This window comes from Streptomyces sp. NPDC060000, assembly GCF_042737375.1.
Lineage (GTDB): Bacteria > Actinomycetota > Actinomycetes > Streptomycetales > Streptomycetaceae > Streptomyces.
The window spans coordinates 1-40,827 of the sequence record NZ_JBHWUU010000042.1 but is presented as its reverse complement, the minus strand read 5'-3'; the positions used below and the strand labels follow the sequence as shown (position 1 = coordinate 40,827).

Annotated in this window: 25 protein-coding genes and 1 pseudogene; 11 read left to right on the top strand and 15 right to left on the bottom strand. The window is 72.4% G+C overall.

Translation table 11 applies throughout. The annotated features are described in order from the left end of the window. Window positions 1-124: 124 nt before the first annotated feature. The 4 genes from ACFWBB_RS22290 to eccD form a co-directional block, all read right to left on the bottom strand. A complete protein-coding gene (locus ACFWBB_RS22290; protein WP_385275123.1) occupies window positions 125-445 on the bottom strand; it encodes a WXG100 family type VII secretion target in 321 nt (106 codons plus the stop codon). A gap of 48 nt (window positions 446-493) precedes the next feature. Continuing rightward, window positions 494-832, bottom strand: a complete 339-nt coding sequence (locus ACFWBB_RS22285; protein ID WP_385275121.1) for a hypothetical protein — start codon at window positions 830-832, stop codon at window positions 494-496. A gap of 273 nt (window positions 833-1,105) precedes the next feature. Next, window positions 1,106-2,683 (bottom strand): type VII secretion protein EccB, encoded by a 1,578-nt coding sequence (eccB, locus tag ACFWBB_RS22280; protein ID WP_385275118.1) that lies wholly within the window; start codon window positions 2,681-2,683, stop codon window positions 1,106-1,108. Between the two features lie 30 nt (window positions 2,684-2,713). Further along, on the bottom strand, window positions 2,714-4,114 hold the full coding sequence (eccD, locus tag ACFWBB_RS22275; RefSeq protein ID WP_385275115.1) for a type VII secretion integral membrane protein EccD: 1,401 nt from the start codon (window positions 4,112-4,114) through the stop codon (window positions 2,714-2,716). A gap of 268 nt (window positions 4,115-4,382) precedes the next feature. Here eccD and eccCa point away from each other — a divergent pair, with 268 nt between their 5' ends. Continuing rightward, entirely contained in the window at window positions 4,383-8,324 is a 3,942-nt protein-coding gene (eccCa, locus tag ACFWBB_RS22270; protein WP_385275170.1) for a type VII secretion protein EccCa, read from the top strand. Window positions 8,325-8,705: 381 nt separating this feature from the next. After that, complete coding sequence (locus ACFWBB_RS22265) at window positions 8,706-9,827, top strand: ricin-type beta-trefoil lectin domain protein (RefSeq protein WP_385275112.1); 1,122 nt, start codon at window positions 8,706-8,708, stop codon at window positions 9,825-9,827. A gap of 20 nt (window positions 9,828-9,847) precedes the next feature. Here the strand turns inward: ACFWBB_RS22265 and ACFWBB_RS22260 are convergent, their stop codons facing one another. Then, window positions 9,848-11,011, bottom strand: coding sequence for a S8 family serine peptidase (locus ACFWBB_RS22260; RefSeq protein WP_385275109.1), 1,164 nt, complete (start codon window positions 11,009-11,011; stop codon window positions 9,848-9,850). Between the two features lie 182 nt (window positions 11,012-11,193). On the opposite strand from ACFWBB_RS22260, the gene ACFWBB_RS22255 reads away from it, so the two are divergent. The 7 genes and pseudogenes from ACFWBB_RS22255 (at window position 11,194) to ACFWBB_RS22225 (ending at window position 24,609) form a co-directional block, all read left to right on the top strand. Continuing rightward, complete coding sequence (locus ACFWBB_RS22255) at window positions 11,194-11,850, top strand: TetR/AcrR family transcriptional regulator (protein ID WP_385275106.1); 657 nt, start codon at window positions 11,194-11,196, stop codon at window positions 11,848-11,850. Between the two features lie 241 nt (window positions 11,851-12,091). Then, window positions 12,092-15,418, top strand: coding sequence for a right-handed parallel beta-helix repeat-containing protein (locus ACFWBB_RS22250; RefSeq protein WP_385275103.1), 3,327 nt, complete (start codon window positions 12,092-12,094; stop codon window positions 15,416-15,418). A 208-nt stretch (window positions 15,419-15,626) separates the two neighbouring features. Beyond that, window positions 15,627-17,378: pseudogene (locus ACFWBB_RS22245) on the top strand (ABC transporter transmembrane domain-containing protein); the annotation flags it as partial. A gap of 518 nt (window positions 17,379-17,896) precedes the next feature. After that, window positions 17,897-19,696 carry an ABC transporter ATP-binding protein gene (locus ACFWBB_RS22240; protein WP_385275100.1) on the top strand — a complete coding sequence of 600 codons (1,800 nt, stop codon included), beginning with the start codon at window positions 17,897-17,899 and terminating at the stop codon, window positions 19,694-19,696. Window positions 19,697-19,974: 278 nt separating this feature from the next. Next, entirely contained in the window at window positions 19,975-22,026 is a 2,052-nt protein-coding gene (locus ACFWBB_RS22235; protein ID WP_385275097.1) for a M4 family metallopeptidase, read from the top strand. A gap of 318 nt (window positions 22,027-22,344) precedes the next feature. Then, window positions 22,345-24,018 (top strand): M4 family metallopeptidase, encoded by a 1,674-nt coding sequence (locus ACFWBB_RS22230; RefSeq protein WP_385275094.1) that lies wholly within the window; start codon window positions 22,345-22,347, stop codon window positions 24,016-24,018. Between the two features lie 72 nt (window positions 24,019-24,090). Then, on the top strand, window positions 24,091-24,609 hold the full coding sequence (locus ACFWBB_RS22225; RefSeq protein WP_385275091.1) for a DUF1990 domain-containing protein: 519 nt from the start codon (window positions 24,091-24,093) through the stop codon (window positions 24,607-24,609). Between the two features lie 181 nt (window positions 24,610-24,790). Here the strand turns inward: ACFWBB_RS22225 and ACFWBB_RS22220 are convergent, their stop codons facing one another. The 10 genes from ACFWBB_RS22220 to ACFWBB_RS22175 form a co-directional block, all read right to left on the bottom strand. Continuing rightward, entirely contained in the window at window positions 24,791-25,366 is a 576-nt protein-coding gene (locus ACFWBB_RS22220; RefSeq protein ID WP_385275088.1) for a hypothetical protein, read from the bottom strand. Continuing rightward, window positions 25,363-26,760, bottom strand: a complete 1,398-nt coding sequence (locus tag ACFWBB_RS22215) for a hypothetical protein (RefSeq protein ID WP_385275085.1) — start codon at window positions 26,758-26,760, stop codon at window positions 25,363-25,365. Before ACFWBB_RS22215 ends, ACFWBB_RS22220 begins: the two co-directional genes overlap by 4 nt. Then, window positions 26,757-27,566 (bottom strand): ABC transporter ATP-binding protein, encoded by an 810-nt coding sequence (locus ACFWBB_RS22210; RefSeq protein WP_385275167.1) that lies wholly within the window; start codon window positions 27,564-27,566, stop codon window positions 26,757-26,759. The genes ACFWBB_RS22215 and ACFWBB_RS22210 overlap by 4 nt, the downstream gene beginning before the upstream one ends. A gap of 164 nt (window positions 27,567-27,730) precedes the next feature. Next, the gene (locus ACFWBB_RS22205; protein ID WP_385275082.1) at window positions 27,731-28,549 is read right to left on the bottom strand and encodes a zf-HC2 domain-containing protein; all 819 of its coding nucleotides are present in this window, start codon (window positions 28,547-28,549) and stop codon (window positions 27,731-27,733) included. Next, window positions 28,546-29,106: an RNA polymerase sigma factor gene (locus tag ACFWBB_RS22200; RefSeq protein WP_385275079.1), complete on the bottom strand. Its 561-nt coding sequence runs from the start codon at window positions 29,104-29,106 to the stop codon at window positions 28,546-28,548. The genes ACFWBB_RS22205 and ACFWBB_RS22200 overlap by 4 nt, the downstream gene beginning before the upstream one ends. Window positions 29,107-29,261: 155 nt before the next feature. Next, window positions 29,262-30,503: a VWA-like domain-containing protein gene (locus tag ACFWBB_RS22195; protein WP_385275164.1), complete on the bottom strand. Its 1,242-nt coding sequence runs from the start codon at window positions 30,501-30,503 to the stop codon at window positions 29,262-29,264. Between the two features lie 587 nt (window positions 30,504-31,090). Further along, complete coding sequence (locus ACFWBB_RS22190) at window positions 31,091-32,401, bottom strand: AAA family ATPase (RefSeq protein ID WP_385275076.1); 1,311 nt, start codon at window positions 32,399-32,401, stop codon at window positions 31,091-31,093. Between the two features lie 139 nt (window positions 32,402-32,540). Beyond that, a complete protein-coding gene (locus ACFWBB_RS22185) occupies window positions 32,541-34,100 on the bottom strand; it encodes a hypothetical protein (protein WP_385275073.1) in 1,560 nt (519 codons plus the stop codon). Between the two features lie 111 nt (window positions 34,101-34,211). Then, on the bottom strand, window positions 34,212-35,438 hold the full coding sequence (locus ACFWBB_RS22180) for a hypothetical protein (protein ID WP_385275070.1): 1,227 nt from the start codon (window positions 35,436-35,438) through the stop codon (window positions 34,212-34,214). Window positions 35,439-35,570: 132 nt separating this feature from the next. Further along, on the bottom strand, window positions 35,571-38,195 hold the full coding sequence (locus tag ACFWBB_RS22175; RefSeq protein ID WP_385275067.1) for a glycosyltransferase family 1 protein: 2,625 nt from the start codon (window positions 38,193-38,195) through the stop codon (window positions 35,571-35,573). A 288-nt stretch (window positions 38,196-38,483) separates the two neighbouring features. On the opposite strand from ACFWBB_RS22175, the gene ACFWBB_RS22170 reads away from it, so the two are divergent. Further along, a complete protein-coding gene (locus ACFWBB_RS22170) occupies window positions 38,484-39,695 on the top strand; it encodes a S8 family peptidase (RefSeq protein WP_385275064.1) in 1,212 nt (403 codons plus the stop codon). Between the two features lie 191 nt (window positions 39,696-39,886). Further along, the coding region (locus tag ACFWBB_RS22165) for a maltotransferase domain-containing protein (protein WP_385275061.1) at window positions 39,887-40,827 on the top strand (941 nt) is incomplete at its 3' end.

The window sequence follows — 40,827 nt, the reverse complement described above, 5'->3', positions numbered from 1 at the left end:
ACATTCCGCCCCCCCCCTGGTTAATTGATCCATCCGTTCGCTTTGGGGGTTTGTTTGCTTGTCGGCGGCCTGCCGGGCGGGCCGGCCCCCCCCCCCACGGCGGAACGAACGGGCGGTCGGCGGCTCAGCGGCCGATGGTGACTGCCGACCACATCTGGGACAGGGAGTTCTCGCTGTACTTGTAGTTTCCGGAGATGTCCGTCAGCAGGCCGGCGTGCGAGGTGAGCAGCCGCTCCATGTTGCCGAGCGCCTGGTCCCAGGCGGCCTGCTTCTGCCGGTAGACGTCGGCGTCCGAGCCGTACCACGTCTTCTTGAGCTCTCCGAGTTCCGCTTCCAGGTTCGCCAGGATGCCGGCGATGGCCCTGGTCTGCGCGACCATGTCATCGGCGGCGTTGTTCATGTGGTTGTAGTCGACGTAGATGTAGCCGTCGGCCATCTCGGACATCAGGAGATCTCTTCTCACGTCGTCGGGACGGGGCAGGGGGAAGGCCGATCAGCCGATCAGCTGGTCGAACGCCGCCTGGGACTGGCTGTACGCCTGATTGATGGCGTCGTTGGACGAACCCTGGGTCTTGTGGTGCTCGGCCAGGCTCTGGTTGAGCGCGTCCACCATCGACTCGAGGTTCTTCAGGATGACGTTGGCCTGGTCGTCCCACTGCTTCAGCAGCGAGCCGAACTGGCCACCGTCACTGCCCTGGTAGCCCACCGACAGGTTCGCGCGGGTGCCGTCGACGTCCTGGCGGCACTTGACGATGCCGCTGAAGGCCATCTCCAGCGCTTGGACGCCATTGCGTGTCGATACTTCGCTTGACTGCTGCCCGCCGCCTGCCATCACGCTTTCCTCTCGTCAAACTGCTGGCCAAGGCCCTGATTTTCGAACGAGTGTGTCTTGGGCAAGTGTTCTGGTCAAGTGCCCAAATAATAGACACAGCTGGGGGGTTGGGGTGACACATGGAGCTGAAGGTGACCCTGCCCGCCGGTCGCCGGCCCGCCATGGGCATGCCATTCCGGCGATGGGCCGCTCGCGGAAGCTTTGGCCAAATGCTAGGGCTGCCGGTCCTGCGGGTGCGGACGAGTTGAGGAAGATTTAAGCCTTCGGTCTCGATCAACCGTTGTCCGTGCGCGTGCGACCGCCATGCGGCCCTGCGCCTGACCCGGCCCCGGGCCCGGTGGGTCCCGAGGATCCCCCCGGTCCTGCGGCACCCGTCCCGCAGGCAGGTCCTGTGACCTGGGCGGAGCCGCTGCGGGCGGCAGCGTCCGGGTCCAGGTCCGGCCCTGACGGAAGCATGGACAGCAGCGGCGAGGGAAGCGCCACCACGTCGCCGTCCGCGTACCCCAGTGCCTTCAGCGCGGCGCCGGAGGGCACCCGGTACTTCACCCCGTTGTCGGCCACGAAGTACGTGGTGTCGCCCACCGTCGCGCCGCTCGCACCGAGCGCTCTCACGAGCGCACCGTGGCCCGGCCGGACGACGATGCCGTCCACCGGCAGGCACGCCGCCACCGACTCCCCGGACGCGGCCTGGGTGAGCGGGGTCAGCGAACTCCGCGGCACCAGCGCGGTGGTGATCCGGGTGAGACCGTCGCCGGACTGCACCCGGGCGCAGGCGGACAGTTCCCCGGGCACCGCGGTCGCCCTGGGCGGGGAGTCGGGCAGCCCGGTGGAGGCCGTGGACCGGCCCTGGTTCCCGGGAGCCAGATGCTCACTGAGGAGGTCGGCGCCGAGCGCCGCGGCGGTGGGCGACGCGCCCCCGTACACCTTCTCGCGGGTGGTCGGATCACCGAGTACGAGGGCGGCGCCGGTGGCCGTGAGCGGCACGAATCCCTCCTTCCGCAGCAGGTAGTACTGGGAGGCCGAGCCCGGCACCTTCACCAGGAACACCTGTCCCACGGTGCTCTTCCGGCCGCCCAGCGACGGTCCGGCGGTACCGCGGCCCGGTACGGCGGGCGAGGCCAGATCGGGGCCGGAGACCAGGGCGTCCAGGAAGGCGGCGGACACCGGACGCGGCGTCACGGAGCCGTAGCCGAGGGAGACGGCGGCGCCGGAGTCCTTGTCCAGCCGGAGCCGGCTGCCCTGCCAGACCAGGTATGCCTGCTTGTCGGGGCCGGCCACGAGGAGGGCCTGGCCGGCGGCCACCGCCTGGCCCGTCACGGGGGCACCCACGACGAGGGTGGTGACGGCGGTCGCGGTGGCGCCTCCGCCGTCGGCTCCCTCGATGACGCCTACGGTGGAGCAGACCTGCCAGGGGCCGCCGTCCAGGTCGTCTGCCGCCGGTACGGAGTCCGGGGCGCCGGTGATGCCCACCGGGGTCCCGACGGGCGTGCCGAGCAGTGAAGCGGTACGCACGTCGGTGGTCCTCAGCTCACCGGCGCCGATCAGCAGAGCCGAGGCGTAGTTGCGAACCGGCCGCAGGCGGCCGTCGAGGTACAGGTAGCGGGCGCCGGTCTCCCGGTTGACGATGAGGCCGTTGGAGGTCCGCCAGGAGGTGTTGTCGCCGGGCGAGATCAGCCCGTACACGAGGGCGCCGGCCGAGATCAGCACGCAGACGATGAATCCGGTCAAAGTCCCCCGGGTGGTACGTCCCAGCGGGCTCTCCGGAGCGTCCGGGTCGGCGAGCAGCATGCCGGAGGTGAGTCTGCCCATGACGAAGGTGTGGGCCTGGACCTGGTCGCGCTTGGACTGCATTGGATCTGGTTCCTCCCGGTTCTGGCCTGGTCAGCCGTTGATCGCACGGAGGGCACCGAAGACGCCGGACACCCACAGCGTCAGCGGCAGCAGGGCGATCGCCAGGAGCGAGTGGAGCAGTTCGGCCGCGCGACCCCAGTAGGGCAGCATGCGGCGGCCCGGGACCGTCCAGGAGGCCACGGTCAGCGCGGCGGCCGGCGCCAGCAGCCCCACGGCCAGCGCCGGACGGTCGGCCGGGGCGAGCTCCGCGGCGGCGCAGACGAGCAGCAGGACGATGCCCCACAGGCCCGGCACCACCAGGGCCAGACGCTGCCAGACGTTGACCATGCCCCGCCCGTGCAGCAGCAGGAGCAGCGACAGCACCGCGCCGGTAAGCAGTTCGGGAAGGCTGGGCCGGCGGACCAGGGCGACCAGGCAGCCGGCGCAGATGACGCCGGTCGCCCCGTACAGGGCCGTCATCCAGCCGCCGGCCAGCTCGGTCCGGATGGCGACGTCCTGTCCGTTGTAGGGATCGATGCCCTCCTGCAACTGCCCGGGGTTGGTGGGCAGGGCGGGCATCCGCATCCCGGCGAGCCGGAAGGCCAGGACGGGTACGAAGCCGCCGAGGAGGACGACCGCGGTGGTCACCGCGGCGGCGGCGCTGTCCACGGGCATGTCCAGGACGCTCATGAGTGCTCCGGCAGCCGCGGAGACGATCGCCACCATGGCGGTGGCGATGAAGAGCGGGGTGTAGACGGCCGCCGCGGTCAGTGCCAGCACGGCTCCGCCCGCGCCCGCCGCGCCCGCCGCCAGCAGCCGGGCACCCAGCACGTGATGGGCCTGCGGGCCGGATATGTCGCCGCCGGGCAGCAGCCAGCCGGCCAGCGCCAGGCTGGGCGCCGCCATGAAGCCCAGCGTCGCACCGGCTGCCGCGTCGCCCACCGCCCGTCCGGCCGACGCGGCGCCGGCGAGCAGCAGCAGCCCGGCCGCGGCGGCGGTCAGCGCGCGGGGGCCTTCAGGGCCGCCCGGCCAGGCCAGTACCCCCAGGGCGGTCAGTACGGCGACCACCACCATGCCGCGCAGCAGACGGCGGCCGGCCTGCGGACTCCAGCCGTGCAGCCGTTCCCGTGTGACGTCGGCGATCCCGTCGACCAGGTCGTCGAGCCGCACCTCGGGCAGCGCGTCGGCGTGCGGTCGCAGATACAGGACCTCGCCGTCCCTCAAGTCCAGTGTCGCCAGGGTGCCTTCGTCGTCCAGTGGGCGGTCGCCGAGACGTTGCAGCACCCAGCCGCCGTGGTCCAGGCCGTTTTCCTCCAGGCCCTCACCCGAGTAACGCAGCACGGTCGGCAGGAGGTCGGTGACCGGTACGTCGGCGGGTACCGCCAGGTCGATGGTCTTGGCAGGAGCTCGGACGGTGAGGTGGCACAGGCCTGCCACCGAGGTGTCGGTCATTGGATAGGGACCACGCTTCCCAGGAATGTCATCCGATGAGCTTGGCTCTGAGTGTTGATCAGATGCAGACTACTGAGACCCGGGACCGGCGTTGACGGCCGGGAACTCTTCCGTCCGCCGGTCCGGCCCGCGCATCCGGCCCCGCGCACCCCTGCCCCGCCAGCCCGCCCACCGTGAGCCATGCGCCCGCGGGCCCGGCGCCGCCGTAAGGAGCCCGTTCTTGAGTGTCGTCCTGTTCCGCCGCCCTGCTCGCCGACGCGGCCCGGACATGCCCGAGGGCGAACTGAGCCTCCAGGAGCCGCCGACCCTGCCGGAGACGGTTCCGGACACCTCCGCGGTCTGGACCTATCTGCCCATGGCGATGATGTCCGTCTCCATGATGCTGGCGTTCATCCGGCCCGGCGGGAGCAGCGACGTGCTCACCTACGTCGCCCTGGGCATGATGGTCATGGCCTCCGGGGCCATGATGATCGGCCAGGTGATGCGCAAGAGCAGCGAGCGCAAGCAGCGCCTTCGCGGCGAGCGCCGGGACTACCTGCGCTACCTGGCTCAGATCCGGCGGCGGGTCCACCGGTCGGTGATCGAGCAGCAGTTGGCGCTGGCGTGGCGCCATCCGGCGCCGGTGGCACTGCGTTCGCTCGTGCGGACCACCCGGCTGTGGGAACGCCGGGGCAGGGACGACGACTTCGCCGAGGTCCGGATTGCCGTCGGGGACCAGCAGCTGGCGCTGCGGCTGTCCCCGTTGTCCACCAAACCGGTGGAGGACCTCGACCCCATAGCCGCGCACGCGCTGCGGCGGTTCGTCCGCGCCTACAGCACCGTGCCGGATCAGCCGATCGCGCTGTACCTGCGGTCCTGGTCCCGGGTGCTGCTGCGCGGCGACGAGAAGGCGGTACGGAACATGGTGCGGGCCGCTCTGTGCCAGCTGGCCCTGTTCCACGCGCCCGAGGACCTGTGGATCGCGCTGTGCGTCAGCGACGAGCGCCGGGCCGAGTGGGAGTGGGCCAAGTGGCTGCCGCACAACCTGCACCCGTACGAGCAGGACGGCGCCGGGCCCGCCCGCATGGTGGCGTCGGACTTCAACGGCCTGGAGGAACTGCTGGGGGCGGAGCTGACCGAGCGGCCGGCCTTCGACCCCGAGGCCCTGCCGGGCCGGGAGGAGCCGCTCACCGTACTGGTGGTGGACGGGGTCCAGGTCCCGGCCGGGCACCGGCTGGACGGTCCGGGGCTCCGCAACACGGTCGTGTTCGATGTGTCGGACGCCCTGCGGTGGCGTCCGGGACGCACCACGCTGCGGCTGGACGTTCAGCCGGACGGGGTGCGGCTGGTGCGCACCGACCGGAGCCGCAAGGAGCAGGCGACCCTGCTGGGACGTCCCGACTCGATAGGTCCGGGCGGCGCCGAGGCACTGGCCAGGATGCTCGCGCCGTACCGGATGAGCCTGACCGCCGACGCCGCCGAGCCGATGGCCAACGATGTGGAGCTGACGACCCTGCTGGGCATCCCCGACCTGTACCGTCACGATCCCGCCACCCTGTGGGAGCGCGGCACGGGTGCGGCACGGCTGCGGGTGCCGGTCGCGGTGGGCGCCGACGGTGTCCCGGTGGAGCTGGACATCAAGGAGGCCGCGCAGGGCGGCATGGGCCCGCACGGCATGCTGATCGGCGCGACCGGCTCGGGCAAGAGCGAGTTGCTGCGCACCCTGGTGGTGGGCCTGGCGCTGGCCAACTCCTCTGAGACGCTGAACTTCGTCCTGGTGGACTTCAAGGGCGGGGCCACCTTCCTCGGCCTGGACGGGCTGCCGCACACCTCGGCGGTGATCACCAACCTGTCGGACGAAGTGGCCCTGGTGGAGCGGATGCAGGACGCCCTGCACGGTGAGCTGATGCGGCGCCAGGAACTGCTGCGGTCGGCCGGCAACTACACCTCCGCGCTGGAGTACGAGAAGGCCCGCGCGGCGGGAACGCCTCTGGCGCCTATGCCGAGCCTCTTCGTCGTGGTCGACGAGTTCAGCGAACTGCTGGCGGCGCACCGGGAGTTCATGGAGCTGTTCGTGATGATCGGCCGGCTGGGCCGCTCCCTCGGGGTGCATCTGCTGCTGGCCTCGCAACGCCTGGACGAGGGGCGTATGCACCAACTGGAGAGCCACCTGTCGTACCGCATCGGTCTGCGCACGTTCTCGGCCATGGAGAGCCGCGGGGTTCTGGGGGTCCCGGACGCATACCAGTTGCCGTCGCAGCCGGGCTCCGGCTTCCTGAAGAGCGGGGTGGAGGCGCTGACCCGGTTCCGGGCGGCGTACGTCTCCGGGGCGTACCGGCAGCGCCGGGGCGCGGTGGTCCAGGCCCGGGTCGCCAGCCAGGTCGTTCCGTGGACGAGCGGCTTTGTGGTGCCGCGTGCACCGGCTCAGCTGCCGGAGCCGGAGCCGGAGGCCGACGAGGGCGAGGAGGGCGTCTCCCTGCTGTCGGTGGCCGTGGACCGGATGCGCGACGCCGGGCCGCCGGCCCTCCAGGTGTGGCTGCCGCCGCTGGGCCTGCCGCCCACCCTCGACGCACTGCTGCCGGGGCTGGCCCCGGACCCGCAGCGCGGGCTGAGCCCCACCGGCCGGTCCGGGGCCGGAGGCCTCAAGGTGCCGGTCGGCCTGGTGGACAAGCCGTTCGAGCAACGGCGCGACCCGCTGGTGGTGGACCTGTCGGGAAGCGGCGGCCACCTGGCCGTCGCGGGTGGTTCACAGAGCGGCAAGTCGACGGTGCTGCGCACCCTGATCGCCGCGCTCGCACTCACCCACACCCCACGCGAGGTGCAGTTCTACTGCCTGGACCTGGGCGGTGGCACGCTGGCCGGACTGGCCGGACTGCCCCACGTCGGCGGGGTGGCGAACCGGCTCGACGGTGAGCGGATCAACCGGACGGTGGCCGAGGTCACCGCGGTGCTCGATCACCGTGAGCAGCTCTTCCTGGACAACAGCATCGACTCGATGGCCACCTACCGCAGGCGCCGCGCGGCCGGGGAGTTCCCGGACGAACCGCACGGTGACGTCTTCCTGGTGGTGGACGGCTGGTCCACCGTGCGTCAGGACTTCGACGCACTCGTCCCGACCTTCAACCAGTTCGCGGCCCGTGGCCTGAACTACGGTATCCACCTGGTCGTCTCCACCGCGCGCTGGCTGGAGCTGTCGGCCCAGGTGCGCGACCAGGTGGCCACCCGGCTGGAGCTGCGGCTGGGCGACACCATGGATTCCGTGGTCGACATCCGCAAAGCGGCCACCGTCCCGCGCAGCCCCGGCCGCGGTCTGACGGTCGGCGGCAAGCTGCACTTCCTGGCGGCACTGCCGCGCATCGACGGCCAGGAGAGCGCGGACGACCTCGCCGACGGGGTCGCCGCGCTGGTGGAGCAGGTCGCCGGGCACTGGTCCGGCCCTTCCGCGCCACCCGTGCGCACGCTGCCGCACCGGCTGCCCGCCGCGGAGCTGCCGCGGCCGGAACGGGCGGAAGGGCTGCGGATGGCGCTGGGGCTCGACGAGGAGAGACTGTCCCCGGTCTGGCACGACTTCAGCCGTACACCGCACCTGATCGGCATCGGCGACACCGAGAGCGGGAAGACCAACCTGCTCCGGCTGGTCGCCTCGGCGGTCACCGCCCGCTACAGCCCGGCCGAAGCCCGCATCCTGGTGGTGGACTACCGGCGTGGACTGGTCGAGGCGGTGCCGGAGGAGTACCGGCTCGGGCACGCGGTGTCGACCGACGCCCTGCGGGAGCTGGTCACCGGATCGGCCCGCGCCATCAGCACCCGTCTTCCCGGACCGGACATCACCCCGGCCCGGATGCGCCGGGCGGACTGGTGGTCGGGCCCTCGGCTGTTCGTGCTCGTGGACGACTACGACATGATCGGCAGCAACCTCTCCGCCCACCCCTTCGCCCCGCTCCTCGAACACCTGGCCATGGGGCACGAGACGGGCCTGCACCTGGTGGTGACCCGGTCCGCGACCGGCGCCGGCCGGGGCCTGAACGACCAGTTGCTCAGGCGCCTGGACGAGGTCAACACCCCGGGCCTGCTGATGTCCTGCCCGCCCTCGGAGGGCTACGTCTTCGGCAACGTGAAGCCGCGGAACCTGCCGCCGGGCCGCGCGCTGCACATCGCCCGCCGCAAGGCCGTACTCATCCAGACAGCCCTGCAGGAGACCGGCCCCGAGGAGGAGCCGGACGGGGCGTGACCCTGGTGGGACGGCCGCCGGGGCCTGGTACCGTACCCCCGCGTCGCTCCCGAATCGCGCGGCGCACAGACCCCGGGAGTGACGTCTCGGGGCTGACACGGCCGGTCAGGATCAGGCCGTCAGGGGCCGGTGATCCCCGTACCGCCAGGTGACACACCACTGAACGGCGCATCACCGGACATCACCCGTCTCGCGACACACCTCTCGGCCGCCGTGCGTCCGCATCCACACCGCACCTTGCCGGAGCAGCCCCGTCGGCTCCCGGTGCGGCAGGCCGGCCGCCGGCAGCCGAGTCACCAAGCATCCAGAGAACGACCGAAGGGCCGAACACCCCCTATGCGTAAGCTTCTTCGCCGGCGAGCCTCGTTACTGGCCTCGCTGGTGGCAGCCGCACTCGGCATCACCATGGTGCTGGCGCCCCCGGCCTCCGCCAACGGCACCACCCCAGGCACCTACACGTACTACTCGTGGTCCGGCGTCTCCCATCTCAGCTCGGTCACGTTCAGCACCACAGTGCTGAACGACCCCGGACGGGCAAACGTCTACTGGGCCCACCAGTTCGCGCTCAGTGACGGCTCCTCCGGCTACGTCGGCATGCAGCGACTCCGCGGCGGCGGCGGCACGTACCTGTTCTCGCTGTGGGACGCCGGCGCCGCCCAGGCCGGGGACTCCGGCACCTACTGCCAGACCTTCGAGGAGGGCGGGACCGGCTACACCTGCCGGCTCAGCGCGGCCTTCCCCGCCGGACACACCATCCTGAGCGTCATCGCCTCCACCGGCAGCGGCTGGTACAAGGCGACCATCCGCGACGCCACCGCCGGCACCTCGTTCGACCTCGGCTCCCTCCGGGTGGGCACGGACGCCACCATCGAGACCACCAACATGATCGACTGGACCGAGTACTTCGACTGGAGCAACTCCGCCGCGACCTGCGCCGACGAGCCCTACTCGACCGCCTTCTTCGGCAGGCCCACCGGCGTCGACGCCTCCGGCGGGGGCAGCGTCACCGCCGCGAGTTCATCGCCCGTCAGGAGCACCAACTGCCAGTCGGCGACAGCGGTCGCCGTGGGCAGCACCGGCAGCCTGCAGTCGGACGGCATCGGCAACTCCGCTTCCGGGGACATCACCGGACCGGGCGGCATGTGCGTGGATGTCACCGGAGCCGCCAGTACCGACGGTGCGCGACTGCAGCTGTACCCGTGCAGCGGCGGAAACTTCCAGAACTGGGTGCTCGCCGGCGACGGCACCGTCCACGCCCTCTTCAAGTGCATGGACGTATCCGGCGGCGGTACGGCCGACGGAACCGCCGTCCAGCTGTACACCTGCAACGGCACCGCCGCGCAGAAGTGGACGCTGAGCAACGGCACCCTGGTCAACCCGCAGTCCGGCAAGTGCCTCGACGCCACCGGGGGTTCCGCCGCGTCCGGGACCAAGCTGCAGCTCTACACCTGCAACGGCACCGCCGCCCAGAAGTGGACCACCCCCACCTGGTCCGCGAGCTGACCGGACGAACCGGCGGGCGCTCAGCGCGTGGGCGCCTCGTCCCGCGCCGGGCGCCATCCGCGGGCCCGCCCCCGCGGCACCACCGCGGCGGCCCACACGACCACCAGGACCAGGCCGCCGCCCGCCCCGGCCAGCAACAGGGCGCGTCGTGTCGCGCGGGCGCCGCTCTCATCCGTCGCCAGACGCACCGGAGCGGAGCCGCTGTGCGGCGCGGCCCGGGTGGCAGGGGCGCCGGGCACCGAGGTGAGGGCGGCGAACGGATCGAGCCGGGGAACGTCGGCCGGGTAGGCGGTGGTGGTCAGCCACCGCGCGGTCTCCGCGGCGCTCAGCGCGGGATGGGCGGACCTCACCAGGGCGGCCGTACCCGCGACATAGCCGGCGGCGAGTGACGCGCCCGAGCCGATGAAGTGTCCCTTGCCCTCGGGGGCGATGCCGAGCACGCCGTCACCCGGTGCGGCAAGGTCGGCGCTGCGGGGCCGGTACGCCCTCTCCGGCCGCTCGCCCTGCGCGTCGGCGTCGATGACGGACAGCACGCCGGAATCGGCCGCGGGCCAGTAGTCCCTGGCCGGCGGGGCCGAGGAGGTGGCGTCATCGGCGGCGTCGGGAACCGCGGCGGCCACGATCAGGGCGTCGTGTCCGGCGGCGTAGGAGACGGCGCTCCTGAGTCCGGCGGAATCCTGGGACAGGGCCGGGGACACCTCGATGACCTCGGCCCCGGCGTCCACCGCTGCCCGGATCCCGTCCGCGACCGTGGTGCCGGTCGCCGTGCCGCGGTCGTCCGTGCCCCGGACGGCCAGGATGCGGGCCTGCTGGGCCACGCCGGCGAAGCGGACGCCCCTCGCGGGGGCCGCAGCGATCAGCCCGGCCACGAAACTGCCGTGACCCACACAGTCCTCGCCCGCCCCGCCGACCGCGGTGACCCGGCCCGCCAGAGCGGGTGCCTTGAGCGAGACTCCCGTGTCGACGACGGCCACGGTCACCCCGGCACCGCCGCCGAACCGCCAGGTACCGGCGAGCTGCAGGTTCTGCTGCTCCCACGGCACCGCGGAGAACACCTCGGCGGAGCCGCCGGTGCACGCGGCCCCGGCGGCCAGCCGCGACGGCAGCACGGGCAGCCGTACAGTGCCGCCGGAAGCGGCGTCGGCGGCCGGTGGCGTCATGATCACGGCCGTGGACGCGGACATCAGAAGGAGAAGAGCCAAGAGCAGGTGTCGGAGCCCGGGTCGGCACATGGCAGGCATCCTAGGCGTAACGATCAGTCGGGTTCAGTCTCCGTTCGCCCGTGCCGGGACTCCGCCGCCCGCCCCCACGACATCGGGCAAACCGAGTGCGAAGTGCCGAATTGGGAATGTGGAAGACTGGGGCCGTGGGCGACACACGCAACCCGAACCGGCGCAGTGATGACCGTCGACGCAGCGAGCTGATCGAAGCCGCCTACCGGGTCATCGCCAGAGACGGGGTCGCCGCGGCGACCACCCGCCGGATCGCCGAAGAGGCAGGGGTGCCCGGCGGCCTCGTCCACTACTGGTTCGCGGACAAGGACGAGCTTTTCCACGAGGTGGCCGCCGCCAATCTCGGCTCGATACGGAGCGCCTCCATGGCGGCCATCGAAGGCGGAAACGATCTGCTCGACCAGTTTCGGGAGTTCTTCCGCATCATCGAGCAGGTGAAGCGCGGCCACCTGATCATGACGTACGAGATGACCACCTGGGCACTGCGGAAGCCCAAGTCGGCCGCGTTGGCGGAGGAGCAGTACACCGCCTACCGACAGGTCGCGGTCAAAGGGGCGTCCGCCTGGACCGCCGCCACCAAGGCGCAACTGCCCGCTGACACCTCCGTCGTCGGGCAGTTCCTGTCCTCCCTCTTCGACGGACTCGTCCTGTCCTGGATCGCCGATCCCGACAACACCGACGTCGACGGCGTGCTGCGGCTGGTGGACGCCCTCATGACGCAGTTCGCGCCCGAGCCGTCGGGCACGTCGAGCCGGGAGAAGCCCGGCCCGACGGACTCCGAGGGCCCTTGACCTGCCGCACCGTCCACCCTGGCCGCCTCACCGGTCGGCGCCCGGAGTGAGCCGCACCCACCGCCGCGTCAGCCGGTCCGCAGGGCCGTGAACGAGCCTTTTCCCATGCGGAGACGGCTCTTCCCGCCTGCGTTTCTCCGTACGCCGTTGGATCGTCACCTCGATGCCCGGCATGATTGTGCTGCCCGTCCCCGGTACCCGGCCCCATGGTCCTGCGGTGCCAGAAAGAGGAGGTAACCGCGTGTCACGCCAGGTACTCACGGTCAGCCCGGACCGGCCGGAGGGCTTTCGGACGATCGGTGAGGCTCTGGCCAGGGCGCGCAGCGGGGCCATCGTCCGAGTGTCTCCCGGTACGTATGCGGAGAACCTGACGATCACCACCCCGGTCACCATCGTGGCGGAGCAGTCTCTCGGCACGGTGGAGATCGCGCCGCGCCGTGGCAGCGTGATCGTGCTCAGGGGGGAAGCGGTGATGCTCACCGACCTGGTGCTGCGCGGCCGCGACGAAGAACTGCCGGTCGTCGACGCCCCGCGCGGACAGGTGGCGATGGAGGGCTGCGAGATCATCGGCGCTGCCTGGACCGCCCTGCTGGCCCAGGGCACGGGCTCGCTCGCCCTGCGGGACTGCCGGGTCAGCAATTCGCGCGGCGCGGGAGTCGTGGCCACCTCCGCGGTCGACAGCTCCGTCGAGTCCTGCACGATCGAGAACCTCGGCACCTCAGGGGTGGTGATCGGCGAGCGCGGCCGGATCACGGTACGTGGCTGCACCATCCGCGACGCCCGTGGCAACGGCGTGCTCGCCAACGGAGAGGCGCAGGGGGCGATCGAGGAGTGCGACATCGCCTCGACCGACAAACCGTCCATCGCGCTGGAAGGCCGCAGCACGACCCGGGTACTGCGCACCGTGGTGCACGACACGAGCACGGGCGTGTACCTCACCAGCCAGGCCCGTACGGTACTTGAGGACGTACGGGTCACCGGCACCACCGGCGTCGGCATCGCGGTCGGCGGCGGTAGCGACCCGCTGCTGCGGCGTTGCCGTACCACGCGGACCAAGAGCCATGGGCTGCTGGTCACCGATCGCGGCCGGGGCACCTTCGAGGACTGCTGGCTGGACTCCGCGCAGGCGCCCGCGCTGAGAGTGACCGGTCTGGCGTCCCCCGTTCTGGTCGGTCTGACCGTCAGGGACTGTGCGCAGACCGCGGTGCTGCTGGAGGAGGAGTCGACGGCCGAGCTGGACCGGCTGGAGGTCATCGACGCCCTGGAAACCGGCATCTCCATACGTACCGGCGCCAACCCGCTGGTGCGCCGGGCGCGCATCAACTCTCCGCGCGGCCATGGTGTGGAGGTCGCGAAGGACGGCCGGGGACGACTGGAGGACTGTGCCGTCGACCAGGCCGGCCGCTGCGGCATCCGGGTCGAGGGCGGCGGCAACGTCTACGTCGGCGGCGGCACCATCGGCACGACCGCCGAAACCGGCCTGTCGATCGGCGCCGACTCGGTCCTGACCGTACGGGATCTTGAGATCGCCGACGCCAAGGAGTGCGGGATCGCCGTCGACCAGGGCGGGGAGACGACCGCCACCCGTGTCCGGGTGGGCGGCAGCGGCCGGCACGGCGTCCTGATCGCTGACGGCGGCCGTGGCTCGTTCAGCGCCTGCGAGATCAGCGGCAGCGCCGCGGACGGCTTCCGCGTCGAGTCCACCGATCCCGTCTCCGTCGTCAACTGCACCGTTCGGGACAACGGCGGCAGCGGGCTCGTCCGGTCCCGGCCCGGTCAGCGACTCGCCGTCGAGGGGCTGGTCAGCGCCGGCAACGGGAAACGGGACGCCTGGGACTCGGGGGAGACCGAGGGTGCCGGGGACGGCGGCACGGCGGGCGACGACGGCTGGCTCACCCGTGAGGACGGGCCACTCGCGGCCCTCGACGCGCTCATCGGTCTGGCCAACGTGAAGAAACAGGTCCGCACACTGGTCAACCTGACACAGCTGGCCCAGCGTCGCGCCCGGCTCGGCATGTCCGCCCCGCCGATGGGCCGCCACCTGGTGTTCGCGGGCCCGCCCGGTACCGGCAAGACCACTGTGGCCCGGCTGTACGGCACGATCCTGGCAGAGCTCGGTGCACTGCGTTCAGGACACCTGGTCGAGGTCTCGCGGGCCGACCTGGTGGCGCAGGTCATCGGTGGCACCGCCATCAAGTCCACCGAGGCCTTCAACCGCGCACTGGGCGGGGTGCTGTTCATCGACGAGGCCTACACCCTGCTGTCCGACGGCCGCGGTTCCGGCGCCGACTTCGGACGGGAAGCGGTCGACACTCTCCTCAAGCTCATGGAGGACCACCGCGACGACGTGGTGGTGGTCGCCGCCGGCTACTCCGCCGAGATGCAGGCGTTCCTTGCCTCCAATCCCGGCATGGCCTCCCGCTTCTCCCGCACGGTGGAATTCGAGAACTACTCGGTGGCCGAACTGGTGTCGATCGTGGAAAGCATGTGCGCGGGGCACCAGTACGCGCTCGACGACAGCACGCGGAACGCACTCGGCGTGCACTTCGAACGCCTGCCGAGGGACGCCGCCTTCGGCAACGGCCGCGCCGCACGCCAGGTGTTCGAACAGATGGTGGACCGGCAGGCGTTGCGGCTGGCCGCACGCGCGGACATGACGGAGCAGGACCTCCAGCTGCTGCTGCCCGAGGACGTCGGGGAGGAGGCCGCTCGCGCCGTGTCCGGCGAGACCGCGGCCGGCAAACCGGACCACGACCCGCTGGCCCTCCTCGGCGACATGGTGGGCCTGGCCGGTGTCAAGCGGGACGTCACCGACCTCGTCAACCTGCTGTCCATCGCCCGCCAGCGGGAGGCCGCGGGGCTGCCCGCACCGCGCATCAGCCACCACCTGGTCTTCACCGGCCCGCCGGGAACCGGCAAGACCACCGTCGCCCGGCTCTACGGTGAGCTGCTGGTCTCACTGGGTGTGCTGCCGCGGGGCCAGCTCGTCGAGGTGGCTCGCGCAGACCTCGTCGGCCGCTACGTCGGCCACACCGCGCAGCTCACCCGCGAGGTCTTCGAACGGGCCCTGGGGGGCGTGCTGTTCGTCGACGAGGCATACACCCTCACCCCCACAGGACCGGGCTCCGGTTCCGACTTCGGGCAGGAGGCGGTGGACACCCTGCTGAAGCTCATGGAGGACCACAGGGAAGAGGTGGTGGTCATCGTCGCCGGTTACACCGGGGAGATGGAGCGATTCCTCTCCTCCAACCCGGGCCTGTCCTCCCGGTTCTCCCGCCGGGTGGAGTTCCCCAACTACTCCTCGGACGAACTGGTCACCATCGTGCGGCAGCACGCGGTCGCGGCCGGGTACGAGTGCGGGCCGGGTACGGGTCAGGTGCTGCGGAATTACTTCGAGTCGCTGCCGCGAAACCGCTCCTTCGGCAACGCGCGGCTTGCCCGCCAGGTCCTGGAGGGCCTGATGACACGACAGGCCCGCCGCCTCAGCGCGATGTCCGCTCCCGGGGTGGAGGATCTGCGTCTGCTGCTTCCCCAGGACGCGGCGCAGCCGGAGGCGGTACCCGAGTGATCATTACGGAAACAGCGGTGTGAAGCGGCAGCGCCCGCCGAACGCGCAAGGGCTGCCTGCCGTGTTGCGGGCCGGGGTGCTCATGACCGTGCGCTGAAATCCAGACGTTGCAGTGCGCCGTCCTCGCCCTCGGTGACCTCCGGCAGCGCCGACCGGGCCAGGGTTGCGCACCGCCGCCGGACACCGGGAACAGCGGACAGGGGGACGGATGATCGACGCGTACGAGGATCCCGGCACGCCCGACCGCCGCGGCGGCTGGGCGTACCTGGCGTGGCTGGTGCGCTGCCAGCCCTGGCGGGCGCTGGCCGGGGCGGTACTGGCCAGCGTCTGGATGGTGCTGCTGGCCGCGGCGCCGTACCTGCTGTCGAAGGCGGTGGACGACGGTCTCGAGCCCGGTGACACGGCCGCGCTGGCGGGCTGGACGACGGCCCTGTTCGTCGTGGGCGCGCTCAACGCGTGGGTGAGCATCATGCGGCACCGCACGATGACCCGGGTGCGCATGGACGCCTACCTGCGCACCACCAAGGTCGTCGTCGGGCACACGGTGCGGCTCGGCGCCGCGCTGCCGCGCCAGGTGGGGACCGGGGAGGTCGTCACCATCGGGGTGAGCGACGTGCACACGATCGCGGGCGCGCTGACGGTGGTCGGGCCGGGTGTCGGCTCGGTCGTCGTCTACGTCTTCGTCGCCGGGCTGCTGCTGTCGGTGTCACCGCTGCTCGCGGCGGTCGTGCTGCTGGGGATGCCGGTGGTCGCGGTGCTGGTCGGGCCGCTGATGTCACGGTTGCAGGGCACGGAGGCCGAGTACCGGGAGCGGCAGGGGGTGCTCACCGCGCGGATCGGCGATCTCGCGGGTGGACTGCGGGTGCTCAACGGGCTCGGCGGCAAGGAACTGTTCGCGGACTCCTTCGGCCGGGACTCGCAGCGGCTGCGGGCGCAGGGCTACCGGGTCGGCTCGGTCACCAGCTGGATGCAGGCGCTCGGGATGGGCCTGCCGACGCTGTTCCTCGCCGTGGTGACCTGGCTGGCGGCCCGGCTCGCCGCCCAGGGGGACATGACGGTCGGCGAGTTGGTGTCGGTGTACGGCTATGTCGCGGTCCTGATCGGCCCGGTGGCGTTCCTCGTGGACATGGGCTACCAGCTCAGCCGGGGTGTGGTGGCCGCCCGGCGCGTCGTGAGCCTGCTGCGGCTGGAGCCGGACCCCGACACCGCCGTCGGCGCCGGGGCCGGTGTCGGTGCCGGGGCCGGTGCCGGTGCCGGGGTCGCGGACGCCCCAGTCGAGCCGGCGGTGCTGATCGATCCCGCCTCGGGTGTACGAGTGGCGCCGGGCCGGCTGACCGCGCTGGTGGGCGCGCGGCACACGGAGGTGACCGCCGTCGTGGACCGGCTCGGCCGGTACGGCCCCTCGGACGCCACCTGGGGCGGGGTACGGCTGGACGCCATCCCGCTGGACCAGGTCAGGGCCGCGATCCTGGTCGCCGACAACGAGGCCGACGTGTTCGCCGGGAGTCTGCGCGAGATCGTGGGCGGACGGCGCGAGCCCTCCGAGGCGGAGGCCGCACGGGCGGTGTGGGCGGCGGCGGCCGACGACATCGTGCAGGGCCTGCCGGAGGGGCTCGGGTCGCCCGTGACCGCGCAGGGCCGCAGCCTTTCCGGGGGTCAGCGGCAGCGGGTACGGCTGGTGCGGGCGCTGCTCGCCGACCCGGAGGTGCTGCTGGCCGTCGAGCCGACGTCGGCGCTCGACGCACACACGGAGGCGGCGGTCGCCCAGCGGCTGCGCGCGGCTCGGGCCGGCCGGACCACGGTCGTGACCACCACCTCCCCGCTGGTCCTCGCCCGGGCGGAGACCGTGCACTACCTGGTCGACGGGAAGGTCGCGGCGACCGGCCGCCATCACGACCTGCTGGAACGGGAACCGGGCTACCGGTCCCTGGTGGCACGGGACACCGACGACCCCGATCCGGACACGGGCACGGGCACGGGCACGGGTGTGGATACGGGTTTGGATACGAGTGAGGACATGGACACGGACCAGGGTGCGGACCGGATCGCCGGTGCGGGCACGAGCGCCGTCACGGCCGCGGACCGGCTCGCCGGTGCGGACCGGATCGCCGGTGCGGGCACGAGCGCCGTCACGGGCGCGGACCAGGGGGGCGGTCCGGGCACGGACCAGGGTGGCGGTCCGGGAATGGGAGCAGGCGCGGGCCAGGGCGCCGGTACCGGCGCGCACCAGGGTCCCAGTGCGGGAACGGGCGCGGGCACGGATGCAAGCCCGACTGACATCGAGGGCGCGGACCAGGGCGCCGATGCGGGCACGGGTGCAGGTACGAGCACGAGTGCAGGTACGGGTGCCGGTGCCGGCGCCGATGCGGGCACGAGTGCGGGTACGAGCACGAGTGCAGGTACGGGTGCCGGTGCCGGCGCCGATGCGGGCACGAGTGCAGGTACGGGTGCCGGCCAGGGTGCTGGGGAGGCTGTGCGATGACGGTGGCGGACGGGGGCTCGGGACGGCTGCCGGTCGCCGAGCCGGCCGAGGTGCGCCGGGCGGCGGCCCGGCTGCTGCGGGCCGACCGGCGGGCCTTCACCGGCACCCTCGCCCTGAACGTGCTCGCCGCCGGGGCCGGGCTGGCCGGTCCGTGGCTGCTGGGGCGGATCATCGACGAGGTGCGGGCCGGGCACGGCACCGGGGCCGTGGACCGGCTGGCGGCGGTCATCCTGGCCTGCGCGGTCGCGCAGCTGCTGCTGGCGCGCTGGGCCCGGTACGCGGGGCACCGCTTCGGTGAACGGACGCTGGCGCGGGTGCGGGAGGAGTTCGTCGGGCGGGCGCTGGCGCTGCCCGCGTCGGTGGTCGAGCGGGCCGGCACCGGCGACCTGACCACGCGCGGCACCGCCGACGTGGCGGCCGTGGGCGCGACCCTGCGGGACGCCGGGCCCGAGCTGCTGGTCTGCACGGTCCAGGCGCTGTTCACACTCGGCGCGGTGTTCGTGATCGACCCGCTGCTCGGGGCGGTCGGAGTGCTGGGGCTGACCCCGATCTGGTTCGCGCTGCGCTGGTATCTGCGGCGGGCCCGCGCGGCCTATCTCGCGGAGGGCGCGGCCACCTCCGAGGTCGCCGAGATCGTCGCCGCCACCGCGTCCGGGGCGCGGACGGTCGAGGCGTTCCGGCTCCAGGAACGGCGGACTGCGGCGAGCCGGGACGCGCTGGATGCCTCGCGCCGCACCCGCCTGCGCACCCTCCACCTGCGCTCGGTGTTCTTCCCGGTGATCGAGGTGTCGTACTCGCTGCCGGTGGCGGGCGTGCTGCTGGTGGGCGGCGCGCTGCACGCGCGCGGTGCGATGAGCCTGGGCGCGGTGGTCGCGGGCGCGCTGTATCTGCGGCAGTTCAGCGAACCGCTCGACCAGATCCTGCTGCGCGTCGAGCAGTTCCAGAGCAGCGGCGCCTCGTTCGCCCGGGTGGAGGGCCTGGCCCGGGCGCCGCGCGCCGAGCCGGAGGGCGAGGCGCCCGCCCCGGCGGACGACCGGATCGACGTGACGGGCGTGCGGTACGCCTACGAGCACGGCGGCGAGGTGCTGCGCGGGGTCGACCTGACGGTGCGGCCCGGGGAGCGGCTCGCGGTGGTCGGCCCGTCCGGCGCGGGCAAGACCACGCTGAGCAGGCTGCTCGCCGGCGTGGACGCGCCGAGCGCGGGCACGGTGACGGTGGGCGGGGTGCCGGTCTCGGACCTGGCGCCGCGGACGCTGCGCCGGCAGGTCGTGCTCGTCACGCAGGAGCACCATGTCTTCCTCGGCACGGTCCGCGACAACCTGCTGATCGCCGAACCCGCCGCCGATGACGCGCAGTTGTGGGCGTCGCTGACCGCGGTCGGCGCGGCCGACTGGGTCCGGGAACTGCCCGGCGGCCTCGACGCCGCGCTGGGCGTGGGCGGTTGCCGTACGGACGGTTCGCAGGCCCAGCAACTCGCCCTGGCCCGGGTGGTGCTGGCCGACCCGCACACGCTGATCCTGGACGAGGCGACGGCCCTGCTGGATCCGGCGACCGCCCGGCACACCGAGCGCGCCCTGGCCGCCGTGCTCCGGGGCCGGACCGTCATCGCCATCGCCCACCGGCTGCACACCGCGCACGACGCGGACCGGGTCGCCGTCATGCAGGACGGCCGTCTCACCGAACTCGGCACGCACGAGGCGCTGGTGACTGTGGGCGGGGCGTACGCGGCGCTCTGGCGGACGTGGCACGGGGAGCCCGCGGAAGGCGGTCCGGCGCCGCGAACCCCTGTTCCCTGAGGGGATCGCGCCCCGGAAACCACAGGTCCGCATATCGAACATGAATTATCGGACAACGAACAGTTTCCGGCCAACTTCCTGACGCGCTCCTGACAGACAGCGCAATCCACTGCCACTCTTCCCACTGCTGGTTCACAGCAACCCCACAGCTTCACCCGCTCCATGCGCACGCTCCACGTTCCGCCTTTGTTCTGCGTACCGCCTTGTCGTGCCCGCACGGCTCACCGGCCGTCGGGTCTCCCCCGGCCGCGTGTCCCGTGGCCGCGCAGAAGGAGTCAGTGTTGAGCAGCAGTCCCTCTCGCAGACGCACCCCCCACACCACCCCCCGCCGTGCCGCGGCCGTCGCCCTCGTCGGCGTCTCCGCGCTCATCGCGGCCGCCGTGCAGTCCGGCGCCGCGAGCGCCGCCCCGGTGAAGGCACCGCACGCGGCGGGTCGGGCCGCCCCGGGCGCCGAGTCGGTGCGCCTCACCCCCGCCCAGCGAGCCGCGCTGATACACGAGGCGGACACCGGCAAGGCGGCGACCGCCAAGGAGCTGGGACTCGGCGCCAAGGAGGCGCTCGTCGTCCGGGACGTCGTCAAGGACGCCGACGGCACCCTGCACACCCGCTACGAGCGCACCTACGGCGGACTGCCGGTCCTCGGGGGCGACCTGGTCGTCCAGACCGCGAAGTCCGGCGCCACCGAGGGCGTCACCAAGGCCACCCGCGCCGCCATCAAGGTCGCCTCGCTGTCACCGACCTTCAGCGCGGCCAAGGCGCAGAAGCAGGCACTGAGCCTCGCCACGGCCGCCGGTGCCGCGAAGGCGGAGACCGACCAGGCTCCGCGCAAGGTGATCTGGGCGGCGAACGGCACACCGGTCCTGGCGTACGAGACGGTCGTCGGCGGCCTCCAGGAGGACGGCACCCCGAACGAGCTGCACGTCGTCACCGACGCGGCCACCGGCAAGAAGCTCTACGAGTACCAGGGCATCGAGACCGGCACCGGCAACACGATGTACAGCGGCACGGTGACGCTCGGCACCACGCAGTCCGGGTCGACGTACAACCTGACCGACGGCGCGCGCGGCGGCCACAAGACGTACAACCTCAACCGGGGCACCTCCGGAACCGGCACGCTCTTCTCCGGACCCGACGACGTCTGGGGCAACGGCGCCGCCTCCAACGCGGAGACCGCGGGCGCCGACGCGCACTACGGCGCGGCCCTCACCTGGGACTACTACAAGAACGTGCAGGGCCGCAGCGGCATCAGGGGCGACGGCGTGGGCGCGTACTCACGCGTGCACTACGGCAACGCGTACGTCAACGCGTTCTGGGACGACGGCTGCTTCTGCATGACGTACGGCGACGGCTCGGGCAACACCCACCCGCTGACGGCCATCGACGTGGCCGGCCACGAGATGACGCACGGCGTCACCTCGAACACGGCGGGGCTGAACTACTCCGGCGAGTCCGGCGGCCTGAACGAGGCCACCTCGGACATCTTCGGCACCGCGGTCGAGTTCTACGCGGCGAACCCCTCGGACGTCGGTGACTACCTCATCGGCGAGGAGATCGACATCAACGGCGACGGCACGCCGCTGCGGTACATGGACAAGCCGAGCAAGGACGGCGCGTCGAAGGACAGCTGGTACTCGGGGATCGGGTCGGTGGACGTCCACTACTCGTCCGGCCCGGCGAACCACTTCTTCTACCTGCTGAGCGAGGGCAGCGGCGCCAAGGTCGTCAACGGCGTCAGCTACAACTCGCCGACCGCGGACGGCCTTCCGGTCACCGGCATCGGCCGCGACAAGGCGGAGAAGATCTGGTTCCGCGCGCTGACCACGAAGTTCACCTCGACCACCAACTACGCGGCGGCCCGCACCGGCACGCTCGCCGCGGCCGGTGAGCTGTACGGCACGACCTCCACCGAGTACAAGGCGGTGCAGGACGCGTGGGCCGGCGTCGCGGTCGGCGCCCGTTCCGGCGGGGGCGGCGGCGGTGGCACCTCTTTCGAGAACACCACCGACGTATCGATTCCGGACAACGGGGCCGCGGTCACCTCCTCGGTCACCGTCTCCGGCCGGACCGGGAACGCTCCCTCGAACCTCGCCGTGGCGGTCGACATCGTCCACACCTACATCGGTGACCTCCAGGTGCAGCTGGTCGCCCCCGACGGCACGGCGTACACGCTGAAGGCGTACGGCACCGGCGGGAGCACGGACAACATCAACACCACGTACACCGTGAACGCCTCCTCCGAAGTGGCCAACGGTGTATGGAAGTTGAGGGTCCAGGACAACGCGGCCCAGGACACCGGCTACATCAACAGCTTCAAGCTGACCTTCCCGTAGGTCCCGCGCCCGCACGGGCTGCGCACAGCCACCCGAAAGGCATCGCACAGGGCGCCGTCCCGGAGGTTCGACTCCCCGGGACGGCGTCCCCTTTTTTGCCGGTGCCTTACCCGCGCCCTGTTGGCCTTTTACCGGGATCAAGTCCGTTTACATTCCGGCAATGTTCATCCGGCCGTTGATTTTCAGCCAACATCACTTCGGGGTCATGACATGTACGCGCCTTGATGCCAGTCTTCCTGTCACCCGCCGCACAACTTCACAACCGTCACGGACAGCCGCCCCACGCTGGCCCGGCACCCCCACACCCAAGGAGCTTGTGTGACCTCCCTCTACGCGCGTCACAAGCGCACCACCCTGGCCATCGCCACCGCCGTCGCGGCCGGAGCCCTGGTCACCACCGGACTGGCCTCCGGTACCGCCGCCGCCCAGACCCCGGCGGAGTCGAACGGCAAGTCGGTCCCGCTGGCCGCACCGGTCCAGCTGTCGGCCGCCGCCCGCACGACGCTGATCAAGCAGCAGCAGGCCGACGCGCCCGAGACCGCCCAGACGATAGGCCTCGGCACCAAGGAGAAGCTGGTCGTCAAGGACGTCGTGAAGGACGCCGACGGCACGGTCCACACCCGCTACGAGCGCACCTACGCGGGCCTGCCGGTCCTCGGCGGCGACCTCGTCGTCCACGAGTCCGCGAGCGGTGCGGCCAAGGGCGTCACCAAGGCCAACCCGGCCACCATCAAGGTGGCCACGCTGACCCCGAAGGTCGCCGTCGCCAAGGCCGAGAAGCAGGCGCTGACCGCCGCCAAGACCGCGGGCTCCGAGTCCACCTCGGCGGACCAGGCCCCCCGCAAGGTGATCTGGGCCGCCAACGGCACCCCGGTCCTCGCCTTCGAGACGGTCGTCGGCGGCCTCCAGGACGACGGCACCCCGAGTGAGCTGCACGTCATCACCGACGCGGCCACCGGCAAGAAGCTCTACGAGTACCAGGGCATCGAGAACGCGACCGGCACCGGCAAGACCCTCTACTCGGGCACCGTCAGCCTCACCACCACACTGTCGGGCACGACGTACTCGCTGACCGACGCCTCGCGCGGCGGCCACAAGACGTACAACCTGAAGCACGGCACCAGCTCGGGCACCGGCACGCTGTTCACCAACACCACCAACACGTGGGGCACCGGTGCCGCCTCCAGCTCCAGCACCGACGTGACGGCGGCCGCCGACGCCGCCTACGGCGCGCAGGAGACCTGGGACTTCTACAAGTCGACGTTCGGCCGCAGCGGCATCAAGAACAACGGTGTCGGCGCGTACTCCCGCGTCCACTACGGCAGCTCGTACGTCAACGCGTTCTGGGACGACAGCTGCTTCTGCATGACCTACGGCGACGGCGAGGGCAACCTCGACCCGCTGACCTCGCTGGACGTGGCCGGCCACGAGATGAGCCACGGCGTCACCGCCAACACCGCGGGCCTGAACTACTCGGGCGAGTCCGGCGGCCTGAACGAGGCGACCTCCGACATCTTCGGCACGGGCGTCGAGTTCTACGCAGCCAACGCCTCCGACCCCGGTGACTACCTCATCGGCGAGAAGATCGACATCAACGGCGACGGCACCCCGCTGCGCTACATGGACAAGCCCAGCAAGGACGGCGGCTCGGCGGACTCCTGGTCCTCCACCGTCGGCAACAAGGACGTCCACTACTCGTCCGGCGTCGCGAACCACTTCTTCTACCTCCTCTCGGAGGGCAGCGGTTCGAAGACGATCAACGGTGTGAGCTACAACTCGCCCACGTCCAACGGCACCACGGTCACCGGTATCGGCCGCGACAAGGCGCTCCAGATCTGGTACAAGGCGCTGACGACCTACTTCACGTCGACGACGAACTACAAGTCGGCGCGGACGGGCACGCTGAGCGCGGCCTCGGCGCTGTACGGCGGCACCACCAGCACCGAGTACAAGGCGGTGGCGGCGGCCTGGTCGGCCGTCAACGTCTCTTGATCCATGCGTAGTTGACATTGGGCGGCACCCGGGACGAGGTCATCCCCGGGTGCCGCCCTACGCTTGGGCCCCATGTCTCCGCAGGACTTCACCTACACCGACGTCGGCGCGACCCGCGACCGCCCCGGCCAATGCCCTCCGGGCTTCCGTCCACTCCACGTCCGCGCCCGCCTCGGCGAGGGCCACGAGGTCTTCCGCCGCGCCGCGGAAGCGGTCATGACGTGGGAGATGCACCGTGCGCTGGGGGTCGGTATCGACGCCTCGGCGGAACGGGCGGCCCCGGACGTCGACGTCACGGTCACCCTGGCGGGCCTCATAAAGGCCCCCTGCCGCGTGGTCTGGACGGTGGACGAACACCGGCGCGCCGGCTGGGCCTACGGCACCCTCCCCGGCCACCCCGAATGCGGCGAGGAGTCCTTCGTCGTCGACCGCACGGGAGACGGCACGGTATGGCTGACGGTCTCCGCCTTCAGCCGCGGCGCGAAGTGGTACGCGAGGGCCGGCGGCCCGGCGACCCGAGGCCTCCAACAGGCGTACGCGCGGCGGTGCGGGGTGGTGCTGCGGGGGCTGAGCGGCGGCGAGGAGTCGTAGCGGACGGCGGGTCGGACCGGCTCCGACGCCCGGCTCCGAGGCTCAGATCCGAGGCCCGGCTCTCGGGCGTCATCCGTGGTGGAGCACCGGCCCCGGTACCACCGCCTCCACCAAATCCCCCGGCGGTGCTCACGGCCGTGTCCCGATCACGGCCGTGTCCCGATCCGGTGGCCCCGTCCGGTCACCGTCTCGGGCCCGCGACGGTGTAGGCCGCGGTGCCGGCGGCCGTGAGGACCAGGGCCGTCCAGGTGCCCGCCGCCGTGCCGGGGGGCAGCATCATCCAGGTCGCCACCCGCATCGGCGCACTCGTCGGGGGCGGGGCGAAGAAGGAGAACGAGAGCCAGGCGAACGGCGGCGTCCACGCGTACCGGCCGCCCGCGAGCGCCGCGCCCAGGGCGGCCAGTCCCATCAGGCCCGCGCTGTCCCGGACCACGAACGCGGTGGTGGTCATCGACGCGCCCATGGTCTGCACTGTCAGCAGCACCGTGCCGACGACCGCGCCGGCGAGCAGCACGTGCGCCGCCCTGCGGGGCACCCAGCGGATCGCGGCCGTCCGGTCCAGTGCGAGGTCCTGCCCGCCGAGCCCGACCGAGGCCGCCATCGCACCCGCAGCGAGGACGAGTACGGGCAACCGCGGATCACCGGGCCCCTCGCCCCCGTCCCCGGCGAGTGCCCACACCGCCACCGCGCCGATCACCACCGCCGCGAGCGACGCGGGTACCTGACGCGAGCGCGCGTACAGCGTCAGCCATCTCACCGCGACACACCGCCCTTCAGCGTGTCGAAGGCGTCGCCCTTGCAGGAGAGCGCGGCGGCGCGCATCGCGTCGATCCGCGCGAACTGTTCGGCCCGCGGCAGCGCCTTGAGTTCCTTCCACACCGGGCGGGTCTCGGCGTCGATCTCGTGGCGCAGACTCTCCGACAAGGTGCCGGGCAGCGGCCCGAGGTCCCCGAGGACCCAGCCCACCGCGACGGTCTGCGCGAATTCGTCTCCCCCGAAGCTGCTCCAGCCGACGGGGGAACACCCTGGCACCATGCCTTTGGCGATCAGGGCCCGGGTCAGCTCCCCGCCCTTCGCGGCGGCGATGATGTCGTCGTCGAAGTCGAAGAGCAGGGTCTTGCGGGACCACTGCGGCGTGGAGCCCTCCGGCAGCACGGTGGCGTTCTCCCGGATCGAGATCGGCGCCTGGCTGCCCAGGGCGCCATGCAGCAGGCGCAGCGCCTCCTTACCGGGACCCGCGAGGTCGGCGAGTCGCCCTTGCTGCGTCTTCGTCACGCACACCGGGCCGTCGCACACCAGCTCCGCGGCGGCCTCGTCGACGACGTACGTCCGGCGCGGGTCGGAGGGGAGGACGAGCAGGGCGAGCGCCGCGCCCGCCAGGACGGGCGTCAGAGCGATCAGCCGGGCGCGCGGGGTCGCGGCGACCAGCAGCGCGAAGCCGGTCGCGGCCATGCCGAACAGCCAGATCGTCTGCCCGACGTGCACGGAGGCGGAGAGCGTCACGAGGGCGTGGCGCACCTCTTGCACCGCCGGTGACAGCAGGGAGACCCGGTTCGGCTCCGTGCTCGTGATTCCCGTCGCCGTGGTCGTCTCCGTCCGGCCCAACGACATGTGCATGAGGGCCGTGAACACGAAGGCGCCCATGGTCAGCGCGGGCGGGGTGAGCGCGGACGGCAGGGCCCGCCCGGCCCCCATGCCCAGTACGGCTCCCGCGACGAGGAAGAGTGCCCCCACCAGCGAGATCGGCAGCCACCCGAGGTGCGTGTACTCGGTGTTGGCGACGACCTGGACCGCGCCCACGAGGACGAGGAACGCAAAAGCCGAGGCCAGCGTGATCGCCGTCGCGCCCGCCAGCGTGGCCGCGCGGTGCCGGGCGGGCCGCGGCGTGCTCGTCAGCAGCTCGGTGATCTTCGAGCGGTGGTCGCGCAGGCCCTGCAGCGCCCCGAGGCCCACGGCGAGCGGCCACAGGTAGAACAGCAGGGAGCGGGTCCACAGGGCCATGGACGTCCACTGGGCCGTCCACGCCGTGGTGCCCGTCCACCACGATCCGCGAATCAGGTACAGGAACGCCAGCGCCGTCGTCAGGACCACGGCGCCGGCCCACGGGGCGACGGACCGCTTCAGCTCGATGCGCAGGACGCGGACGTTCACCAGGTGCCCCTTCCCTGCTCGGGGTTGAGCAGCAGTGCCGAGTAGCCGCGCTCCAGCGGGCTGTCACCCACGTGCTCCGGGCCGCCCACCGAGGCCAGCTCGTCCGGAGGGCCCTGGAAGACCAGCCGGCCCTCGGCGAAGAGCACCACGTCGGTGCAGGCGGCGGCGACGTCCTCCACCAGATGGGTCGAGACGAGCACACAGGTGTCCGTGCCCAACTCCTGCAGCAGCTCGCGGAAGCGCAGCCGCTGTGCCGGGTCCAGGCCGACAGTCGGCTCGTCGAGCAGCAGGATCGTCGGGTCGTTGACGATGGCCTGGGCGATGCCGACCCTGCGCACCATGCCGCCCGACAGTGCCTTCATCTTCTCGTCGGCGCGGTCCGCCAGCCCCACCCGCTCCACGGCGCGCTGCACCGCCGCGGGGATCTCCGCCTTCGGCACCTCCTTCAGCCACGCCATGTACTCGACGAACTCGCGCACCGTGAAGCGCTTGTAGTAGCCGAACTCCTGCGGCAGGTATCCGATCCGGCGGCGCAGCGCACGGTGCTCGCCCATGCCGCCCACGGACTCGCCCAGCAGCTCCAGGCTGCCCGCGGTGGGGCGCACCACGGTGGCCAGCGCCCGGATGAGGGTGGTCTTGCCCGCCCCGTTGGGTCCGAGGAGTCCGTGTACGCCGATGCCGAGCGACAGGTCGAGGCCGTCGACGGCCATCCGCTTCCTGCCGACCCTGACCTTGAGCCCGGTGGCCCGGATCTCCCAGGCGTAGGCCGTCGGCGCGATATCGGCCGCGCTCACCGCGGACGTCATGTGGTGTTCCCTTCCGAGGTTCGTTCCTGGCTTCCTGCCGAGGTCTTCGACGAGGTTCTTGCCGAGGTTCTTGCCGAGGTTCTTGCCGAGGTTCCTGCCGAGGTTCCTGCCGAGGTTCCTGCCGAGGTTCCTGCCGAGGTTCCTGCCGAGGTTCCTGCCGATGATCATCGATGGGCTCCCAGCACGGAGTACGCGCCCCTGCGGGCGATCACGACACCGATGCCGAGTGCGAGGACCAGGCCCCACGCGGGCAGACCGCCCGTCCGCAGGGCGAAGGCCGTACGGCTGGTGGCCAGGGTCGGCGCCACGACGACGGCGGCCCAGACGCCGGCCAGCACGACGGCGGCGCGGGTCACACCGACGACGCCGCCGAGCGCCAGCGTCGTCGCCGTGAAGGCCAGACAGGGCAGCAGCCACTGCGCCACCATCACCCCCGTCATCCATCCGCCCAACAGCAGCGCGGGGACGACCACGCCGAGCACGGACGCCGTGCGCCGCAGCACCAGATGCAGCCCGGCCCTGGGCACGGAGGCCGTCAGTTCGTACGCCGGGTCCAGACCGCGCGACCAGGACGCCGCGACTCCGAGCACGGGCAGGACCGGCGCGAACAGCAGCACCATCGACACCTCGCCGGAACCGGAGCCGACCGTGTCCAGCAGCAGGGCCAGCAGTGTCACGCCCACGACCATGGCCAGCCACGGCACCATCGTGGGCGTCATCCACCTCGCCAGCCGCGCCGACCAGCGCCGTCCCCGCGGCATCGTGGCGGTGACCGTGAGCTCGGGCTCGAGGCCGGACCAGACGGTGTCGACCAGCGACACCACGGCGGGCACCCCGGCAACGACAGCGGCGGAGAGCCGGTCACGGCACACCCGGCACGCCTCGAGATGTCCCTCCACGGCCCACACCTCGTCGGCGGCGAGGTCCGTGCCGCCCCGCGCGTACCCCTCGATGATCCGCGTCGACGCGTGTTCCACACTCACGCCAGCGCCCTCCGCATCGCGATCCGGGCCCGGCGGGCACGGGTCTTGACCGTGCCCTCGGGCAGCCCGAGCAGGACCGCGGTCTCCCGGACGGACAGCCCGTCGAGCACCATGGCCTGCAGTACCTGTCTCAACTCCGGCGCGAGGCACCGCAGCGCGTCCCCGACATCACCGCCGACGGTCGCCGCGAGCGCCTCCTCCTCGGCGGCGGGCGCCGCGTCGGGCGCGGCGGCGGTCGGCGGCGGCTCCGCGTGATGAGCCCTGCGCCGGAACGCGTCGACCAGGCGGCGCGCCGCGATCGTCCACAGCCAACCGGTGGCCGACCCTCCGACCGCGGCCCCGGCGAACGCACCCGCCGCGCGCCACACCGCCAGGTAGGTCTCCTGCATGACCTCCGCGACGATCTGCTCGTCCACACACCGACGGCGCAGCCGCACCGCCAACCACGGCGATGTTCGCCGGTACAACTCCTCGAACGCGGCACGGTCGCCTTTCGCCACGAGGCGGACGAGACGCTCCTCGTCCACCTCGTGCAGCGCTGCCCTGACTGATCTCACACCCGCTAGACGCCCGGGCCGGGCCGCAGGTTTTCCGCCCGGCGTGATCCCCGCCACATGTGCGTCGTGGGCGGGCGGCGCGGGCCACCGCGGCTCCGGAAACCCCCGCCCCGCAGGAACCCGCGCCCAGTCACCACCCGGCCCGTGGCCGACCCCTAGCCGATCTCCACCACCCGGGCCCAGGCGGGCGGGGCGTCCGGTACGTAGTCGGGGTTGTTCTCGTTGTACGCGCCCGGGCCCCGGGGGAACAGGCCGATGACCGTGCGGCAGGACGGGCGGGTTTCCGGCCAGGGGGTCTGGCCGTCGGTGAGGACCACGACGGCGTCGGGGCGGGGCGTCGTCCGCAGCGCCTTGGCGAAGCCGGTGCGCAGGTCCGTCCCGCCGCCGCCCAGCAGGGGGATCCCCTCGGCTCGGCACAGCGGGTGCGCGACCCGGGCCGAGGCGTCGCACGGCACCACGGTGACCAGGTCGCGACGGCCGCCCACGGCACGGGCGATCGCGGCGACCTCCAGGAGCGCGCTGCCCAGTTCGGCGTCGCTGACCGACCCCGACGTGTCGATGACCACGCAGACCCTCGGCGGTCTGCGGCGCAGGCTCGGCAGGACGACTCCGGGCAGACCGGCCGAGCGGCGCGCCGGACGGCCGTAGGTGTAGTCCTCGCCCGCACCCGGCCCGGAGGCCGCCGAGCGGACGGCCGCGCCCAGCAACTCCCGCCAGGGCTGCGGCGGATGGAACGCCTCCTCCGCCCACCGCTTCCACTGCCTCGGGGCGGAGCCCGGCCTGCCGTTGATGCCCTGCGCCACCCGGAACCGGACGGCGTCCCGTTCCTCCTTGCTGAGCCCGTTCGCGCCGTCGGCACCCAGCTCCCACTCCCGGTCCAGTCCGTCGGCGCCGCTGCCGCAGTCCAGCCAGGAGAGACCCTCCGTGTGCGGACCGAGCCGGAACCGGGTCAGGTACTCCTCCATCAACTTCCCGTCGGGCAGCCCCAACGACTGGGGCCGGACGGCGCCTTCGGGCTCGACCAGCCCGTCCCCGAACGCGTCGTCGTTGATCTCGCAGTCGGCGGCAATGTTCATCCGCAGCCGCTCCCCCGGCCCGGTCAGACTCCGCTCCCGGGCCACCCGGTCACTGCGCCCGTGATGGTCACGCAGCAGGTGCGACACCTCGTGCACCCACACCGAGGCCAGCTCCTCCACCGGCATCCGGTCCACGAACGCCGGTGAGACATAGCAGCGCCAGTGCCGGTCGACGCCCATCGTCGGCACCTGCCGCGACGCGACGACGTGCAGGGCGAACAGCGCCGTCGCCAGGTAGGGCCGGGCCCGAGCGGCCTGCAGCCGGGCGGCGAGCAGCTTGTCGAGATCCAAAGCCAGGTCCGGGTCCGGGTCCCGCTCCAGGGCCGGGCTCTGGGCGGGGCTCGGGCTCGGGCTCGGGATCGGGATCGGGCTCGGGATCGGGATCGGGATCGGGCTCGGGATCGGGATCGGGCTCTGGCCCGGGCTCGGGCTCTGGCCCGGGCTCGGGCTCTGGCTCTGGCTCGGGCTCGGGCTCTGGCCCGGGCTCGGGCTCTGGCTCTGGCTCGGGCTCGGGCTCTGGCCCGGGCTCGGGCTCTGGCCCGGGCTCGGGCTCTGGCCCGGGCTCGGGCTCGGGGACGGGCTCGGGCTCGGGGACGGGCTCGGGGACGGGCTCGGGATCGGACTCGGGGCCGGACTCGGGGCCGGACTCGGGGCCGGACTCGGGGCCGGACTCGGGATCGGGCTCTGGCCCGGACCCGGGATCGGGCCCGGACCCGGGATCGGGCCCGGGCTCGGGATCGGGCCCGGGCTCGGGCTCGGGCTTCGGTCCGGGTTCTGGCGCCCGCCACGGCGGACAACCGCAGCGCCGCGCTCATGACGCGCACCTGGTCGTCGGCCCCCCGGGTCCGGGCTCTGGTCCGGGTGCAAGTCAAGGTCCGCGTTCGACGGCCCGGCCGTCGCATGCGCGGTCACCGGCCGGCCTTCGCGGTCCCGGCGATCCGTGCCGTCGCCAGGTCCGACGCCCGGTCAGCCGCCCGGTCAGCCCGCCGGGACAGGGCCACGGCTCCGGCGAGGCTCTCGATCGAGGCGGGGACGTCCCAGTCCTCCTGGCGGAGGGTGGCGAGCGTGGTCGCGGGGACCACCACCAGGTCCGGGGCCCCGGTCTCCACCGCCTTGACGAGCAGCGCCCACGCCGCGTCCCAGCGGGACCGGGTCGGCCGGGCGCGAACCGCCGCCACCACACCGTCGAGCACGGCCTGGCGCAGGTCGCCCCGCTCGGGCAGTTCGGCACCCGCCGGGTCGGCGAGCAGCGTCTCCGGGTCCGGCAGGTCCAGCCGGTCCAGGCTCGCCAGCAGCTCCAGCCCCGGCCCGTCCCCGACGGTGCCCCTCACCAGCTGCGACAGGACGTCCCGGGAGGAGCCGGCCGCGGTGGCGAAGGCGATCAGACTCAGGGTCATCTCCCAGCTCCGGGGAGACGGCCAGGGCCCGCCCCGGCGGGTCTCCCCGCTCGGCAGCCGGTGCACGAGCGTGGGGCGGGCGGCGAGCAGCCCGCACACCGCGCGCCGGGCGAAGTCCACGGCCTCCGGCAGCCGTTGCGGGTCGAGCCGGGGCAGGGTGGCCCGCGGCCAGGTACCGCCGAGGCCGCGTACGACGACCTCGTGGTCGTGGGTCCACTGAAGGTGCACGAACCGGTTGGCCAGCGGCGGGCTCAGCTCCCAGCCGTCGGCCGCCGAGGACCGCGGGTTGGCGGCGGCCACGATCCGCACGCCGGGCGGCAGTCGCAGCGAACCGATCCTGCGCTCGAGCACCAGGCGAAGCAGCGCGGCCTGCACGGCCGGCGGCGCGGTGGACAACTCGTCGAGGAACAGCAGCCCCTTGCCGGCCCGCACCAGCCGTACCGCCCAGTCCGGCGGGGCCATCGGCACGCCCTGTTCCGCGGGATCGTCCCCGACGACGGGCAGCCCCGAGAAGTCGGACGGCTCATGGACGCTCGCGATGACGGTGGTCAGCGGCAGGTCGAGGGAGGCGGCGAGCTGGGTCAGGGCCGCGGTCTTGCCGATGCCCGGCTCGCCCCAGAGCAGCACGGGCAGGTCGGCGGCCACGGCCAGGGTCAGCGCCTCGAGTTGGCTGTCGGGACGGGGCTCGGTGGTGGAGTCACGGAGCAGGGTCAACAGCTGTGCGGCCACGTCGAGTTGGGAGGCAGGCGCGGCGGACGCGGCGGCTGTGGGTGTCGTGGTGAAGGGGCTGTCGGCTAGGACCAACGGGGTGCAAGTGGGCATGAGGGATCACCTTCGGGTGTGCGGAGCGACGAGTGGGCGCGGGGCGAAACCCCGGAAACGGCTGAGGAGCCGGAGAGGGACTCAGGAGACCGAAGAGAGGGAGAACGCTCAGGAGATGGAGAAGTGGTGCCTCACCCGGTCAGCGGGTGGTCGTGTCGCGTGGGTGCGAGCGGTGGTTTCCGGGACGGCTGGGCCCCGGGCCGATCCGGCCGGGGCCGGGTCCGGACAGACCGGCGCGGAACAGTCCGTAGGCGATCCGGCGCCGCGCGGCCGCCTCGAGTTCGTCCCGCAGCGCGCCGTCGCGCAGGATCGCGCCGGGGCCGAGCAGCCCCTCGACGACGGCCAGCGCGCCGTCGATGTCCCCGTGGACGAGGCGCTCCCGCACCCCGGTGAGACAGTCGGGGCGCCGATGGGCGTCGTCGATGGCCTGCAGACAGGGCAAGGGAGTACCGGTCAGCGCGACCAGCAGTTCCTCGCGCCGGACCTCGTCCGGGCCGTGGTCCAGCGGGGCCAGTACCCCGTCGACCAGCCCGATCCGGTGCGGCTCCCCCCGGCAGTCCACGAGATGCGGCTGCCCGGCCCGGCCCTCAGCCGCCACCCGAGCCGGTGACGAGGACGGGGCCGGACCGGTCGGCGTCGGTCGTGGAGTCAGCGGCGGCACCTGATCCGGCACCAGCGCCGAGGCGACGAGCGGGTGCAGCCGATCGGCGTCGATCGCACCGGCGCGGATCAACTCCAGGTCGGGCGGCACCCAGGTAGCCGCGTCGGGCAACACCGGAAGGCCGCAACCGCCGCCTCTGTATACGGCCTTGACCACCATCCGCGGCACGGACGACACAGAGGGACCGGGCGGCACCGACGGATCGGGCGGACCGGGGCAGGCCGCCCCCGCGCTCAGCTCCAGGAGCAGCGAATGCCGCCTCCCGAGCCGCACGAGCACGGTGCCGGTGCCGGCGCCCCTGGTACGGCCGTCGGCGCGGAGCAGGATCTCGGCCTCGTCCGCCCACCGGTCGACGGCACAGCCACGACCGTCGGACACGAGGGAACGGCCGGGCACGAGGGAACCGTCGGACGCGGGCAGACCGTCCGGCACGAGCGAGCCGTCGGCGCGCGGCAGACCACCCGCCCCCACCCCCACCCCGGCCCCTGCACCTGCCCGGACGGCCAGTTCGCCCGCCCTGCGCGCGTCCCACAGGTGACGGTGCAGGTCCAACCGGAACCGCCGGCTGGGCCGGGGATGCGGATGACCGCCGTGGGAACCGTGGGAGCCGTCCCACAGCGTGAGGCTGAACCGCTGTCCGGCATCCGCCCAGGCGGGCGGGGTCCGCACCACCAGGTGCACCGGCCATCGGGTGTCGTCGCGCCCCGCGGTGCCGGTTTCGTACCGGGCGAGGGCGATGGTCAGGCCTGCCCGCAGCAGCCCGTCGGGAGCGACCCTCGGCATGTGCCAGCGCAGCAGATCGGGCGCCAGGTGACGCAGGTCGGCCCGGAGTCGGGAAGTGAACTCAGGGCCGTGGGCCCGCGTCAGGGCACGCAGGTCGAGATCGACATCGATACCGGCGGCGGCACACGCTCCCGCCCAGTCCCCGGCACGGCGACGGGCGGTCGCGGTCTCGATCATGGAGGCCGGCACGGCGAACTCGCGCACGCGCAGCCAGAAGGGAAGTCGGGAATCCTCGTTCGCGGTCCGAGTGAGCATCAGCACTCACCTTGCGCGGACGGGGCCCCCGATCTGTCAACAGAAGGAGTAGTCATCGCGGAGGAGCGTAACGCGCGGCATCCGGATCTGCCAGGTGTTTTTGGTCGTCCCTCAGGTACGGGACACCACGCCGCAGGCTTCCTCACGGTTCTCGTCGAGGTCCTTGCTGCGGTCGTACGGGTCTGTCGTCGGCCCGGTCGCGGGCGCGCCCGTGGGTTCGGCCGTCGTCCCGCCCGTCGAGAACCGCGGGTGCAGATAGCCGTCGTACACGTCGCAGGCGGAGTTGCCGATGTCCTCGTCGTACTTCTTGACGCTGATCTTCCCCGGGGTGACGACGTACTTGGCGGGGTCGTAGAGCCCGATGTCGAGCACGCGGCGGACGATGGTGCGTTTCACCTCGGTCGTGGCGTCCTTGCCGACGCGCATCACCGGGTAGACGAAGGTGTAGTCGGCGTGCACGACGACGGTGGCGTGCTCACCCGCCGCGAAGGTCATCCGCCCCCGCGTCTTGACCACGGGACCGGCCAGGCGCAGTTCGGCGGGGTTGAAGCGGCTGAACATCGACAGCGGGTCGTGTTCCTTGTCCGGCTTGCTCAGCGCGGTGTTCAGCAGGCCCAGCAGGTCCTTCTGCTGCGGATCGATCAACGCGAGCGCGGTCTCGGGACGTCCGCCGCGCAAGGTGACCGGGTCGAGGTCGGCGTCGATCAGGAGTTTCCTGGTCCGCTGGAGCCCCTGCTCCACCTGCGCCTCGGACAGCGATCCGACCGCCTTCGCCTTCGGCAGGACGATGCCTGCCGCTCCGTCGGCCCACTGCGCGGCAGGCGAGCCGGCGAACGGCCGGGCGAGGGTCGGCGTGTCGGGATCCACCGCGGCGGGCGCACCGGTCGGGGCCGCGGTCTCGGCCGGCAGCGGTGACGCGGCGACGGCGGGCTCGTGTTCTCCGGTGCCGAAGGGATCGCCGGGCAGCAGCGACGGCCGCATCGCCACGGCCGCAAGAGCGATCACGGCGGGCAGGCCGAGGAAGACCCACAGCCACCGCTTCCGCCGGGCCCCCCTTCCGTCCATCTCCTGCCAGGCCGGGCCGCTGCGCCAGCCCTCGGGCTGCTCACCCCGCGCCTCCTGCTGCCGCAGCCGCTCGGTGACCATGCGGGCCCGCGCGGACGGCTCCTTCGGAGCGGTCTCGCGTATCGCAAGTTCGCTGTCCTGGACGAACTTCGCCCATTCCTCGTCGGGTATGGAACTGCCGGGTTCGGAAGACGAATCGCCCTGGTCCCCACCCCCGTCCCGCCCCTCGTTCCCAGAACCGGGTCTGTGCTCTTCGGACGGTCTGTCGGACACGCGCCGTCGGCCTCTCTGTGAGTCGGTTGCCGGGCGCCAAAGCCTATGACAGCCCTGCTCTGACGCGGCCACAGCATTCGGACGACAGCCCTCGGGCGCCGACGTGACCACGCCGGCGCCCGAGTGGACCCGCTACCGCAACAGCACCCCCGCCCCCTCCGCCGCCTCCTCGGACGGCACCTCCACCAGGCCCAACTCCGCGCCGGAGGCCAGCAGTCGGTGGGACGGGAGGATGCGGACCGTGTAGCCGTAGGGTCCTGTCCGGTCCAGGGACAGCGGGCCCTCGTAGAGCCAGCGGCCTTCCAGGTCCGGGCCGCCGGCCGGCTTCAGCGGGACCTTCGCCGCGTCGGTGATGCGGTCCTCCTCGTCGACCCGGCCAGAGACGGCCTGCACCTCGACGTCGTCGGGGGTGAGGTCGCCGAGGCCGACGCGGACCCGCAGGGCGAGGATGGTGCCGAGTTCGGCGGTGGTGGTGGCCACCGACGTCTCGACGTGGTCCACCCGCACCGCGTGCCAGGCCGAGCTCACCCGCTGCTTCCACAGGGCGAGTTCGCGCGCCGTGTCGGGGCTCATCGACCGGTGCGCGTGGGCGGCCGGAGTGTAGAGCCGTTCCACGTATTCGCGGACCATGCGTCCGGCCAGCACCTTCGGGCCGAGCAGGGTGAGGGTCTGGCGGACCATCTCGATCCAGCGGTCCGGCAGGCCCGCCTGACCGCGTTCGTAGAAGCGCGGGGTGATGCGCTGCTCGAGGAGGTCGTAGAGGGCCGCCGCCTCGATGTCGTCGCGGTGGTCGGGGTCGGTGCCGACGCCGTCGGCGGTGGGGATCGCCCAGCCGAAGTCCGGCTGGAACCACTCGTCCCACCAGCCGTCCAGGACGGACAGGTTGAGACAGCCGTTGAGCGCCGCCTTCATACCGGACGTGCCGCAGGCCTCCAGGGGCCGCAGCGGGTTGTTGAGCCAGATGTCGCATCCCGGGTACAGCTTCTGCGCCATCGCCATGCCGTAGTCGGGCAGGAAGACGACCCGGTGCCGGACGCGCGGATCGTCGGTGAACCGGACCAGTTCCTGGACCAGCCGTTTGCCGCCGTCGTCCGCCGGGTGCGCCTTGCCCGCGACGACGATCTGGATCGGCCGCTCCGCGTGCAGCAGCAGGTCCATCAGCCGGTCGCGGTCCCTCAGCATCAGCGTCAGGCGTTTGTACGAGGGGACCCGGCGCGCGAAGCCGATGGTGAGGACGTCCGGGTCCAGGACGCCGTCGATCCAGCCCAGTTCCGCCGTCCCCGCGCCGCGTTGGCGCCAGGACGCCCGCAGCCGCTTGCGCACCTCGACCACCAGCTGCTCACGCAGATCGCGGCGCAGCTCCCAGATGTCCTGGTCGGGGATGTCGGCGACGGCGTCCCAGCGGTCGGAGCCACCGACGCTCAGGGCCTCCTCGGTGCGCCCGGTGCCGATCTGGCGGGCGCCGAGGCGCAGCACCTCGGGCGCGACCCAGGTCGGGGCGTGCACGCCGTTGGTGACGGAGGTGATCGGCACCTCGTCCGGGTCGAAGCCCGGCCACAGGCCGGAGAACATCTCCCTGCTCACCTGGCCGTGCAGCAGCGACACGCCGTTCGCGCGCTGCGCCAGCCGCAGGCCCATCACGGCCATGTTGAAGAGGTTCGGCTCACCGCCCGGGTATGTCTCCATGCCCAGCCGCAGGATGCGGTCGACATCCATGCGCGGAAGCTCGGCCTGGGATCCGAAGTGGCGGGCGACCAGCTCACGGTCGAAGCGGTCGATGCCGGCCGGGACGGGAGTGTGGGTGGTGAAGACCGTGCCGGCCCGGACGGCTTCGAGCGCGGAGTCGAAATCCAGCCCCGTGTCGGCGAGTTCGGCGATCCGCTCCAGACCGAGGAAGCCCGCGTGGCCCTCGTTGGTGTGGAACACCTCGGGCGGGGCGTGGCCGGTCAGACGGCAGTACGTGCGTACCGCCCGGACGCCCCCTATGCCCAGCAGCATCTCCTGGAGCAGCCGGTGCTCGCTGCCGCCGCCGTAGAGCCGGTCGGTCACCCCGCGTTCGCCGAGGCCGTTCTCCTCGACGTCCGAGTCGAGCATGAGGAGCGGGACCCGGCCGACCTGGGCGAGCCAGACCCGTGCGTGCAGCTGTTTGCCGGCGGGGAGGGCGAGGGAGATCTGCGCGGGGGTGCCGTCGTCCTCCCTCAGGAGGGTCACCGGCAGCTCGTTGGGGTCGAGGACGGGATAGTGCTCCTGCTGCCAGCCGTCCCGGGACAGCGACTGACGGAAGTAGCCGTGCCGGTAGAGCAGTCCCACGCCGATCAGCGGAACGCCCAGGTCGCTGGCCGCCTTCAGGTGGTCGCCGGCGAGGATGCCGAGGCCGCCGGAGTACTGCGGCAGCGCGGCCGTGACGCCGAACTCGGGTGAGAAGTAGGCGACGGCGGCGGGCAGCCCGGCGGAGCGGGGCTGCGCCTGGTACCAGCGGTCGCCGGTCAGATAGTCGTGCAGGTCGTCGGCGGCGGCACTCAGCCTGCGCAGGAAGCGCCGGTCCTCGGCGAGCTCGGCGAGGCGCGCCGCGCGCAGGCCGCCGAGCAGTCTCACCGGGTCGCCGTCGGATCGGGCCCAGCGCTCGGGGTCGACGGACTGGAAGAGGTCGCGGGTCTCCGCGTGCCAGGACCAGCGCAGGTTGCGGGCCAGGTCACTGAGTGGCCGGAGGGGTTCGGGGAGGAGGGGTCGGACGGTGAATCGACGGATCGCCTTCACATTCCACCTCGGCGTGCGTGAGGAACAGACGCACGGCGGTGTGCGTCCACGTCGTCTAAGACGGTACCGGCGTCGGCGCGGGCCCCGCTGAGGGCTGGCCGCCTCCGGACCCACGCTTTTCGGCCCGACCCGCGACAACGGGCCGAAACCCTGTTTCGCCCCGGTAGGCCACCTTGTGACCTTTCGCCCCGCACGAGAGGCTGCCCAGTGGCGCACTCGGCGGGGTCGGAGAAGTCGCGGAAGCCGGCGGAGCCGTCGTGCGCCGAGTCGAGGAGGGGAACTCGAACCATGGCACGGACGCGAGCACGGCGTCTGCGCCGGGCGGGGGGCCTGACCGCGGTCGTCACGACCGTGGTCCTTTCGGCCGTCACCCTGCCCGCGCACGCCGTACCGGAGGGGACGATTCTCGGTGCCGGTCTGCCCGGTTCCGTCGGCGGAAGCTACCTCGTGACACTGAAGGGGGGCGTCCACGCGTCGTCGGAGGCCGGGCGCGGCCTCGTCGGTTCGTACGGGGCGACGATCCGCCGGACCTACGGCACGGTGCTCGACGGGTTCGCCGTCGAGGCCGGCGAGAGACAGGCCCGGCGGCTCGCGGCCGACCCGCACGTGGCCTCGGTCGTCCAGGACACCCGCGTGTCGCTGGACGCGGCGGGGGTCACGAAGAACCCGCCGTCCTGGGGGCTCGACCGCGTCGACCAGCCGGGCCGGCCTCTGGACAACAGCTACATCTGGCCGAAGTCGGCGGGCTCCGGCGTCACGGTGTACGTGATCGACACCGGCGTCCGGATCACGCACACCGACTTCGGCGGCCGGGCGAGCTACGGCTGGGACTTCGTCGGCGGTGACCGTGTCGCCACCGACGGCAACGGCCACGGCACGCATGTCGCCGGCACCGTCGCGGGCACCACTCTCGGTGTCGCCAGGAAGGCCAGGGTGGTGGCGGTACGGGTGCTCGACGACGCCGGTGCGGGCACCACCGCGCGGGCCGTCGCGGGCATCGAGTGGGTCACCCGGCACGCGCACAAGCCCGCGGTCGCCAATCTCAGCCTGGGCGGCGGCTACAACGCGGCGCTGGACGCGGCCGTCCGCACCTCCATCCGGTCCGGTGTCACCTACACCGTCGCCGCGGGCAACGCGGGGCAGCCGGCCGCCCTGCACTCCCCCGCCGACGTGCGGGAGGCCGTCACGGTCGGGGCCACCGACCGGGGCGACGCCAGGGCGGGCTTCTCCAACTACGGTTCGGCCCTCGACCTGTTCGCGCCGGGTGTGTCGATCACCTCCGCCTCGAACCGGAGCGACACCGGGCGGGTGACCTGGTCCGGTACGTCGATGGCGGCGCCGCACGCGGCGGGCGCGGCCGCGCTCGTCCTCGCCGACCATCCGGGGGTCACGCCCGCACAGGTCGCGCGGGCGTTGGTCGCGGGCGCGGTGGACGGCAAGGTCTCCGGCCGGGGGACCGGTTCGCCGGACAGACTCCTCCAGATCCCACCGTTCAGGTAACGGAGCTCCGCGACCGGCTCCGTTCCCCGCGAACGAGGCCGGTCCTGTGTGGAGAAATGCACGCGAGTAGTTAACAAAGCGCCGGATTGCTCACCCGAATAGGGTGGAAGGCTCCTCCGGTACTCCCCCGCAGGACCCCCTCCCCACCACATCCATCCGCCTACCCCCCGTTGATGCGGACAGGAGCGGTCATGCCAGCAAGGCACCACCCGTCATCACCCCCGACGCCTCGCAACAAGAGCAACAAGGGCAACAAGAACGTCAAAGACAGTAAAGAAAGCAAAGACGGCGAGGACGGCAAGAACACCGAGAAGGCCCAGGGCCTGGAGCAGCCCGAGAGCCCGGAGGGCCAAAAGAGCCAGGAGGCCCCGAAGAGCGGCGACAGCTCGGGCCTCACCGGCAGCACCGGCGGCTCAGGCAGCACCGGCGGCACCGGCGGCTCCGGGAAGGTCACGCCTCTCCCGGAGCTGTCGCCCGCCTCCGGCTCGCCGGCCCCGGAGCGATCCTCCCCGGGCCGCGACGCCACCGCCGTGGGGCGCATACCCGTCCTCGACGTCCGCCCGCTCGTCCAGCAGGGCCGTCGGCCCGCCAAGGCGGTCACCGGTGAGACCTTCGAGGTCTCGGCGACCGTGTTCCGGGAAGGGCACGACGCCGTCGCCGCCAACGTCGTCCTGCGGGATCCGGACGGCGGTGCCGGCCCGTGGACGCCGATGCGCGAGCTCGCCCCCGGCACCGACCGCTGGGGCGCGGACGTCACGCCGGACGCGCCGGGCCGCTGGACGTACAGCGTGGAGGCCTGGAGCGACCCGGTCGCCACCTGGCGCCACCACGCCCGCATCAAGATCCCCGCGGGGATGGACACGGAGCTGGTCCTCGCGGAGGGCTCGCGTCTGTACGAGCGGGCGGCCGCCGGAGTGCCGGAGGGCCCGGACCGCGCGGTGGTGCTGACGGCGGTCGACGCGCTGCGCGACGAGACCCGCCCGGCCGTCTCCCGCCTGGCGGCGGCCCTGACACCGGAGGTGGACGCCGTCCTCGGTCGGCATCCGTTGCGGGAACTGGTCACCGCCTCCGAGCCGCTGCCGCTGCTCGTCGAGCGCGAACGCGCCCTGTACGGCGCCTGGTACGAGTTCTT

Bases quoted from the DNA above. Each gene is read 5' to 3' on its own strand.
- ACFWBB_RS22260 (WP_385275109.1), bottom strand. From the start codon at position 11,011: ATGTCCGCGTCCACGGCCGTGATCATGACGCCACCGGCCGCCGACGCC.
- eccCa (WP_385275170.1), top strand. From the start codon at position 4,383: ATGCCCGAGGGCGAACTGAGCCTCCAGGAGCCGCCGACCCTGCCGGAG.
- eccD (WP_385275115.1), bottom strand. From the start codon at position 4,114: ATGACCGACACCTCGGTGGCAGGCCTGTGCCACCTCACCGTCCGAGCT.
- eccB (WP_385275118.1), bottom strand. From the start codon at position 2,683: ATGCAGTCCAAGCGCGACCAGGTCCAGGCCCACACCTTCGTCATGGGC.
- ACFWBB_RS22170 (WP_385275064.1), top strand. From the start codon at position 38,484: ATGGCACGGACGCGAGCACGGCGTCTGCGCCGGGCGGGGGGCCTGACC.
- ACFWBB_RS22225 (WP_385275091.1), top strand. From the start codon at position 24,091: ATGTCTCCGCAGGACTTCACCTACACCGACGTCGGCGCGACCCGCGAC.
- ACFWBB_RS22210 (WP_385275167.1), bottom strand. From the start codon at position 27,566: ATGACGTCCGCGGTGAGCGCGGCCGATATCGCGCCGACGGCCTACGCC.
- ACFWBB_RS22185 (WP_385275073.1), bottom strand. From the start codon at position 34,100: ATGCTCACTCGGACCGCGAACGAGGATTCCCGACTTCCCTTCTGGCTG.
- ACFWBB_RS22285 (WP_385275121.1), bottom strand. From the start codon at position 832: ATGGCAGGCGGCGGGCAGCAGTCAAGCGAAGTATCGACACGCAATGGC.
- ACFWBB_RS22240 (WP_385275100.1), top strand. From the start codon at position 17,897: ATGACGGTGGCGGACGGGGGCTCGGGACGGCTGCCGGTCGCCGAGCCG.
- ACFWBB_RS22290 (WP_385275123.1), bottom strand. From the start codon at position 445: ATGTCCGAGATGGCCGACGGCTACATCTACGTCGACTACAACCACATG.
- ACFWBB_RS22190 (WP_385275076.1), bottom strand. From the start codon at position 32,401: ATGCCCACTTGCACCCCGTTGGTCCTAGCCGACAGCCCCTTCACCACG.